General features: G+C 41.4%; 39 protein-coding genes (1 of these 39 running past the window's edge). 18 read left to right on the top strand and 21 right to left on the bottom strand.

All coding sequences use genetic code 11. The features are described 5' to 3' along the window. Both nirB and nirD read left to right on the top strand, forming a co-directional pair. A protein-coding gene (gene nirB, locus Q4575_RS17225; RefSeq protein ID WP_303523651.1) for a nitrite reductase large subunit NirB crosses the window boundary here: on the top strand, positions 1-2,154 show its 3' portion. The gene continues 405 nt to the left of window position 1, outside the view; the window shows 2,154 of its 2,559 coding nt (coding positions 406-2,559); its start codon lies beyond the left edge, outside the window; its stop codon occupies positions 2,152-2,154. 11 nt (positions 2,155-2,165) lie between these two features. Then, positions 2,166-2,495, top strand: a complete 330-nt coding sequence (gene nirD / locus Q4575_RS17220; RefSeq protein WP_215963780.1) for a nitrite reductase small subunit NirD — start codon at positions 2,166-2,168, stop codon at positions 2,493-2,495. A gap of 66 nt (positions 2,496-2,561) precedes the next feature. On the opposite strand, the gene Q4575_RS17215 is transcribed toward nirD, so the two are convergent. Next, on the bottom strand, positions 2,562-2,744 hold the full coding sequence (locus tag Q4575_RS17215; protein WP_215963781.1) for a hypothetical protein: 183 nt from the start codon (positions 2,742-2,744) through the stop codon (positions 2,562-2,564). Positions 2,745-2,872: 128 nt separating this feature from the next. On the opposite strand from Q4575_RS17215, the gene Q4575_RS17210 reads away from it, so the two are divergent. The 5 genes from Q4575_RS17210 (at position 2,873) to Q4575_RS17190 (ending at position 9,428) form a co-directional block, all read left to right on the top strand. Next, positions 2,873-3,880, top strand: a complete 1,008-nt coding sequence (locus Q4575_RS17210; RefSeq protein ID WP_303523650.1) for a GlxA family transcriptional regulator — start codon at positions 2,873-2,875, stop codon at positions 3,878-3,880. 1,003 nt (positions 3,881-4,883) lie between these two features. Beyond that, entirely contained in the window at positions 4,884-6,263 is a 1,380-nt protein-coding gene (locus Q4575_RS17205; RefSeq protein WP_215963783.1) for a CmpA/NrtA family ABC transporter substrate-binding protein, read from the top strand. A 129-nt stretch (positions 6,264-6,392) separates the two neighbouring features. Then, a complete protein-coding gene (locus Q4575_RS17200) occupies positions 6,393-7,331 on the top strand; it encodes an ABC transporter permease (RefSeq protein ID WP_215963868.1) in 939 nt (312 codons plus the stop codon). A gap of 22 nt (positions 7,332-7,353) precedes the next feature. Next, positions 7,354-8,211 (top strand): ABC transporter ATP-binding protein, encoded by an 858-nt coding sequence (locus Q4575_RS17195; RefSeq protein WP_215963784.1) that lies wholly within the window; start codon positions 7,354-7,356, stop codon positions 8,209-8,211. A 56-nt stretch (positions 8,212-8,267) separates the two neighbouring features. Next, positions 8,268-9,428, top strand: a complete 1,161-nt coding sequence (locus tag Q4575_RS17190; RefSeq protein ID WP_303523649.1) for an alginate export family protein — start codon at positions 8,268-8,270, stop codon at positions 9,426-9,428. An 844-nt stretch (positions 9,429-10,272) separates the two neighbouring features. Here Q4575_RS17190 and Q4575_RS17185 read toward each other — a convergent pair. The 5 genes from Q4575_RS17185 to Q4575_RS17165 all read right to left on the bottom strand — a co-directional run bounded on the left by Q4575_RS17185 (position 10,273) and on the right by Q4575_RS17165 (position 16,893). Then, entirely contained in the window at positions 10,273-11,256 is a 984-nt protein-coding gene (locus Q4575_RS17185) for a glycosyl transferase family protein (protein WP_303523648.1), read from the bottom strand. A gap of 5 nt (positions 11,257-11,261) precedes the next feature. Then, a complete protein-coding gene (gene cobA, locus Q4575_RS17180) occupies positions 11,262-12,152 on the bottom strand; it encodes a uroporphyrinogen-III C-methyltransferase (protein ID WP_303523647.1) in 891 nt (296 codons plus the stop codon). Between the two features lie 11 nt (positions 12,153-12,163). After that, a complete protein-coding gene (locus Q4575_RS17175) occupies positions 12,164-14,887 on the bottom strand; it encodes a nitrate reductase (protein WP_303523646.1) in 2,724 nt (907 codons plus the stop codon). A 322-nt stretch (positions 14,888-15,209) separates the two neighbouring features. Beyond that, positions 15,210-16,280 (bottom strand): CmpA/NrtA family ABC transporter substrate-binding protein, encoded by a 1,071-nt coding sequence (locus tag Q4575_RS17170; protein WP_303523645.1) that lies wholly within the window; start codon positions 16,278-16,280, stop codon positions 15,210-15,212. A 1-nt stretch (position 16,281) separates the two neighbouring features. Continuing rightward, the gene (locus Q4575_RS17165; RefSeq protein ID WP_303523644.1) at positions 16,282-16,893 is read right to left on the bottom strand and encodes an ANTAR domain-containing response regulator; all 612 of its coding nucleotides are present in this window, start codon (positions 16,891-16,893) and stop codon (positions 16,282-16,284) included. Between the two features lie 557 nt (positions 16,894-17,450). On the opposite strand from Q4575_RS17165, the gene moaA reads away from it, so the two are divergent. Then, on the top strand, positions 17,451-18,425 hold the full coding sequence (moaA, locus tag Q4575_RS17160) for a GTP 3',8-cyclase MoaA (RefSeq protein ID WP_303523643.1): 975 nt from the start codon (positions 17,451-17,453) through the stop codon (positions 18,423-18,425). A gap of 136 nt (positions 18,426-18,561) precedes the next feature. Further along, the gene (locus Q4575_RS17155) at positions 18,562-19,146 is read left to right on the top strand and encodes a molybdenum cofactor guanylyltransferase (RefSeq protein WP_303523642.1); all 585 of its coding nucleotides are present in this window, start codon (positions 18,562-18,564) and stop codon (positions 19,144-19,146) included. 128 nt (positions 19,147-19,274) lie between these two features. Here Q4575_RS17155 and Q4575_RS17150 read toward each other — a convergent pair whose 3' ends face one another. From Q4575_RS17150 to Q4575_RS17135, 4 genes are all read right to left on the bottom strand, one after another. Further along, positions 19,275-20,084, bottom strand: coding sequence for a LytTR family DNA-binding domain-containing protein (locus tag Q4575_RS17150; protein WP_215963793.1), 810 nt, complete (start codon positions 20,082-20,084; stop codon positions 19,275-19,277). Positions 20,085-20,098: 14 nt separating this feature from the next. After that, entirely contained in the window at positions 20,099-21,208 is a 1,110-nt protein-coding gene (locus tag Q4575_RS17145) for a sensor histidine kinase (protein ID WP_215963794.1), read from the bottom strand. Positions 21,209-22,061: 853 nt separating this feature from the next. Next, positions 22,062-25,004, bottom strand: a complete 2,943-nt coding sequence (locus Q4575_RS17140; RefSeq protein WP_303523641.1) for a TonB-dependent receptor — start codon at positions 25,002-25,004, stop codon at positions 22,062-22,064. A gap of 126 nt (positions 25,005-25,130) precedes the next feature. Next, complete coding sequence (locus Q4575_RS17135; RefSeq protein ID WP_303523640.1) at positions 25,131-29,225, bottom strand: carbohydrate binding domain-containing protein; 4,095 nt, start codon at positions 29,223-29,225, stop codon at positions 25,131-25,133. A 445-nt stretch (positions 29,226-29,670) separates the two neighbouring features. Here Q4575_RS17135 and Q4575_RS17130 point away from each other — a divergent pair, with 445 nt between their 5' ends. After that, entirely contained in the window at positions 29,671-32,355 is a 2,685-nt protein-coding gene (locus Q4575_RS17130) for a putative Ig domain-containing protein (protein WP_303523639.1), read from the top strand. Between the two features lie 404 nt (positions 32,356-32,759). Further along, positions 32,760-33,353, top strand: coding sequence for a dihydrofolate reductase family protein (locus tag Q4575_RS17125; protein ID WP_303523638.1), 594 nt, complete (start codon positions 32,760-32,762; stop codon positions 33,351-33,353). Between the two features lie 233 nt (positions 33,354-33,586). Here the strand turns inward: Q4575_RS17125 and Q4575_RS17120 are convergent, their stop codons facing one another. Further along, positions 33,587-36,757: a di-heme oxidoredictase family protein gene (locus tag Q4575_RS17120; protein WP_303523637.1), complete on the bottom strand. Its 3,171-nt coding sequence runs from the start codon at positions 36,755-36,757 to the stop codon at positions 33,587-33,589. A 42-nt stretch (positions 36,758-36,799) separates the two neighbouring features. On the opposite strand from Q4575_RS17120, the gene Q4575_RS17115 reads away from it, so the two are divergent. Beyond that, positions 36,800-36,949 carry a hypothetical protein gene (locus tag Q4575_RS17115; RefSeq protein WP_272180247.1) on the top strand — a complete coding sequence of 50 codons (150 nt, stop codon included), beginning with the start codon at positions 36,800-36,802 and terminating at the stop codon, positions 36,947-36,949. Between the two features lie 444 nt (positions 36,950-37,393). Beyond that, positions 37,394-39,238: a glycoside hydrolase family 3 protein gene (locus Q4575_RS17110; RefSeq protein WP_303523636.1), complete on the top strand. Its 1,845-nt coding sequence runs from the start codon at positions 37,394-37,396 to the stop codon at positions 39,236-39,238. 18 nt (positions 39,239-39,256) lie between these two features. Here Q4575_RS17110 and Q4575_RS17105 read toward each other — a convergent pair whose 3' ends face one another. The 4 genes from Q4575_RS17105 to Q4575_RS17090 form a co-directional block, all read right to left on the bottom strand. Beyond that, complete coding sequence (locus Q4575_RS17105; protein ID WP_215963802.1) at positions 39,257-39,775, bottom strand: YgjV family protein; 519 nt, start codon at positions 39,773-39,775, stop codon at positions 39,257-39,259. Between the two features lie 116 nt (positions 39,776-39,891). Continuing rightward, entirely contained in the window at positions 39,892-41,079 is a 1,188-nt protein-coding gene (locus tag Q4575_RS17100) for a hypothetical protein (RefSeq protein ID WP_215963803.1), read from the bottom strand. 254 nt (positions 41,080-41,333) lie between these two features. Continuing rightward, positions 41,334-43,865 (bottom strand): YHYH protein, encoded by a 2,532-nt coding sequence (locus Q4575_RS17095; RefSeq protein ID WP_303523633.1) that lies wholly within the window; start codon positions 43,863-43,865, stop codon positions 41,334-41,336. A 196-nt stretch (positions 43,866-44,061) separates the two neighbouring features. Beyond that, positions 44,062-45,165, bottom strand: coding sequence for a M20 family metallopeptidase (locus tag Q4575_RS17090; RefSeq protein ID WP_252736682.1), 1,104 nt, complete (start codon positions 45,163-45,165; stop codon positions 44,062-44,064). Positions 45,166-45,410: 245 nt separating this feature from the next. Here Q4575_RS17090 and Q4575_RS17085 point away from each other — a divergent pair, with 245 nt between their 5' ends. The 3 genes from Q4575_RS17085 (at position 45,411) to Q4575_RS17075 (ending at position 50,359) form a co-directional block, all read left to right on the top strand. Next, entirely contained in the window at positions 45,411-46,403 is a 993-nt protein-coding gene (locus tag Q4575_RS17085; RefSeq protein WP_252736681.1) for a RimK family alpha-L-glutamate ligase, read from the top strand. Then, positions 46,381-47,622 (top strand): RimK family alpha-L-glutamate ligase, encoded by a 1,242-nt coding sequence (locus Q4575_RS17080; protein ID WP_303523630.1) that lies wholly within the window; start codon positions 46,381-46,383, stop codon positions 47,620-47,622. The genes Q4575_RS17085 and Q4575_RS17080 overlap by 23 nt, the downstream gene beginning before the upstream one ends. Positions 47,623-47,695: 73 nt before the next feature. Next, positions 47,696-50,359: a M14 family zinc carboxypeptidase gene (locus tag Q4575_RS17075; RefSeq protein ID WP_303523629.1), complete on the top strand. Its 2,664-nt coding sequence runs from the start codon at positions 47,696-47,698 to the stop codon at positions 50,357-50,359. A 154-nt stretch (positions 50,360-50,513) separates the two neighbouring features. On the opposite strand, the gene Q4575_RS17070 is transcribed toward Q4575_RS17075, so the two are convergent. After that, complete coding sequence (locus tag Q4575_RS17070; protein WP_215963807.1) at positions 50,514-50,933, bottom strand: VF530 family DNA-binding protein; 420 nt, start codon at positions 50,931-50,933, stop codon at positions 50,514-50,516. A 135-nt stretch (positions 50,934-51,068) separates the two neighbouring features. Next, positions 51,069-52,673, bottom strand: a complete 1,605-nt coding sequence (locus Q4575_RS17065; RefSeq protein ID WP_303523627.1) for an ABC-F family ATPase — start codon at positions 52,671-52,673, stop codon at positions 51,069-51,071. Between the two features lie 507 nt (positions 52,674-53,180). Here Q4575_RS17065 and Q4575_RS17060 point away from each other — a divergent pair. Then, positions 53,181-54,356 (top strand): SGNH/GDSL hydrolase family protein, encoded by a 1,176-nt coding sequence (locus Q4575_RS17060; RefSeq protein WP_303523625.1) that lies wholly within the window; start codon positions 53,181-53,183, stop codon positions 54,354-54,356. A 144-nt stretch (positions 54,357-54,500) separates the two neighbouring features. Here Q4575_RS17060 and Q4575_RS17055 read toward each other — a convergent pair whose 3' ends face one another. From Q4575_RS17055 to Q4575_RS17045, 3 genes are read right to left on the bottom strand one after another with little or no spacing between them, the layout of a single operon-like run. Beyond that, complete coding sequence (locus tag Q4575_RS17055) at positions 54,501-55,061, bottom strand: hypothetical protein (protein ID WP_303523623.1); 561 nt, start codon at positions 55,059-55,061, stop codon at positions 54,501-54,503. A gap of 2 nt (positions 55,062-55,063) precedes the next feature. Beyond that, entirely contained in the window at positions 55,064-55,552 is a 489-nt protein-coding gene (locus Q4575_RS17050; RefSeq protein WP_272180266.1) for an RNA polymerase sigma factor, read from the bottom strand. Next, positions 55,552-56,277, bottom strand: coding sequence for a hypothetical protein (locus Q4575_RS17045; protein ID WP_303523620.1), 726 nt, complete (start codon positions 56,275-56,277; stop codon positions 55,552-55,554). The genes Q4575_RS17050 and Q4575_RS17045 overlap by 1 nt, the downstream gene beginning before the upstream one ends. A 344-nt stretch (positions 56,278-56,621) precedes the next feature. Between Q4575_RS17045 and Q4575_RS17040 the strand changes: the two genes are divergently transcribed. Then, entirely contained in the window at positions 56,622-56,792 is a 171-nt protein-coding gene (locus tag Q4575_RS17040; RefSeq protein WP_215963812.1) for a hypothetical protein, read from the top strand. Between the two features lie 75 nt (positions 56,793-56,867). Here the strand turns inward: Q4575_RS17040 and Q4575_RS17035 are convergent. Beyond that, the coding region (locus Q4575_RS17035) for a hypothetical protein (protein WP_303523617.1) at positions 56,868-57,671 on the bottom strand (804 nt) is incomplete at its 5' end.

The following is a 57,671-nucleotide window of genomic DNA, read 5'->3' as shown; positions in this document are numbered from 1 at the left end:
GAGGCAATTACAGCTTCAGCAGGCCAGAGTAAATCTGCTGTTGTTATTGGTGGCGGTCTATTGGGTCTTGAATGTGCAAAAGCACTTGTTAACTTAAACTTAGAATCTCATGTTGTTGAATTTGCGCCTCGCTTAATGGCAGTTCAATTAGATGAAGGTGGCGGTACTCTACTTCGTTCTAAAATTGAAGCTATGGGGGTTCATGTCCACACAGAAAAGAATACAAAAGAAATCGTTCCCGGTGAAACAAGTCGCTACCGTATGAACTTTGCTGATGGGACTCATGTTGAAACCGACATGATTGTTTTCTCTGCTGGTATTCGTCCTCAGGATGAACTTGCTCGAAGTTCAGACATTGAAGTTGGTGAACGCGGTGGTATTGTCATCAACGACCAATGTTTAACGTCTAACAAAGATATCTACGCAATAGGCGAATGTGCGTTATGGAGCGGACGTATTTTTGGTCTTGTGGCGCCTGGCTATACAATGGCAAAAGCAGCTGTTTCTCATTTAACCGGTGGAGACGTTACTTTTACCGGCGCTGATATGAGTACAAAATTAAAATTAATGGGTGTTGATGTTGCCAGTATTGGTGACGCGCATGCTCGAACTGAAGGCGCTCAAACTTACACTTACATTAACGACGCTGAAGGCATTTATAAACGCCTTATTGTATCAAACGATAAATCCACACTATTAGGGGCTGTTTTAGTTGGCGACACTGAGGCGTACGGTACGTTGTTGCCAATGATGCTGGAAAAAATGCAACTCCCTGAAGCACCCGAGGTTTTCATATTACCTGCCATTGATGGTGAAGCAGGCAGTGCACTTGGCGTTAATGCCCTACCTGATTCCGCACAAATTTGCTCATGTCATGACGTTTCAAAAGGCGATTTAATTGAAGCAATACAAGCAGGAGCAACAGATTTACCAAGCTTAAAAAGCTGTACTAAAGCGGGGACTGGTTGTGGCGGTTGTACAGCAATGGTTGGCCAGGTTTTAAATGCCGAACTTGAAAAAATGGGCGTTGAGGTTAATAACAACCTTTGTGAACATTTTGAATATTCTCGACAAGAATTGTTCGACATTATTCGTGCTAAAAGCATCAAAACGTTTGACCAGCTAATTGAAGAAGTAGGTTCAGGCTCTGGCTGTATGACGTGTAAACCTGCGGTAGGCTCTATGTTAGCGACTCATTGGAATGAATATATCCTTTCCGATGACAATATCCAATTACAAGATACCAACGATATATTCTTAGCCAACATGCAAAAAGACGGCACATATTCCGTTGTTCCAAGAATTGCAGCGGGTGAAATTACCCCACAAGGCCTAATGAAGTTAGGTGAAATTGGCGTTAAATACGACCTTTATACTAAAATTACCGGCGGACAAAGAATTGACTTTTTTGGCGCACAACTACACGAACTCCCATTAATTTGGGATGAATTGGTTGAAGCCGGATTTGAAACCGGTCATGCCTATGGCAAATCTTTACGTACTGTTAAATCTTGTGTCGGAAGTACTTGGTGTCGTTTCGGTATGATGGATTCTGTTTCCATGGCTGTTAACTTGGAAATGCGATACAAGGGTTTACGTTCTCCACATAAACTAAAAATGGGCGTTTCAGGCTGTACGAGAGAATGTGCTGAAGCGCAAAGCAAAGACATTGGGATCATCGCAACAGATAAAGGTTGGAACCTATATGTATGTGGTAACGGCGGTATGAAACCTAGACACGCCGATTTATTCGCATCCGATTTAGATGATGCAACGCTAATAAAATATGTTGACCGAATTCTAATGTTCTATTGCCAGACAGCTGACCGCTTACAACGTACATCAGTCTGGATGGATAATATGGAAGGTGGTTTAGCGTATCTGAAATCAGTAGTCGTAGATGACAAACTCAATATTTGTGCTGATTTAGAAGCAAGCATGGAGCGTATTGTCGACACCTACGAATGTGAGTGGAAGAAAACACTCAACAACCCCGAACGTCTAAAACGATTTGCTCATTTTATTAACTCTGAAGCGACCGATGACCGTTTAGTTTATGAAGCTGACCGTGGTCAAAATAAGGCTCGCATCGCCTCTCCTGAACGAATTGCTAAAGCAAAAGGCAATGAAATTTCAGCGTTAGAAGTAGAATAAGGAACACAATAATGACGGAAGTAATTTGGGAAACAATTTGCAATGTCTCAGACATAAACAAAAACACTGGTGTGTGTGCACTCCATAATGGTGAACAAATAGCAATTTTTAAAGTCGGTAAATACGACGATCTTTTTGCAATTCAAAATTACGACCCAATTGGCAAGGCTAATGTTTTGTCTAGAGGAATTGTTGGTGATATTGAAGGTAAAATTGTAATTGCATCACCTTTGTATAAGCAACAATATTGTCTAATGACAGGTCGATGTATAGAAGAAGAATTAGAACTAAAAACCTACCAAGTTCGCAGTCACGATGGACAAGTTCAACTCCGTGTTTAAACGATAACATCTAACGAAAGCATAAGGCCAACGCGACGTTGGCCTTTTTTTATAGAAAAAAATGCTTCATTCTTCTTGATAAAACCACATTGATAGTCCTTGTAAAAAAATAATGATACTGGGTAGACAAATAATTGGAACAACAACAAGATACCCAATTAGTGGAAGCTCAATAAAAAAGTTAATCCAAAATGATGCAAATAGCCCAGCTACGCCAATCAGTACATTAATCATTCTTGTTTTTTTCATATCAAATCCCTCTTTATTTTCAGTCTACCCACTTTAACTTTTTGACTTTCGCAGATTAAGTGTCATTATTGACTTAAAACAGGCTGATAATGACAAACTGGTTATTATTAAATTAGGCGGAGGATATTGTGAAAAGTATTGTATTATTTGCGGCAGATGGCGCGATGGCTTCTCAACTAACTGGCATCATTGATTTTTTTATGATCTGCAATCGATTTTGGCAAGTCACAAACAATCAAGATACCGATCTATTTACAGTCAACGTAATATCACCAAATGGAAATAATATTACTTGTGATGGCGGAATAGTCATTAACGCCACTTCGCTAAAAAATGTCGCTCTACCTTCAGCGGCTGTTATTGTTGGCGGTGTTTCTTATGACGATAAAACACTTACTAAATACTTAACAAAAATTTCCCCACTAAAACAAGATATTCTAAAGTGTGAAAAAAATGCGGTTCCAATAGCAACGTTTTGCAGTTCCACCTTTATTGCAGCTGAATTTGGCTTACTCAATGGAAAAAAGGCAACGACAGTTTGGTGGCTAGTCAAAATATTTACTCAAAAATATCCACAAGTTACTCTCCAGTTAGATGAATTAGTGGTTAGAGATAAAGCAATTTTTACTGCTGGGGCAACAACATCTTATTTAAGTTTGTGTTTAAAGCTAGTGGAGGAGTTATTTGATGGTCAACTTGCTGATCAAATATCTCGTCTTATGTTAATTGACCCAAACCGCTGTTCACAGCGCCCGTTTATGTTGCTAGATTTACCTGAGCGTCATCATGATGATCTAATCAAAAAAATCCAACAATGGATGATCCAAAACCTTTCTCAACCAATTAGCCTTGATTTACTTGCAGACAAATTTGCCACAACGAAGCGAACTCTAATAAGACGATTCAAAAAGGTACTAAATGATACCCCTATGAATTATTTACAAAAAATTAGAGTCGAGAGTGCAAAACGTTTATTGGAATGCAGTGGATTATCATTGGAACAAATCGTTTTAAAAGTCGGATATGAAGATGTTAGTTCTTTTAGAAAACTTTTTGTGGAATTAGTTGAATTAACACCAAGGGAATACAGAGAACGTTTTCAACAAAGTATAAATGCAAATATTATTGAGGGTTAATCTAGATAATAAACTGGGCCAGATCCTCGATAAACTTATTCGAGATAACGCAGACACCCACAGAAAAAATAAAGCAGACACCCACAGCAATTTTCTCTGCCACCTCCAGAACAAAATAACGCAGACACCCACTGCAATTGTGCCTGCCACCTCCAGAATAAAATAACGTAGACACCCACCGCAATTTTACCTGCCACCTTCAGAAAAAATAACGCTGACACCCACCGTAATTTTACTTGCCAACTCCAGAACAAAATAACGTAGACACCCACTGCAATTGTGCCTGTCAACTCCAGAATAAAATAACGCAGACACCCACCGCTTTTTTACTTGCCAACTCCAGAATAAAATAACGCAGACACCCATCGCTTTTTTACTTGCCACCTCCAGAATTAAATAACGCAGACACCCACCGCAATTTTGCCTGCCTGCTCCAAAATAAAATAACGCAGACACCCACCGTAATTTTACCTGCCACCTCCAGAATAAAATAACGCAGACACCCATCGCTTTTTTACTTGCCACCCCCAGAATAAAATAACGAAAGTACACACCCACCGCGGTTTTATATTCAGAGTTCTAAAAACTCTAAACCGCATCGCAGTAACGTGGTCAAACCGCGCTTCAGAATATACATCACAATCATTCACGCATTAAGTTAATTTAACTAACGCATTGATTTGAATGACTATTTCCGTGCGTTAATGATTCATATTTGTGCAACCCAGTCTATTTCTATAGGGATAACAACTAAAGCATTAAGATAACATGCTGTATTAAAAGGATTAATAATAATTGGCACTTATAATGCAATATTTAGAGAAATAAATCGCTTTCAGTGCTGGAAGTGAATACAGGCAAAGCAGCCACCGCTACGTTTAGATCTAACGAATCTAAATGTGCGGTGGTTTTTTTTTGCCTTTAAAAAAGTTTTCAAACAACTCAATAACTAAACAAATCGCTCTGAAAGACCAATAAAACCAGAACAACTGTGGGATAAAAAATGACAACTAAAATCAAAAAAATAATAACGGCTGTTTATGGCACTGCAACTTTAGTCGCAATGTCATTAAGCTTTTCTGCTATTGCAGAATTAGGCTATCCAGAAAAAGAAGAACTTAAATTTGGTTTCATCAAACTAACCGACATGGCGCCAATCGCTGTTGCCTATGAAAACGGGTATTTTGAAGACGAAGGGCTTTACGTAACTATTGAAGCCCAAGCAAACTGGAAAGTATTACTAGATGGTGTAATCGACGGTCGATTAGACGGCGCACATATGTTGGCTGGTCAACCAATTGCAGCAACTATTGGATATGGAACAAAAGCTGAAATTATCACGCCTTTTTCGATGGACCTAAATGGTAACGCCATTACAGTCTCAAACGAAATTTGGGAACAAATGAAGCCAAATATTCCCAAAATGGCCGATGGTCGCCCTGTCCACCCGATAAAAGCAGATGCATTAAAACCTGTCATTGAGAAATATGCTGATGAAGGCAAACCTTTCAATATGGGCATGGTTTTCCCTGTTTCTACTCATAACTATGAATTACGTTATTGGCTCGCAGCAGGCGGTATACATCCAGGGTATTACGCCCCACATAAAGGAGATACTTCAGGAAAAATTGATGCACAAGCCTTGCTATCAGTAACTCCACCGCCTCAAATGCCAGCGACGTTAGAAGCAGGTACGATCTATGGTTACTGTGTTGGTGAACCTTGGAATCAACAAGCTGTATTTAAAGGCATTGGCGTACCTGTCGTAACAGATTATGAGATTTGGAAAGATAATCCTGAGAAGGTATTTGGTATTACAAAACAGTTCTCAGAAAAATATCCAAATACCACGATAAGACTAACTCGTGCACTAATTCGAGCTGCTATGTGGCTAGATGAAAACAATAATTCAAACCGACCTGCAGCGGTCAAAATTCTCTCTCAATCCAACTATGTTGGTGCTGACTACGACGTAATCGCAAATAGCATGACAGGAACGTTTGAATATGAAAAAGGAGACAAGCGTGCGGTTCCCGACTTCAATGTTTTCTTCCGCTATAACGCTACCTATCCGTATTTCTCAGATGCGATTTGGTATTTAACTCAAATGCGTCGCTGGGGTCAAATTAGCGATACAAAACCTGATAGCTGGTATTTCGATGTGGCGAAAAAAGTTTACCGCCCAGACATATATATGAAAGCCGTTAATTCCCTAATTGAAGAAAAGTTGGTTGACGCCAAAGAGTTTGAATCTTTAAAAGGTGAAGATGGGTTTAGAGATCCTCAAACGCACTTTATCGATGGCATTGTTTATAACGGTAAACAACCAAATGACTACTTGACTAAGTTCGCTATTGGTTTAAAAGCAAACGATAAAATTTAGCCTATTAGGCAGCGGCTCCCAACGCTGCCTAACTAAAATTTTAATACTATTAATAAAAATGAGACCGCTATGTCCAGTTTAATTAGCCAATTTATAACAAAGAAAAACGAAACAGTGATCAAAGCACAAATGCCCGCATATTTGGTCCACTTTCTACATGCCGTCACACTACCTATCGTTGGAATTTTGGTATTTTTGCTAATTTGGTCAGCCGCGGCGAACAACATTAATACTTCGTTAGGTAAGTTTCCTGGCCCGGTTGCAGTAAGTGAACAAATAGTAAATCTCTATAACGAACACAATGAATCAAGAAAAAAAGAAATCGCATTTTATGAACGTCAAGATAAAAGAAATGCTGCACGAATAGCGAAAGACCCAACTTATAATCCAAAAACACGTGCCTTTACTGGTAAAGAAACTTTTGTTGATCAAATTGGGACCAGTCTAATCACAGTGTTAAGTGGCTTTGTTTTGGCAGCAATCATTGCCATACCACTTGGTATAGCCATTGGTTTAAGTAAAGCCCTCAATACGGCTATAAACCCCGTGATCCAAATCTTTAAGCCGGTATCCCCATTAGCTTGGTTACCCCTAGTAACTATGGTGGTTAGCGCACTTTATGTTTCCCCAGATCCTATGGTTGCTAAATCCTTTTTAGTCTCGATGATCACCGTAACCCTTTGCTGTATTTGGCCGATGGTCATAAATACGTCCGTTGGCGTTGCATCTTTAGATAGTGACTGGATAAATGTCAGCCGAGTTCTAAGACTGCCTGCATTAAAACATATTCAGAAAATCGTAATTCCAGCATCTATTCCCGCCATTTTTACCGGCATGCGCATGTCGCTAGGCATCGCTTGGATGGTATTAATTGCAGCGGAAATGCTGGCTCAGAACCCTGGTTTAGGAAAGTTTGTGTGGGACGAATTTCAAAACGGCAGTTCTGATTCACTGAGTCGAATTATGACTGCGGTTATAGTCATTGGACTTATCGGATTTATGCTCGACCGCACAATGATGCAGCTACAACGCATGTTGTCTTGGGATAAAACAAGCGAAGTTCGTTAGAACATAATTTGGAGAAAATATTATGAGTACATTGTTAGATATAAGTAAAATCGACATGGTTTTTCCAACACCAAAAGGCGACTTCACTGCTCTTAAAGACGTAGATTTAAAGATCAAAAAAGGTGAGTTTATTTCCCTTATTGGTCACTCTGGATGCGGTAAGTCTACGGTTCTAAATGTTGTTGCTGGTTTATATCAAGCTACATCTGGTGGCGTTATATTGAATGGTCGAGAAGTCAGTGAACCTGGCCCAGAACGGGCTGTTGTATTTCAAAATCATTCGTTGTTGCCTTGGCTTACTGCTTATCAAAATGTCGAATTAGCTGTGGACCAAGTTTTTGCAAAAAGTAAATCAGCGGCAGAGAAAAAAGACTGGATTGAGCATAACCTTCGATTAGTTCACATGGAACACGCAATGCATAAACGTCCCGATGAAATTTCAGGGGGAATGAAACAGCGGATAGGTATTGCTCGAGCCTTATCAATGCAACCAGAAGTTTTATTAATGGATGAACCATTTGGTGCACTAGACGCCTTAACCCGCGCTCATATGCAAGACTCTTTGATGGAAATACAGGATGAGCTCAACAACACCGTCATCATGATCACACACGATGTTGATGAAGCAGTTTTACTTTCAGATCGCATAGTGATGATGACAAACGGCCCTGCTGCAACTATTGGCGAAATACTTAATATTGACCTTGAACGCCCACGAGACCGTTTAGCACTTGCTAAAGACCCCAAATATAACGAATACCGCTCAGAAGTTTTAACGTTTCTATACGAGAAACAACGCAAAGTTGAAACTATTTCAACAAAACGTGACACAAAAAAAATAGCCAAAATTGAGCAGTCGACTAAATCAGCTACAGCTTAGTTTCTAAAAAATAAAAATTAAAATATATAACACTTTGATAATTTTAGGGAAAACAAATGAACAAAAAGATAATAGCAATATCTGTTATTGCGGCGGTTAGTACTGGTACTGCAACTGCCGCAATTGAAACGGATTTAGGCACAGCATCTGTCGATTTTAGACTACGATATGAAGGTGTGAGTCAAGACAATACACTTGAAGATGCATCGGCTTTAACGCTTCGTACTAAAGCAAACTTTAAAACTATCAGTAAACAAGGATTTTACGGATTTGTAGAGTTAGAAAATTCATTTGCGTTATTGGATGATTATAATGATACAAACGGAAACGGTGGCGAATTTTCAGTTGTTGCCGACCCAGAAACAACTGAAATAGACCAAGCATTTATTGGTTTCAAAACAGATAAATTGGACATAAAACTTGGCCGTCAAGTTATTACAATGGATAGCCACCGTTTTGTTGGCCATGTTGGTTGGAGACAAGATAAACAGACATTCGACGCAGTTTCAGCCTCGTTTAATGCCTCTGAAAAACTAAAACTGTCCTACGCTTATATCAGTAAACGCAACCGTATTTTCGCAGAAGAAAAAGACTTAGATTCTAACGATCATTTGCTTAACGCGAGTTATAAAACAGAGTTTGGACAATTAACTGGATATGGGTATTTACTAGAGGTCGATAATGATACGAACAATGCGCTGAATACATTTGGCGCTCGATTCGAAGGAAAAGCTTCAGAAGTGTCTTATACCGTAGAGTTGGCTACCCAAACTGCGGAAGCTGGTGAATTAGAATACGACACGACATATATGTTAATTGAAGGCGGCACCAAACTAGGTTCGGTTAATGTAAAAGCTGGTTTTGAATCATTGGGTTCTGATGACGGCAATATGGGATTTTCGACGCCACTTGCAACCCTTCACAAATTTAACGGTTGGTCGGATCAATTTCTAGGCACTCCTTCAGTTGGCTTAAACGATATATATGCAACTGTTTCTGGAAGTGCCTCCTCGGGTAAGTGGGCAATTACTTTACATTCATATTCAGCAGCAGAAGCAAGTGATTCTATTGACGACCTTGGTTCTGAAATTAATGCCATTTATACGACAAAAATTGCCAATAAATTCCCAATCGGTATTAAGTATGCCAGCTATTCTGCTGGTGATATTAAAGTCGACACAAGTAAATTGTGGGTTTGGACTGGCTACACATTCTAAAACGAGTTTTACCGGAAGTGAGGGTGTTTCCTACTCACTTCCACTTTGATTATGGTGTTCATAATAACCCCATTCATTTTGATGTTTGGGGTTCTTTTTTACGCTTCTCGCCAAACCTACCCGCTCATTCCTTCTTATTTATGTAAAAACACCGAATATTGCATGGAAAATTGCTTGGACACCCACTCCAGTTTTACTTCTCAGAGCCAAACAAAATAACGCAGACACCCACTCCAGCTTTACCTCTCATAGCCGGATAAATAACTCAGACACAAACCGATAAGTTGCATGGACACCCACTGATAAGTTACATAGATAAATTGCGCAGACACCCACCGAAAAAATAACGTAGACACCCACTCCAGCTTTACCTCTCATAGCCAGATAAATAACTCGGACGCAAACCGATAAGTTGCATGGACACCCACTGATAAGTTACATGGATAAATTGCGCAGACACCCACCGAAAAAATAACGTAGACACCCACACCAGCTTTACCTCTCATAGCCAGATAAATAACTCAGACACAAACCGATAAGTTGCATGGACACCCACTCTAGCTTTGCCTCTCAGAGCCAAACAAAATAACGCAGACACCCACTCCAGCTTTACTTCTCAGAGCCAGATAAATAACTCAGACACAAACCGATAAGTTACAGGGACACCCACTGAATCCAAAGAAGTTCTTAGTTCTTAGTTCTTAGTTCTTAGTTCTTAGTTCTTAGGTCTTAGGTCTTAGGTCTTAGGAAGATTTTTCCGTCCAAAAACGACAAAACAGAGCCTAGGCTCTGTTTTTGGATAACTTTTCAAATGATTTTTAACTTAATATGTCTTTTTTGAGTTTCAACTAAAAAACCGCGATTTATCGCGACGCTCCCACAGTTGATTAGCCATAATATGTGCTTCTTCAACACTGACTTGTTCTGTCAAAACCAAATAACTTGTTAGTGTGCCTAACACGGCTTGCTTACCGTATTCAGAATCGAGTTTGCCCTGCCACATTTGTTTGAGTTCAATTGGGTTTAGCTCTTTTGGTTTAATTTGCCAATTCTCTAGGTACGCCGGGTATTCAACTTGTTTTTGTTCGCCACCAACAAACATAAATTGTACAAAAGGACGCTCTGGGTTTACCTCAACTTCACCGCCCTCTCCTCGAATACATGACATTTGTTTATCACCTAGAATTTCAGCTACCTTTGCGTGTCGCTCATCAAAGTGGCGATGAAAAACCCCATGATAACTGCTTTTTCCTTGACTAGGATTGAGGATCCTTGCCAAAGTATTTGCAGGCGATCGCAAGCTAAATAACTTACGCATTTGGATGAGTCTATCTAATGCCGGATTTACAACATCCAAATCCATGTAAGCAAAGCCATTTTCATCTAACATTTTGTTTGCTTGTATGGGATCTTTTGCAACAACTAAGCCTAAAGTTTCAAGTACTTCAGACAAATACAGCCTGTTTGACTCAGGTTCTTTAGTCCCATGCAGAAATACACGTTTGCCATTTTGAGCCAAACACATTACCGCCAATAAAAACCAAGGTAAATGGCGTCTTTTACCGGCGTAACACCCTAAATCTAGGTCGACATCTAAATTGTTTAACCCCGCAAGGTTATACTCTCGACAGGCTTTAACAAATCCGGCTAACTCTTCGGCTGATTCTTCCCGCACCCTCAACAACATTAAAAACGCACCAGCTTGTTCTGGCTCTATCTCGTTCGCTAGAAATAGTTTGAATGCTTGATATGACTCATCAACAGACAAGTAACGTCCTGCGCGTTTGCCTCGACCAATAATTTTTATGTACTGACTAAATTCGTTCACTAAATTTAAGCTACTTGTTGTTGTTTCGACTGCGTTAGCAAATCGACATTGACGTTAGCCCTATAATTTATCGCGTCACCCACGACAATTAAAGCAGGACCGACAATATTTTCAGAATTTAATACATTACCGATGCTTTTTAGATCAGAAACGTAGGTTTTATGTTCAGCTGTTGTCCCTTGGTCGATAATGGCCATTGGCGTTTCGCTCGACTTACCGTGTGAAATAAGTTGCTGTGCGATGTGCTCAACCTTGTTTAACCCCATATAGAAGACGAGTGTATCGCTTGAGTCAGCGTAATTCTGCCAATCAGATTCTATATCTTCACTTTTAAAATGCGCGGTAATAAATCGTACCGAATGGGCGCATTCGCGATGCGTTAAAGGTATGCCAGACCATGCACCACATCCTGACGCAGCTGTAATACCTGGAACAATAGCAAAGTCGATATTTAGCTTTTGCAGATGCTCAACTTCTTCGGCCGCTCGACCAAATATGGACGGGTCGCCGCCTTTGAGTCGCACGACATTTTTGCCTTGTAGGGCAAATTCAGACATACGTTCACATATTTCCTGCTGCGTCATACTGTGGCGGCCACATTTTTTACCAACAAAAACGCGTTCCACATGTTTTGGGATCATATTGACAATTTCGGGACTAACCAACCAATCATATAAAACAACATCGGTTTCTTGAATTAAGCGGTATGCTTTAAGAGTCAATAATTCTGCATCACCTGGACCGGAGCCAACTAAATATACGTCGCCAATAGGCTTACGAACCGAGTTGTGTGCCGCTTTCTGTTTTGTTGTCCATTTTCCAGCATTCATTCTATTAAATGGAAAATTAAGTAAACGAAGCATAAAAGGTAAGTTAAATAGTTTAGTTGTTGTCATAAATACTCCGTTTATATCTCTAATACAGGAATGGCTTCAGATTCAAATCGACTCTGAGTTAATTGTGGCTGTCCATGTTGTTTGATCAGGGTTTTGAGTTCACTTTTACATGAACCGCAATTGGTGCCGCACTTCAAACGTTCGCCTAATTTTTCAACTGAGTTATCACCTTCACTTACTATCGCGTCGACAATTTGATTTTCGCCGACTTTATAACAGCTACATATCGTTTTGCCGTTGATAAAATCAGCGCCAGGCACTGCACGTAGCACTCGATTTATTTGTTCAGCTGACACTTCTTCTTGTTGAAAAAGACTATCAACCCAGTCGCTGTTTATTTCCGTTTTGTATTGCGCGAAAAACCCAACAAAAACCAAACGGTTATCTTTAATACATAAAGCAGTTGCAATACCGCTTTGGCTATTTTCAAAATAACTCCAATTGCCTTCAATAGCCGTTAAATCTCGACTCCAGAACATTGGGCCTTCTATTTTATTAGCTGTCGCGCAGGCATATTCAAAGCCAGACTGAATGGTGTTTTTTGCCCAATAATCAGACTCAATGAGCATCTCTTCCAAACAAAACAATTGCATGAATTGACCCACCGGTGCTTTTTCAATATTCGCTACGGTGAACTTACTTTCAGGTTGCCCTGAGATCGGATCTACAAACGAACCGTATAGTTTGGCGATATTTGCAGTTGGCGCACTCAGCTTATTCCAATGAATTGGCGTAAAGAGTTGCCCGACTTTGAGGCCATCATCAACTTTCACTGGCACTAAAACCTCACCAAACTCGCTCGTCACCTTCACTAAGTTGCCGTCGGTTAAACCTTCCTTTGTTAAGTCTGTGCTGTGCATTGCGATAAAAGGTTCTTTTGTGTGTTTAGCCAAAGAAGCTGATTTACCTGTACGTGTCATCGTATGCCAATGGTCTCGAACTCTTCCTGAATTCACGCCATAGGGGTATAACGCACTCGCTTTTTGTTGTGGCAATTTGGCTTCAACAGCGACAAAATTGGCTTTGCCACTTGGTGTATAAAATGTATTGTCGGCAAATATATGCTGACAACCATTTGGATATCTTGTGTTAACTGGCCATTGAACGGGCTGTAATGCGTCATACTCAGCTTCACTTAAAGACGCTAATCCGGAAATATCAAAGTCGCGGACAGCGTAACTTTCAGACCCATTTTTGTAGCCAGATAAGCCTGCATGTTCGACAAATATTTCAGCTGGGTGTTGATAAGTAAATGCGTCTTCAAAACCCATTTTTACCGCAATATCTGAAATGATCTGCCAATCGTGACGAGTTTCACCTGGGGCTGCTAAAATGCCTCGTTGACGTGAAATACGTCGTTCTGAATTAGTGACAGTACCATCTTTCTCGCCCCACGTTGTCGCTGGTAATTTAACATCTGCAAAGTCCATAGTATCTGTATCTGCCATGCAATCAGATACAACGACTAATTCGCAGGTTTTAAGTGCAGTTTCAATTTCGTTTCGATTTGGCAGACTCACCATGGGATTGGTGGCCATAATCCAGACGGCTTTAATTTCACCTTTAGCCATTTTATCAAACATTTCCACCGCTTTAGGGCCATATTCGTTACATATAGTAGGTGAGTCCCAATAACTTTGTACTAAATCACGATGACTTTCATCTTCGATATTCATATGAGCGGCTAACATATTTGCTAATCCACCAACTTCTCTGCCGCCCATTGCATTAGGTTGTCCAGTAATTGAAAATGGACCGGAGCCCAAATGTCCCAACTTACCAGTCGCCAAATGACAATTAATAATGGCATTACATTTATCCACCCCTTGGCTTGATTGATTAACACCTTGTGAATAAAACGTTACCGCTGTTGGAGTTTGGCAAAAGGCATTAAAAAAAAGTAGGAGATCACTTTCTTGAAGCTCACAGAAGGTAGCTGTTGTTGCCACTGTCCACGACGAAACAGACTCAGCTGTAAGGTCAAAACCTTCACAATAGCGCTCGACATAATCCCTATTCACCCCACCATTATTAATGATGTAATTAAGCATCCCCATAAACAATGCGACATCTGTACCCGGTTTAACCGGTAAAAACAGATCAGCTAATTCAGCCGTCGCACTGCGTCTTGGGTCAATAACCACAACTTTCATATTTGGGTTGTCTTTTTTGGCCTGTTCCATTCGCTGAAATAAAATGGGGTGAGTCCATGCTGCGTTTGATCCGACCAAAATAAGTAAGTCTGTTGCGGATAAGTCTTCATAGCTGCATGGCACCGTATCTGAACCAAATGCACGTTTATAGCCTGCAACGGCAGATGACATACATAATCGAGAGTTTGTATCGATATTTGCTGAGCCGATATAACCTTTCATTAGCTTATTTGCGACGTAATAATCTTCCGTTAAAATTTGACCAGATACATAGAAAGCAACTGCTTGTGGACCGTGTTCAGCAATAATTTTCTTAAATCCGTTAGCAACAACGTCTGTGGCATGGTCCCAGGTGGTACGTTCTCCATTAACTTCTGGATACAATAACCGACCTTCCAAATCTGTAGTTTCAGCTAAATTAGAGCCTTTTACACAAAGCTTACCGAAGTTCGCCTGATGCTGTTTGCTGCCACTTACTGCAGTTAACTGACCGTTAACAATAGTTGCATCCACACCACAACCAACCCCGCAGTATGGGCAAGTAGTTTGGCAAACTTTCTGTTCAAATTGTTGTACTGACATTTTTTACTCACAAAAAAGGCGCGACGGTTTTCACCGTAGCGCCTTTGCTTAATTTTATTAGCTTCTCAACACTGAGAAGTCGAGGTCGAAGTGTTGTTTTCGACGTCTTGAAAATTATTTTATATTCTATGTACTCAAAATTTATACATTTATATAAACAAGTTACGTGCCAGCATCTGCTTTATTCTTTATTCTCTACAAGCCACTGTAAATACTGGAGTTTAGGGCACTATAGGTAAAGGTGACTTTGTTCAAGACAGAAAAAAACGCACTACTTGGGTGCGTTTTTTTTATCATCACTTATTAGCTTCACCTAAATGGTTCAACTGTTCCGTAAGGCCAACATCGATTCATATAAGTCATTTCGATAAACATTATTAACAACTTCATTAAGTTGGGTATCTGTCCAATCGCCTAACTGCCCTGCACCTTTCATTTTCTCTATCAAGAACATGCCTTGCTCAACAATCGGTTGATTGGTATTACTCCGAAAAAACTGATTGTAGCCAGGTATATCTCTTGGTGGTGCTCCTTTCGCGGTAATACAACTACCAATCAAACTTGGCGCGATTACATCAACGGGCGCATCTAAATATTGTTGCAGGATAATGGCTGTTTCAAATCGATTTGCAACTGACTCTAACCATTCGCAAGCTTGTTGTACTGCAGCGAGTAATGCCAAATAGGTATTGGGGTTAGTCTCTTGCCATTCCTTAGTTACGGCCAACACTTTTTCCGGGGCTTCCTGCCATATGTCACTCGAAGTCGTGACTGTTTCGCCAATACCACCTCGAACCGCTTGGGCGTTCCACGGAGTACCGACACAAAAACCATCGATGTCATTATTTTGCAATGCCGTGGTCATACTTGTCGGTGGAATAATGATCAATTCAACATCTTTGTTAGGTGTAATATCACCTGATATCAACCAATCTCTTAGTTGATAAAAATGACAAGAGTAAGGGTAAACAGACGCTATTTTTAATACCTCACCCGACTGGTCTATGACCCTTTTAAGCCACTTTGCTTCAAGCGGCAGTGGTGGAGTTATTCCGTTATTTAACTCCCTAACTTTATCCATCAAGGCTGTCGATAACGTTACACCGTTACCATTCATGCTCAAGTTAAAGGCATTAATGACCTCACATTTTGGTCCATTTAAACCTAACGAACTAGCAATTGGCATCGGTGCTAAGACCTGCGCCGCGTCTAATAAACCAGCGTTTAACCTATCTCTTACCGTCGCCCAAGAATACTGAACATGCAATGAAACATCTAATCCCCATTGTTCAAAATAACCTAGATGTTTCGCCATCACTAAGGGGGCACAATCGGTTAATGCCACTATTCCAATATCAAGTTGGGTTTGTTCTAAATGCGTTTGTGAACTCATGTTATTTACCTCCGCCTATCAACTGCATCATGGAGATTAGGTTCTTTGCTACGTCTTCCATCTTCTGTCCATTATCCATCGCCATTTTTCGAATCGCTGAATAAGCCTGTTGCTCGCTCATACCTTGCTTTTCAATTAATAGTGCTTTGGCTTGATCAACCCACTTTCTCGACTGCAATTTCCGTTTGGCATCTGTTAATTCGGCCTTTAGCCCCTGAAACTCATTAAAACGAGCGACCGCGACATCGAGAATAAATTTGGCTCTATCGGGATTTGTTTCACCTGAAACATAAGCACTAACACCAGCTTTAATGCTGTCTCGCATTAAGTCCGGTTGGTCTTGTTCAGAAAACATAACAATGGGCTTTGGGTTAAATTCAGATATCGTACTCAAACTTTCAATTGTGTCGCGATTAGGTGATTCAATATCAATTAGAATGATGTCAGGCTCGGTATTTTCAACTTCCCTTAAAAGTGAGGCACTCGTGTGAGCTAAGTGTTTCACGACATAAGGAGAAGCTGCCAGCGCTGCCCGGAAACTTTCCGCGCGTTCCATGTCATCGTCAATGACTAACACGGTTAACGTGTTTGTTGTTTTATTTTTAGTAGCCATAGTGAGATGTGTTACTTTGTTAATTGTGATCGCGAGTAATGCTTCAATATTTGCACCAGATAGGCAGGTTTCTTTGAGATCTGCTGTAACCTGCTATTTTATTGATGTTGGCATGTTATGAGTCGTTTTTATCAAACGCATGCAAAACACTTGCACCACAACGGATGCACCACAATAGGAATACGTCCCCAATTTGACGCAACGTTTGCTTTTGTATTAGTTTGGTTATTTTTCTATCCCTTACCCACCCTAGGTTTAGTCAATTACATCTTCTGGTATGGAAGTTGAAGGCACCAACTGATTAACGTTTACGCGCCATGGTTGTTATAAGTAATTGTAAAAAAGACCGGAAATGAATTCCGTTAAAAATTCGTTTTCTGCGATAATAAAATCTAGGCTATCTCATTCGCGAAGAAATACAGTAGTACTGGTATTACAAAGGCAGTGCTATTAGAGTAGAAATACAGAAGCGCGAATTAACAGAGCCCTGTGGTCCCAAAGTTACGACAAACAAAATTTGAAAAAGAAGTGAAAATGAAACGGTTAAATTCCCCAGTATGTTGATAGATAGTTACCAAAGACAGTTCCATTATTTGCGACTATCGATAACCGACGTCTGTAATTTCAAATGCGACTACTGTTTACCGGATGGATACGATTGCAGTAATCCGCGGGAATTTTTAACAATAGACGAAATAAAAAGGTTAGTAACGGCCTTTGCAGAGCTGGGTGTCAGTAAGGTAAGGATCACCGGTGGCGAGCCAGGATTGCGAAAAGATCTTGCTGAGATCATTCGCGTTGTAAAAAACGTCGACGGTGTTGATACCGTGGCATTGACCACAAACGGCTACAATCTCGAAACGCAAATAGAAAAATGGGTCGATGCTGGATTAGATTCTCTAAACGTCAGTATTGATAGTTTAAAGTCAGACACCTTTAGACTCATAACAGGCAGTAATAAACACCAGTCCATTCTAAAAGGTATCGACAAAGCAATCTCGTTGGGCGTTAAAAATGTAAAAGTTAATGCCGTATTGCTTAAACAGTTTAATGAAAACGAATTAACCGACTTTTTGCAGTGGATAAAATTTAAACCCCTGAGCTTAAGATTAATTGAGCTGATGGAAACCGGTGACAATAAAACGTATTTTGCCAAGCAGCATGTCAATGGCGAGCAACTTAAGAACAAAATTGAAAATGATGGATGGTTACCAATTGTTAAATCTAAAGTTGCAGGCCCCGCGTTAGAATATTGTCATCCTGATTTTCAGGGTAAAATTGGTTTTATATTGCCATACAGCAAAGACTTTTGCGCAAGTTGCAATCGTCTTCGAGTTTCTTCGGTAGGTAATTTACATAAATGTTTATTTGCCGAAGAAGGCCTTAACTTTAGACATCTGTTGCAATCAAGCAGTCAATTGTCACAACTTAAAGTTTGGTTACAAACACAATTAGACGACAAAAAAGAAACGCATTTTTTACAAGACAATAAAACCGGTGCTACAAAACACCTCGCAATGTTAGGTGGCTAAGTCGCTCTTAAAACCTCACTTTATTCGACTGAGCGTTGGCATTAATTTGCTGTTTTTATAGTGCTAACGTGCCGTTGAGTATGTATTGTCTTAATGCATATAAATCATTTGGTAAAATCAATATTGGAACCGTTTAATGTCTCATTCAGAATTTATTGGTGTTGTCATGTCAGGAGGCAAGTCTCAACGGATGGGGACCAATAAAGCCTTATTAGAGCGTCATGGTAAAACCATGGCGGACTTTACCGCAGAGTGTCTTACCACAGCTGGAGCTCGGCAGGTTTTGCATTCTGTCCCATTTGGCTTTGAAACAGTTGCCTCTAATCAAATCGCCGACATAACGTCTTCGTTAGGCCCACTTGGTGGCATATTGTCGATCTTAGACTATGCAATCAATCAAGATATCAAAACCAACTTCCTATTTGTTCCTGTCGACTTACCTTTGCTCAAACCACAAACGTTAACTCAATTGGCCCAGTACTCATTAATAAATGAAAATGCCGTGACATTTCATCGACAACCACTACCCGTTTTGATCCGGCCATCTTTAGACATACTTAAAACGTTAATTGAAATAACCGATACTCAGAAAAATTTATCTATGTTTCACTTTTTAGACAAAATAAATGCAGAAGCAATAAAATTAGAGGATGTTGACGTATTGTATAATTCCAACAGACCTGAAGAGTGGCAAGCTGTATTAGCAAAGTTAAAAAGCTAACCACGATTGTAACGTATATTTTAATACAAATTTTTAATACAAATTTTTAATACAAATTTTTAATACAAGGATTGCACAATTTACCTATTAGAGCGGTCTATCGTCACAAAGAAGAGCTTCTCGACAATCTACATATCAACCAAAAATTGCTTAATAACATCTTTGTAATTACGGCTTACTTTTACCTGATCATATTCTCCTAACTGCAGAAAAAACTCACCTTTAGTATGCGGTGTTACTTTTTTAATATACGTTAAGTTTACTATAGTAGAGCGGTGTACTCGTTTAAATATTGTCGGATCTAATTCCTCTAGTAATTGTTTTAACGTACTGCGTTTTATGTGTGTAACACCACCAGCATGAAGACATACATAATCCCCGGCGGCGTCGACCCACTCTATCTCCGACTGTTTTAACAGGGTGATATCGCCTCGGTCTTTGATCAGGACTTTACGCTCTAGGTTAGGGTTATTTTTAGCGGCACGAGCTAAATCTTCTTCTGTCATCGAATCATCATCACGAAATGAATCAATAGCACTTATAATCCGATTTTTACCGTCTTTTTCTTCACTTAATATTCGTTCTTGCACTCGCATTACTGCCAGCTGTAAACGTTCTAAATCTAGCGGTTTTAATATGTAGTCAACGGCATGGACGTCGAAAGCATCAATAGCATATTGTTCGTAAGCGGTTGTGAATACAATAAGTGGCATAACGTCTGTTTGTAATTTTTTAATAACACCAAAACCATCTATTCCCGGCATCTGAATATCGAGAAAAACCAAATCTGGACTTTTTTCCATTATCACTTCGATGGCTTGGCGCCCATTTGAGCACTCGCCTATTATGTCGATATTGTCGATTTTGCTTAGCTTCGAACGCAGGATCTGCAGGGCTAACGGCTCGTCATCAACAATCAATGTAGTGATTTTTTTCATATGCTCTGTTCCATCTATGCCATTGGTTCATAGGGTATGGTTATTATTGTTGTAAGCCCACCAGACGATTTGGATTCGAGCTCAAATTTGTAGTTATTGTCGTAAATAACTTTTAATCGTTCGTCGATATTTCTTAATCCAACACCTCGGCTTTGCTTGAAGTCCACTTTACTCTTAGACGCCTGACGACCGACTTCTGGTCCAGCCCCAGTATCGCTCATTTCGAGGATCAGTTTATCGTTTTGAATGTAAGATTTTAAACTTATCGTACCGCCTTCTTCATTCTGAGCAATAACGTGTTTCATCGAATTTTCAATAATGGGCTGAATTAATAGGCTAGGTACCAAAGCCAATTTTGAGTTTTCACTCACATTGAAGTCGAGTTTTAAGCGCTCGCCAAAGCGTGTTTTTTCAATTTCCAAATACAATTTTAGCGCATTAAGCTCTTTGTCTAAAGGCAGTTTAGTGTCTGGATTGTTATCTAATGAATAACGTAAGAACTTACTTAATTGCACCGTCATTTTTTGTGCTTGTTCTGATGCTTCAACTTCGATTAGGGAGTTTATTGCATTGAGCGTATTACATAAAAAGTGAGGGTTTAACTGATATCGCAACATCTTAATTTTGGCGTCTCGTGCAACACTTTGTGCGGTTAAACGCTTTAATTGCTCTTCACGAGCTTCGGCCTCTGCCCGTAACATAATTCGATGTTCTTCTTCGAGTAATTGATAATAACGCAATCCATGAAAAATACTTACCCAACATAAAAAGATAAAAATACTGCCAAAATACCAACCGCCAAAATCTCGCCAAACGCCACCTTCGTTCGTCATAAACATGTAGGTTTCAATTCGAATTGCGGTCCAAATGGCAGCCACGAGCATGATCCAAATAAAACCAACCGTTAACCTAATAGAGGCGGGTTTATTCCATACACTCATAAACACTTTGTACAAGGGAATCGAAACAATAAACCCAACAATACCTTGCAGCAAAGTATGGCCAACATAAATTAAATTGAGTTGTGCATACCAAAGCGTTAGCGTGAACAGACTGATAATACAAAGAAAAGCCCAAAAGCCTACCTGCATTACCCAAAATTGCGACATTCTTGTTTTTATCATAGCGCCATTACGTTTTAAAACAGTCGGTTAAACCTAGCACACCATGTATTACTTGCCTATGTTAACCCGTTTATTCACGGTCAATAGTTGTAAATTTTAGAACCACCAAAGAAACGACATTAACCTCAATAAATAGCATTACAATTAAAATCAGACAAAGTGGACATTTTTAACGGCCAGTGCGACCGCGATAACTTATTGAAGACAATGGTCATTTAACCCAAATTCAGCGGTCCAAAAACAACACAGACACCCACCTCAGTTTTCCCTGTCAAAGCCTGAAAAAAAACAACGCAGAAAACAACGCAGACACCCACCCCAGTTTTCCCTGTCAAAGCCTAAAGAAAAACAACGTAGACACCCACCCTAGTTTTAATTGCCCAAGCCTGAAAAACAACGTAGACACCCACCCCAGTTTCACCTGCCCAAGCCTGAAAACAACGCAGACACCCACCCCAGTTTTCCCTGCCCAAGCCTGAAAAACAACGCAGACACCCACCACAGTTTTACCTGTCAAAGCCTGAAAAGGAAAACGAAAGAAAAAATAACGAAGACACCCACCCTAGTTTTCCCTGCCCAAGCCTGAGAAACAACGCAGACACCCACCCCAGTTTTCCCTGCCTAAGCCTGAAAAACAACGTAGACACCCACCTCAGTTTTCCCTGTCAAAGCCTGAAAAACAACGTAGACACCCACCCCAATTTTATCTATCAAAGCCAGAGCAAAACAACGCAGACACCCACCCCAGTTTTACCTGTCAAAGCCAGAAAAGTAATGTCATTTACTTAGAACAAAGCGTAAAAAAGCCGCTACAACAACTGCAGCGGCCTTTAGCGTTACAACTTAGACAACATTAGAAGCTGTATCTAGCACCAACTACGTAACGTGTACCGTATTGTCGAGCGTATAAAAATTGCTCTTCGTATCGGCCAAAACCTTGTTCGGTTTCGTTGTTCAAGTTTACGCCATCAAAGAAGACCGTAAACTGCTCAGTTACGTCATAATTCACGCTGATATCCCATTGGCCAAATTCTTTTGCAAATTGTGGTGGAACATCTGACGAACCTTGAGATTGGCCTTGACCAATCAAGTACTCATCGCGCCATGAATATGTAGTTTTAACCGACAAACCGTCTTTTTCATAAAACAGTTGGAAGTTAGCTGAGTTACTTAATCCTGGTAACACGGCTTGGATTTCAAGTAATTCAGGATCATATTCAACGTCACCGTCAACAAATGTCGAGTTGAACGCAAAACCATAGCCTGATTCACCAAATACGTGCTGCACCGCAAATTCCAAACCATATACAGAACGTTCGTCCACGTTTTCAGGTGAACTGATTGTCCACGTTACTAATGGATCGGTTGCTGGATCGGGTTCGATTACGCCATCTAGGTTGCCATTGTTATTGGCTAACATCTGCTGAAATATTGCACTGTCAGTCGCTTGTTCGCCACGCGCTTCTATTTGGCCTACCGCGGCATTCCAGCGGTCACCTAAATAGATGTCGTGAATACCATCAATCGTGATCTCAACTTGTGAGTTATCAATCCATTTATCCACTTCTTTAGCAAATAGGCCAAGAGACAAATAATTTGCTTCGTCGTAATAATATTCGAATGACACATCTACGTTGGTTGATTGGTATGGTTCTAAGTTAGGGTTACCTCTGCCACCGGTGCGCGCACCAATTTTAGGGCTACCCGAGACCGAAAACGAACCTAATAAATTGCCTAAACCAGGGCGTGTAATGGTTTTACCCATCGACATACGACCGACCAACTCATCAGTTAAATCAACTTTGATGTCTAACATAGGTAAAATAAGGTCGTATTCACCGGTGTAGGTAACTTCTTCTATTTCTGGTTTAAAGTCAGTTATCCACTCAGACGCCGCAACCCAATTTACCTGCAATGGAATTTGGCTTTCTGAAGGACTAACCACTTCGGTTTTTTCATAACGAATACCAGCATTTAGTTGGACAGGGAAATCTCCAACTTCAAGATCCCATTCCGTCTGCAAATAAAAGCTTGTTGTTGTTTCTTCAACTAACGATTGTGGAACAGATCCACTGTAATAGGCATCTGGTACATAAGCATTCGCCCCTAACACTTCTTCAGTCAACACCGCGGTTTGTCTCGCAACAGCTTCGTCGAAGTCATATGTGTAATAATATCCTGGATTTAAATCACTACCACCACCATCAAACTGATCTAGGAAATCGCCTGTGTCGTGTCTCACAAACATATCGTCTGGTAACATTTCAACAAAACTAGGATCAAACCCTGGTCCACCGCGCAGCCCACTCCAAGCAGACGAACCGCTCATGGTTTGTGTGGTGCTTGAAACACCTGCTTTAACATACGCTAGAGATGAGTTATATGGGTTAGCCCAGGTTGAGTGCAATTGAAATTGCTGCACAGTAGACTCACCTGGATTATGTAAAAATTGACTAAAGTTGGAGTCAATTTCACTCGGCAATATTTCATTTGTACCGTTTTTCCACAGTATATTTACGCTTGGGATTTCACCTTCACGATAATCATAAATTTTAGATGCTAATTGGTCCGAACCCAAAATAACCTGACCCGAGTTACCACTGCCTTTATCTGCGCCATTATCAATTTCAGTGATGGAGTCGTGGTAATCCAATTCGATATGCAAATCGTCTGTTAATTGCCAATCGAAATTAATACCGAATGAACTCGACTTAACTTCGGTAGTATCTTTGCTCGCGCTAAATGAACCGTCGTCACCACTAATATCAGCATAAATCGCCGTACCATTGCTATCAAGTTCATAGCTGTTGATATTGGCACCAAAGTTGTTCCAAATCCCCCAACCAATAGATTCAGTCGCGGTCACGGCATTAGTTGCTGTGTAATCCGTTGTAATAACTAAGTCGTCATTGACTGCATATTGCAAAGTAAGTTGACCATTCGTGCGGGCGCGACGAACGTCGGCAATACCGTAGTTCATGTCTTTGGCAAAATAGTGATTACCAATCCGATTACCTTCACTGTCCATAGGACGAGGGTCAATAACCTTGTCATCATCTAAAGTTGGGAGGCCTACATTGGCCTGCCAACCTTGAATGTTGGCTTCTTGCTTTTGAAAGTCACGTCGATGGTGAGAAACAGACAGGGCAACACCAAAGGTTTCGTCTAAAAACGTATTGCTGTAGATGCCACCAAATTCTGGCGTAATATCATCTCCAGCCACGTTTGAAGAGTCGTAAATACCTTTACCCATCAAGCTAAATTTCTCGCCTGGTGATTGTAAAGGTTTAACCGTAACAATATTAACGGTTGCCCCTAAACCACCGGTAGGCACTTCTGCCCGAGCCGTTTTTTGAACTTCTAGTGCACTTACACCTTCTGACGACAAGTTTTCAAAGCTAAACGAACGGGTAAAACCGGTACCCGGCATTTGTCTGCCATTAAGCGTGATTAAGTTAAACTCAGGGCCAAAACCACGAACCGTGATCTGACTTCCTTCGCCATTTGACCGACTAATAGATACGCCAGTAATACGGCCTAAGGATTCAGCTAGGTTCGTATCCGGAAATTTACCCATTTCTTCGGCAGAAATTGCATCAACAACCCCTGAACTGTCTCGCTTTAGATCCATTGATCGAATTAAGCTACCTCGGATCCCTTTGACCTGAATGACTTCAATTTCGTCGTCGGCAATTTTGTCATCTTCGGCTGCAAAACTTGGAAGCACAACAGCTGTACCAAGGATAATGGCCAATGACGACGCCAATTTGTTCTTTTTAAAGTTAAGTGATTTCATAACTTCTCTTCTAATAATTTGTTTACTGAACAACTAAAACTCATTTGGTTGAAAACATTGATAAATAGTTTTAGTTCACTTTTATTAAGGGCAAGCTCACTCACCCTTATTCCATGTAAATCCCAGCTATTGCTGAACCATGACGCTGACATTATCCAACTGCACTTGGCCAACGGCCGCGCCCATGTCGAAAAATACGCGACTGGTATCATCACCAAAGCCGGTCGTAGTAATCGTATACGTGTAAGTTGTCCAGTCTGGCGTTAGCGTTAACGTTTCAACGACATTAGTCCAAGGTTCATGATCCAAACCAAGCCCTGCCATTATTTCTCTGGAGTCGTCTGATCGCGCGTCAAATTTCAATAAATACGTCGTACCTGGCACCAAGGTCATGGACTGCTTTAAGCTAACGTCCCAAGGGTTACCAGCTGCGGCGATATCAGCACTGAAGATGCCACCACCAACACTTGCCGCCATACCATCTGTTCCGCCCCAACCCGTTGCTGAGTCAAAACCACCATTTATTAATAATTCGCCACCTGCAGTACCACCGGTGCCGCCACCGCTTCCTGTGCCACTACCGTCATCAACAATTTTCACGCTAATGTTGTCCAATTGAACCTCGCCCGTCGCGGCGCCTAAGTCAAAGAACACTCGGCTTGCATCATCGCCAAAACCGGTCGTGGTTATCGTAAACGTGTAGGTTGTCCAATCTGGCGTTAGGGTCAACGTTTCAACAACATTGGTCCAAGGATCATGGTCTAAACCAAGTCCAGCCATTATTTCTCTAGAATCAGCAGAACGTGCATCAAAGGTCAATGTGTAAGTCGTATCCGGAACCAAGGTCATGTTTTGCTTTAAGCTCACATCCCATGGGTTTCCAGCCGCGGCGATATTGGCACTGAATATTCCATTACTAATGCTTGCTGCCATTCCGTCAGTTCCGCCCCAACTTGCTGCAGAGTCAAAACCACCATTGGCGACGATCTCTTCGCCTGGAGTTGTTACGACAGTACCGCCACCATTTCCTGAGCCCTCACCGACAAGTTGAACACTGACGTTATCAAGTTGAACTTCGCCTACGGCTGCCCCAAGGTCAAACAACACGCGACTATTGTCATCACCAAATCCAACGGTTGTGATAGTGACCATATAAGTTGTCCACTCATTAGTCAGCGTCACTGTTTCGACAACATTGGTCCAAGGATCATGGTCAAGACCAAGTCCGGCGATAATGTCGCGAGCATCGTCTGAACGTGCATCAAACTTCAAGACATAAGTGCGGTCGGCAATTAAAGTCATATTTTGCTTTAAACTCACGTCCCATGGATTTCCCGCGACTGCAATATCCGCAGTAAATATACCGTTAGAGATGCTGTCCACCATTCCGTCGGTGCCGCCCCAATTTGCAGAACTGTCGAACATGCCATTGAGGATAAGCTCCTCTCCATTGCCTTTTTGCTCTGAAATATCATTTGAAATGTCATCATCAGACGGGATACCAAAATAAATATTGTCTACTCGGTAAACTGCGCCGGTACCATTACCCCAACTTGGGAAGATCATAACAATATCAATCGCGGTCAAATCTAAACCGGCAGACGCTAATTCTATTAGTGGAAAAGTATATGCTTGCCATTCACCAAGTACTGGTGTTTCACCTTGTTTGCTTGTTGTCAGCTCAACTTCTGCAGCGGTGTTCCCACCGGCACTTTCTAACTTTAATAACCAGCTTGTTTCACCATTGTCTGGCATTGTGACCACTTTCATGTCGAAACGTAAAACACCTTCGTTGATATAATCATCAACATCTGCGACGCCTCCGGTATCTCGACCAAAAAATCCTACGACAGTGCCACCATCACTACCTTCACCTATGGTAAATTCAACAACGCTGCCATGCTCAGCATCATCTTCGGCTTCAACTTGAGGTAAAAATGCACAGCAGTCCCATAATCTCCAAGCACTGTTTACTGCGTCTTGGTAAAGAGTATATGCACGGTCATAAACGGTATTATCTGGTCCTTTCACGTCACCTGTGCCGCCGTCAACCGGGCCAGAACTATGTATCTTAAAATTATCTAAACGAAATATTGCGCCATCGCCTTGTCCCCAGGCAGGAAAAACCAACACAACGTCAATTGCAGAGACATCAAATCCATCTTCAACAAGTGGACCTAGAGGAAGTTTGTAGTGAACCCATTCATTTAGAATGGGACTATCTGTTAAACGAATTTCGTCGGCTGTACCGCCTAATGCCGTTCCGCCATTTGATTCAATTTTTAAGTACCAAGGCGCGTTAGGATTTGATGGTGGGGACATTAACTTTAAATCAAACTCGATTACGCCAGATTGTGAAAGTGAACTGCCGTCAAAAGGATAACCAGAACCACCTTGATCAGACCGTACATTAAATCCAACAACGGCTGCTCCCGTTATGTGAAACTCAGCGACATTGCCATGTTCATCATCATCTTGCACCACCATTGGTACAGCGTCACTCTCACCATCAGCAACCCTAGAATCCCACATTGGCCAGTTTTGATTTACGTCGTCTTCAAATAACGTTAATTTTGCGCCTTCAAACGCAGCACCTATGCTCACGTTATCGATTTGAAATTCACCAAGAGCGTTTAAAAATTTTATCGCAGTAATTGCTGACGTATCTAACCCTAAAGCTCGAAATGAACCAATATCGAACATAACATGTTGCCACTCACCCGAGACGAGCGATACACCATCAATATTAGACGATAAAAGCACTTCACCAGCAGTAACCGTTGTCTCCTGTGTAGTGCCGTCGGTTTTAGTCGATTCTATTTTAATTGTCCAATCGAGAGATGCGTCCTGCGGGACACTTACCACTTTGACATCAAATTCGATTTTTGCGTCATCTGGTAACAAAGTGCCGTCATATGCGATACCCGAAAAACCAAACTCGGTTGTTAATGATGCATTGCTAAATAACGCAACTTCGCCATAGTTTTCATCATTTGAATCGACTATCGACGCAGAATCACCCACTAAATTCCAACTTGAATCACTGTCTTCAAACAAGTCTACGCCAACCGGTACAGGCAAAATTGGCGGAATAGGTACAGGAGCGGCACCACGAATAAAGGTATTATTGTAATAATCTGAATTGATTGTCGCACAGCCTTTACCCGTAACCGGATCTTTGGAACATTGATAAACCCGCACATAATCCACCAGCAACGCATTGCCATTTGCAAACGCAGAATGAGACACACCATTAGCTAACGTGCCTTTGTCATCGCCTACTTGATAATCAAATGCTTGGTTAACGTTGCCAGCCCAATCACCACCGACGGCATTGTTTAAAATGATGAAGAAGTTTTGGTCAAATGGTGCTGGACCATACATGATGTCTTTATCTACAGAGTTTTGATCTACGGTATACCAACCTTTAGTACTTAACCCGTTCGCCTCATTATCTATCGCACGGTAAGTCACCTCAGAATCACGTTGATAGCCAAATAAAACATCGTCCACATACCAGCGAATTTCGCCTTCTTCCCACTCAACGGCATAGGTATAAAATTGGCTTTCAGGACCTTGGTTAGTTGGCAAAGCATATTCATTACCCGAATAGTCATGGTTGCCAGAAAGTGGGCCGTAATGCAGTGTGCCATGCACATGAGAATCAATTTCTCCATCTGCGCGCAGTTCACCTATATTGACCCATTCAATAATGTCTATTTCGCCAGAATGTGGCCAACCGCCATAAACACTGTCGGTAGGCATCATCCAACCTGCAGCAAATGTCCCTTGCCCTTCAGGTGATTTAGCTCTTATCTCAATACGACCATATTTAAAGTCCCCCTTTCCCTTGGTGACGATTCTTGAAGAAGTATACGGTTTCGTTAAACCCGACCCCGGTGTTGTAGGCTTGGCAACGATGTTTAGAATACCCTCTTGTAAAAATAAATTTTCAGGAGAGTCGGTATAACATTGCGCTTCATTGTTACCGCCGCCACTACAATTGATCTCAAACGACCACTTTGACATGTCTAAGCTGGCGCCATCAAACTCATCGCTCCATACCAACTCCCAGTCAGAACTCGGCGTTCTTAAGTCCGGTGGGGTGAAATCAGATTCTGTTTTAATGGTATCTCCGCAGCCAACTATGGCTCCAGATAAGGCAAGTCCGACTGTAAGCAAACGCCATCTTGCATATTGTGTAACCCTGTTGAGTTTCATTAATTATCTCCAATGTGAATTTATTGGGTACTCGAATTATTATTATTGTTTTTACTCCCGAGCTGAGAGTTAAAACGTATCGTTACCAAATGTATATTTCGCTAGGGTAATTTTTAACACAGCAGTTTGATGCGCTATTAAAATAATCGCCAAGGCGGGACGTTAGAAAGATAAAGCGGACAAATCACCGTTTTTGCCCTTTGGCCGTAAAGTCATTCCTGCTAAATCCTCTCCTATTTTAAGTCAGAGAACATAAAGAAGAGCAGGCGTTTATGCTCACCTATTTATAGTTTCAAATTTATCGGTATTCCACCTAGTCGCAAAATTTGCACCGCCCTGTCGCGTTTCGATTGTCGTAATGGATTAAATAACCAACAGTGGATTCAGCCGAATTGGCAAATAATAAAAAAGAACGACTATTTGGTCGTACGATAATGGGGTTAACATGAATTCAAATTACACTAAATTTAATAAATCGCTGGTTTTTGGCGCAATGGTTATGGCACTGAGTGCTTGTAGTTCTGATGATGACGAAGAAGTTGTCGTAACAGACCCAGTCAATGCTGCACCGGCGATTTCAAGTACAGCTCAAACGTCAGGTTCAGCCGGCGATGCATACACTTACACCGTTACTGCAACAGATGCCGACGGCGACACGTTAACGTATGCCGCAACAACATTACCAAGCTGGTTAAGTTTTGATACAGCAACCGCGACACTCAGCGGTACACCTACGGCAACCGACAATGGTGATCACGACGTTACTATTACGGTTAGCGACGGCACAGATACAACAACATCTTCATTTACGATTTCAGTTACAGTTCCAAATACTGCCCCTATGGTCACAAGTACCTCAATGACAGCAGCAACTGAAAATACCGCTTATAGCTACACATTAACCGGTTCTGACGCCGATGGTGATACATTAACCCTTAGTGCCACGACTATTCCTAGTTGGCTATCATTTGACGCAAATAGCGGCGTATTAAGTGGCACACCTGCTCAAGCAGACGTTGGTGATCATAGTGTAGTCTTAACTATATCTGACGGTACCGACGCTATTACTGACACCTTTACGATATCCGTAGCGGCGGCGGACGTAGTCGACCTCACACCGACAACTGGCGCCTTAAGTATTTTTGATGAAAGTACGCAAACGGGTTGGTTCGCTTGGGACGACTCTGGTACATACCCACCAGTAGTAAGTGCCGATGACGCTGATCACGGCCAGGCCATTGAATTTAAAATTACAGGTAGCACGGTTGTAGGTTTCACAACGAGAGAAGCTCACGGTGCGACAAATGGCGTAATCCACAACGCAAGTAGCATTACAGATGACGGTACCTTGTCTTTTGACCTTAAAATGACGCAGGCACCTACCGCAGGAACCGTTTCTTGGTTTGTTAAACTAGAAACATCAGATCCAAGTACAGCTGTAGAAGTTAATATTTCCACTAGCCAAGAAGGTCACGTAACACCGGTATTAGATGTTTGGCAGACGTATACGTTTAATCTTAAAAGTTTAGCTGACAACGGACTCGACATGTCAAAAGTTGATATCGTATTGGTATTCCCACAATGGGGCCAAGGCGATGGCGCAATGTTCAAGTTAGATAACGTGGCATTTAATGCAGACGGCGCGATTTCAAACAGCAATGGCAATGGCGCAACCACAACGACTGCATTAGGTATCGACTTTGAAGGCTCACAATTGACTTGGGAATCGTTTGACACAGCCAACATCATGTTTGAAAGCAATCCAAACACAACGGGGATCAATGCCTCTGCCACTGCAGGTCTGTTTAACGTTGCTCAAGGCGATGGCGAGTGGATCGGAGCACGAACTGAGGGCATCGATAATTTTGCGCTAAGTGATTCAAACTGTTTGGTAACTATGGATGTTTACAAAGATACCTTAAGTCCAGTTGACGTTAAATTTGAAAAATTCAATGGTGATGGTTGGGGCTCTCATGGCACAGTTTCGGCTACCAATACCGTTGTTAATCAGTGGGAAAAACTCTCGTTTAATTTCTGCAGTATGATTGGTTTACCTGAAAATGATGATATCGGTGCGTTTGTCGTGTTCCCAGACAGAACCGGTAGTAGAGCTCAAGCGACCGTAAACTACGTCGATAATATTACATTCAGTTCAGGCTCAGGCGCAGTAATAACAACGGGTCCTACTGCGGGCGCACCGGTGCCAATGGCATCAGCATCTGACGTAATTTCAATATTTAGTGATTCATACACCAACGTTGACGGTGTCAATGTAAATCCAGATTGGGGTCAAGCGACTGCCACAAGTATTGTTGATGTCGACGGTAATAATACCGTCAAAATGGAAAACCTAAACTACCAAGGTATTGAGTTCTCGAACCAAGATGTATCTTCTAAAATGAGTCTACATATTGACTATTGGACTGCTGATGCGGACGCATTTGAGTTATTCTTAATTAGCCCAGGCGCAGAAGTAAATTATACTGTAACGACAACTAAAGACGGTTGGCAAAGTCTAGACATTCCGCTGAGTACCTACTCTTCTGTTGTCGACTTAACAAATGCATTCCAATTTAAGTTTGACGCACAAAACACCGGTGGCGGTACAATTTATGTCGACAACTTGTACTTCTCATCTGCCGATGGTTCAGTTACCCCTCCGGTTGCAACCGGTCCAACTGAAGCGGCACCAACACCAACAGCACTTGATGCCGATGTAATCTCAATATTTAGCGATGCATTTACCAATATCGATGGCGTAAATGTAAACCCAGATTGGGGCCAATCAACGGCTACCTCAATTGTAAGTATTGAGGGTAATAATGCGGTTAAAATGGATGGTTTAACCTACCAAGGAATTGAATTTCCTAATAAAGATGTTTCAGGTAAAACGACCTTACACATCGATTATTGGACTGCCGATGCAACAGCATTCGAATTGTTCCTAATCAGCCCTGGGGCAGAAACGAATCACACCATCACCACGACTCAAGGCGGTTGGCAGAGTGTTGAGATCCCACTTAGTGATTTCTCTTCAGTCGTTGACTTAACAAATGCATTTCAATTTAAGTTTGATGCGCAAAACACTGGCAATGGTACGATCTTCATTGACAACCTGTACTTTTATTAAGCACATAAATTGTCCTTAGTGTAATCCTTAAAAAACGCCTTTAAATTTCGGTTTAAGGGCGTTTTCATTTGTCCCGTTCGGGTCTTCAACACGCGACTCTAAATCTAAAATCAATTTCCCTTATTATTTCTATTGCCATAACTTCTTCCGACAATAGATAAGTCAGTTGGCTGACACTACTTCACTGGTCAGCCTAAAAAGTACGGCACAATTCATCTGTTAATTTCCGCCTTTGCTCATTCAATTTTGGTCGACTAACCTTATGGCTTACTGTAGCTTAGTTCAAACCGTTGAAGATCACGCTTTAGTCTGCAATATCAACAAATAACGGGAACGATGAGCAACACTTCACTTTCAATGTTTTACATAATACGTTTATTTTAAAATCAAATTTCAGGGCAATCATGAGAAAACTAAAGCTACAAATGCAAATGACCTTAGATGGCTTTGTTGCCGGCACCAACGGTGAAATGGATTGGATGGTTTGGAACTGGGATGACGAGCTAAAACGAGCGGTTGCAGACTTAACAGCGTCGGTAGATACTATTTTGCTCGGTAAAAATTTGGCCCAGGGATTTATCCCTCACTGGACTAAAGTGGCGGATGATAAAAACCACCCTGAACATTCCGCAGGTCAAAAGTTTGTGAATACCCATAAAATTGTTGTGAGTAAAACATTAACGAAGTCTGACTGGCCGAACACTACACTCGCCAATGGCGATTTGGTTCAAGAAATAAACAAATTAAAACAACAAGAAGGTCAGGATATTATTGTTTATGGCGGCGGAGCGTTTGTAGCGTCATTAATTACCAATGAACTTATCGACGAGTTTAATCTTTTTATTAACCCAACAATCAATGGCAAAGGTATTGCCATTTTTAGTGAATGTCAGCAGCCGCAAAAACTCAAACTCGAACACTCAAAAGCATACCCGTGCGGCATTGTCGCGGTTCGATATACCTTGGACAGATCAGTGCCTGACACAAGTTCAGAATAAAGTTAAAGTTAGACCTAGACCAAATTTAAAGCGCCGCACACATAATCGAGATGTCCGTACACGGGCTTATTTATTGTCTGTTTTAGAAGGCTTTAACAAGTAAGTGCTTCAGTGGTATTTCAAATAAAAAACCAACCTAACTAGGTTGGTTTTTTGGAATCTAAGCACTACCCGTTACCCCCAACTTTCAATTAATGTGATGGAGATACCGCTTGCAAATGGTTAAACAAATATCAAAGGCTCTTTAAAAATTCCAGCACGGCAGACGTTTCGTCTTCGGATAGTTGCTCATACTGTTCTTTAGAGGCCTCACTTTCACCACCATGCCACAAAATGGCTTCTTCTAATGTACGAGCTCTGCCATCGTGCAAATAACTGTGTACCGGCGTACAGACTTCATTTCCTTGACCGCCAATAAGATTAACAACTCCGCCAGTGACACAGGCAGATAATCCTATTCCCCAAAGTGGGGTTGTACGCCACTCCGCACCAGACGCGAGTCCTTCGCCCAAATTGTCCGCAAGTCCGGGTCCCATATCATGCAACAACATGTCGCTATAAGGATGGATTGTTTGGCCAGCCAACTCAACCAGTGGGTGATATTCTACAGTGGTGAAAGTCGGAGTGTGGCAATCGGCACACCCGATTTGACTAAACAAAGCCTTACCATTAATCACACTTGTTTGGTCGATATCGCGCTGCGCTCGAACCCCTAATAACGAAATATATTTTACAAGGTTGTCTAGGTGTTCATCGTCTAAAGTCGCAGAACCTTTATCACATTGATGTTTAGCGTTTTGTTCTGAACCACAGTCGAGCACAGGTAATACCGTGGTTTTTACCCCTATGTCGGTATTTAGTGCGGCCGCAACTTGATGCTTAACACTCGATGTCGCAGCCTTCCAACCAAATCGACCTAATCGCGTGTCGCCAGTTACCGGATCTATTACTTTTTGCGCTCTACCTGATATCCCAAACGGTGCAACTTTGTCGTCAACATCTTCAAGTGCAATGATGGCTTGCTCTCCAATTGCTTCTAATAAACCGAGTCCAATTAAAGGTGGGGCAATACGAGCAGAAAATTTATCCGGGCGAACGCCAGTAAACTGGTATTGCGGTTGACGAAGACCGTCTTCTTCTAACCAATTGGCGATAACCACTTGTCCTTCTGAATCAAAGTCAGCCAAAGTATCTGGTTGTAAAACATTGCCTAATGTCGGGTGCGTTTCGCCATCGGCAGTCGCCACTTTAAAAACCCACTTCGTCAACGACTCGCCAATTTCAGCTGGTGCTGCACGGCCATTTCGTTCATGACAGCTTGCGCAACTATGATTTACCATCCTTGTATTTGATAAGTCTTTAAGCGCATTGAACGTGCCATTGGCAGGGTCTTCATCATGGGAACCGTCAACAAATGAGGTGTGGTGCACTCGACGCCCTAATACAAATGGTTGGCCATTAACCGATGACAAATTTGTTGCCATCTGCATATAGTGATCGTTCGGTTCATTGGTATATTGATACGGCAACGTGGTTTTGCCCCCCAACCAAGCTGCCTGGTCGATTGGATGGGAATTTTCGCGCTCAGAGCTTTTATCATCAAAGTCCCCGACCGTTTTCCACGGCACCATGCCGCCCGTTCCAACTTGATATAAATAGGTCGTGCCATAATAGTTTGTTCGTCCTTCAGGTACGCCATCTAAAAACTGACTCACCTCAATCTCCATATATTGGCCAACGGCTAATGACTCACGACTACCATGTAAATTACGATATTCATTAATTTCTAAAGAATATTTATATTGCTCGCCCTCATCACTTATTTTTTCCATTTCGTTGTCATAAGTGCCTTTACCGTGTTCAACAACATCTGGTTCATAATTGCCATGATATTGCGCAACGGTATTCATACCCGAGTACCAAGCGCGAAATTCGAGTGCCTGTAACTTCCATTCTGATACCCATTCCACTAAGATTTTATTACCGCCTGAGGCAACATTATCGGTAAATTTAAATCGTGCAGTACGGTGTGTCCAATAATGCGATAAATAGTGGTCGTATTGCTGGAACTGATCTTCTTTGGCGTGTCTGTCACGTCCACGGTCTGCTAATTTAGTAATAACTTTGTCTTCAAAAACGTAATGGATTGCGGGTTCTTGCACTGTTCCCACATTGTATAACGCTGTTAGGTCGCCCACTTGCCCGACGGAAACACTATGCCAGCCTGGGACATCGTCTCCTTTCTTATCTGATTCAGCTTGGTCGCCAATGTAAAAATACAAAGGTTTGCCTTCAAATGTCACTTGCTGTGTTGCGTCGTTACGTGTGATCAATCCTAGTCCAGCTACCCCATTTGCTGCATTATCTTCAGCCAATAATGGCGGCCAATTAACCGCACATTGGTCGTTACACTGACTTGTTGATTGACCAATGTCTGCATCAAACACATAAAGAGTGTAATTCGGTTTACTTGAGTCCTGACCACCCACTAACAATAAACTGGCTTCAGCGACTTCGAGTAATGGTGAAACTAGCTCGCACCCGTGGTAGTCCACTTGGGTATCGGCTTCTGTATCAGCACACTGGTCATAATTATCAAATATGCCATCGGCATCACTATCAGGACACCCATCTTTATTGACACTCATATTCGCTGGAGTTGTCGGACATAGGTCGCCACTGTCTTTAATGCCATCGGCATCGGTATCAATAATCGAGTCCACTTTTAGCCAATTAAGGTTAAAATTTGCTCCCGTCACCGTTAATACAAGACTAAATTCACCGCCTTCTGTAATTTGAAACCCACCAACAATATGATCTTCAAATGTTTGCCAACCGCCGGTTGGGCTAACCTGGTCAGTCCCTATGAGTTGATTATTGATGGTGACGGAAAAGGCACCACCACCGACTTCTGATGCCACTCGGCTTTGCAGTTCATAATCGCCCTTCGGTAATGAAATGGAATACGACAACGTTTCGCCAACTTGGGTCCAGCCAATGTTGTAACCCCCTCCGGAATCATTTGTGGCTTCAATATCGACACCGTCTGTATTTAAAGCACCGCCTTCATTTATCGAGTCAGAATCGGTAAACGCAACATAATCTTCTGCTTCGATGGTATAAGGTAGCTCAATCTCAATTTGTCCTTCCTCATCGCCAGAGTCGTCGTCCGTTTTATCGTCATCTTCATTCGTTTCACCGCCGTCGGTTTCGCCTTCATCCGTTTCACCGTCAGTAGAATTGCCATCATCCGTTGAATTGTCATCCTCGATAGGATTTTCAATATCGGTGGGCTTGTCTGACTCGGTTTCACTGCATCCTGGTAATATTGATAAAGTTGAAAGTAATACAAACCAAACGAGCGCGTTTGCTGATCGACTATTTATTTTTATTATTTTTGACATGAAAATATCCATTTAAAAAAAGCGCATCTACCGGGAAAATAGATGCGCTTAGTTGTGGGAACTCTATTAATGCTCGCAACTGATGTTGAAACTAATGATGTTGAAATCAATGATGTTCAAACCAACATTGTGATGCGATTACATGTTTCCACAGTACTGCTTGAATTTTCATCGACAAGTGAAAAGCGATGAAAAGGGCATAGGGCTACGACCAAGTGGTCTGGCAAAAGAACAGCCACCATCTGCCACTTCACCATGGAAAAACAGCTGTTCCAGTATGAAGCACACACAAATTCCACATCAACTTGCCATGAGTCCGCTTTAACTTATTTGGCTAGTACAATTATCGGTTCAACCTAATATTATTTATTCCGATGCATCCGGCCGTATAGAAATCAGTTAAAGCTCATCACTGACGGCATATCGGAATATTGAATTCTCAGTGGCTTACTGTTTGTTGTTATAACTATTTAATTTCGATTAATTTCAATAACCATGCAATTTTTGCAGTTATTCTTTTGTAATTAAATAGTAAGCACAGTGAGTCAAACCAATTGCCTCACTAATATTAATGCCTCGTTCAGGGCTTTATTAATGTTTTGGTTCATTATTTTCATTGTGGCGGAGTAAGTGTAAATGCCTTCAACATTTTTAAACGACAATATCCTTCAACGTGCAAATTCGTTGCTGGCTAGTATGTCTCTTGCCCAGAAAATAGGTCAAATGACCCAAGTTGAACGAAGTACCTGTGGTGTTGATGATGTCAAAAAATACCATATTGGATCAGTTTTAAGTGCTGCGGGTTCTTACCCCGGTGACAATTCCCAACAAGCCTGGCTCGATATGGTAGACGAATATTGGCGCGCCTCTATTTCGCAGCAGCCAAATAACTCGGGGATCCCGATTTTATACGGTGTTGACGCAATCCATGGCCACGGAAACTTTAAAGGCGCTACCATTTTTCCACATCAAATCGGCCTTGGTGCAACACAATCGCCAGAACTTATCGCTCAAATTTGCCGCGCAACCGCGTTAGAACTTAAAGCAACTGGTGTAAATTGGGTGTTTGGCCCTAATCTCGCTATAGCAAAAGATACGCGCTGGGGCCGCACTTACGAAAGTTTTTCAGACCAAACACAATACGTAACAAGTCTAACCGAGTCCTTGGTGATTGGTTATCAAACACAAAACATCGACCAACCTGAAGCTGTAATTGCCTGTGCAAAACACTTTGTCGGTGATGGTGGTACTATGTTTGGGGTTGACCAAGGTGACACTCGGTTAACCGAATATGAATTACATGAGCAACATATTGCGCCTTATTATGCCGCTGTAGACGCCAACGTTTTAACGATTATGGCGTCGTTTAGCAGTTGGAATGGCGTGAAGTGCCACGCAAATCACGAATTACTAACGCGTTTATTAAAGCTTAAAATGGGCTTTGATGGTTTTATTTTATCCGATATGGAGGGCATCGACTTTTTAAGTGAAGACTTTTATCAAGCCGTTGCACAGGGCGTGAACTCTGGCATAGATATGTTCATGATGCCTCAAAACTGGTCACTGTTTATTGAATATATGCACCACCACATTGAGTTTGGATCCATTTCAATGACTCGAATAGACGATGCTGTACGGCGCATTCTTTCGGTTAAAATTGCAGCGGGTCTATTTGACGCGCCAATGCCGTCAGAGAATCGTTTGGTAAAACAAAATGTTATAGGTTGCAAACAGCACCGGGACTTAGCAAGACGTGCCGTACAACAATCTCTGATAAAAATAAAAGGGGAAGACGATGTTCTGCCCATCAACCCTGCATCACGTATTTTAGTAGCCGGAAAAAATGCGCATAACATTGGACATCAATGTGGCGGATTTACCATAAACTGGCAAGGGTTTAGCGGAAACAAAGAGTTAGACAACGCCACCAGTATTTGGCAAGGGATCCAAGCGATTTCACCAAATGCGCAGATCACGTTTGAGCCGCTTGCCGACGCTGCCGATCCGTTAAAACACGACTTAGCCATTGTGGTTATTGGTGAAAAACCCTACGCCGAAGGACTTGGCGACATTAGAGACGAGCAGCATGCTGTTGGTGATTATGTATCTAATATTGAGGGTAAATTTAACGTCATAAAACCTTATGGCGAAACGATCACATTGGCCGAACTGCACCCTGAAGATATTGCTGTTATCAAAGCAATAAAAGCCAAAGGGATCCCGGTTATTACCATTTTAATTTCGGGACGCCCTCTCAATGTGGATCAAGAACTCGCATTATCAGACGGCTTTATCGTTGGGTGGCTGCCGGGTTCAGAGGGCCAAGGGGTTGCAGATGTCATCTTTGGTAAAGTGCCATTTAGCGGCGTGCTTAATTTTAGCTGGCCGACTCTACTCAATGATACCTGGCCCTGTCCCGAGCTACATATCAGTGCCGCCACGAACGACAGTGGCACAAGCAAACAACAATTGCGAGTTTAGTCGTTCGTAATATTAAAACTAAGGGGCCACTGGCAATTTGGTCGCAAACTTGAGTCTTATTATCGTAATTAAATTAGTGATCAGAACCATAGACTCCAACATAACACCGCCAATACTGCCTACGATAACATTATTGACAATCCAGCATACAGCGCCTGTCATAAAGGCCAAACGCATTTTTATGCCCTGCAAAAAGAAGATAGCAAACGTACCACAACAAGCCGCAATTATTGGCAAAACATCCACTGCGCTTTCAACCATTGGCACACCCCACAGAATATTAAGCGCTAGAAAAATCCACCCCAAATATTTGCCATGAAACTTAATGGAAATAACCGTTCGAATAAAACTGATGCCATTAGCAATAGCGCCGTTTGTCGAGCCTAATAAATAAAAATGTAAGGTCTGACACAAAAACAAACAGCCCAAACTGAACTTTAATTTTTGGTCGTTTTTTTGCGAGAAAGTATAGGTCCCAATGACAAAGCTCAATAAGCCGAAGAGCTGAGCGATATCAATAATATCTGCACCAAACATGTGGGATCCATCAAAGAATAGAAAGGCGTAATGGTAACGTAAGAGGAATATAAGGTCACCCGCTGTTCAGGCATATGCTATGGCATAACGAACAACGACGTGACCCTTAAAGGAGACTAGCCAAATATAGCGCGGAAAAGTTTAATAGCTTGGTCTACAGACTTTCCGTTTTTCACTTCATGAACTAACGAATCTCGTTTGCCGTGAAGGTACTCAGGAATGTCGTCTTCAGCCAAACGTCTGTCAACTAATGACTCAGCACTTTCTTTACTGCGACGACGAGGTGCGCCCCCGGCAGCCACTTTACTCATGCGAGCTTCAATTTTAAGTTTTAACTTAACGTAGTTTGATTGCTCTGCGATATTATCGTCAGCAAACAAATACATATCTGTTAATACAGCACGAGCGTTCCAAATTTGTTTTTCAAGTTCATCTTCTGGCTCTGCTTGACGCCACCATGAAGCATTGTGAACCGTCTCTACAAGATCTTGCCAGTAGCCATCAAAGTCAAAACCATTAAATTTAGAAACAGCCAAACCTTGGCAATATACGTCAATCTTAGGTGCGGTTAACACAACAAATTGATCTGGACGACGCATACCTAGCAAACGAGTTGCTGGAACCAATGGCGCTTTTTCGCCATTGGCTTTATCTTCAGTGTACGAATGAAAAATTGCACTGTAGCTTGCCACAAACTTGTCGAAATCAGCTTTTGTTACAGGTCCTTCAAGTGGAATGAATTCCAATGCTTGATCAAATTTTTCAGTTTGCTCACTTAACAACAACTGGAATGTTTTAGCGCCTTTAGTCGCGCCAAACCATTCAACGTCAAATTGATAAACGCTAGGATCGTGATCCTGTGTATGTTTACCAAGAATGGTTAATAAGTCTAAGCTAGTTAATTCACCAAGGGGCTTTCCAGCCAATGGTTTTACAAAATCAAGTAAACGCAGTTTTTCGGCTAATACGTCTGCATTTTGCTTTTTAATAAATTCAGCAAATACAGGCCATGACGCGATTCGTAACATCTTGATGCGACCGATGCTAATGCCTTTAATTAACAAGTCCTGCATTTTTTTAAGGGGAACAAGTTGTGCAGGCTCCATCAAATCGTAGTTGATGCCATCACGACATAAACGATACAATTCTTCGCACCACGCCAAAAAGTTTTCAGGTCGATCTTCAACTTTAACTGCCATTAGGTTGAGGCTAAGCTCAGCGGCATATTTTAATATGTTTTGATATAGAGTGTTTTCGGCTTCCGAAAGACCCATTTGGACTGGAGATGAGAGCAATTTTCGCATTAAATACTTCGCGCCTATGTAACGATAATTTGAACAAATGACCCAGTATCATACGCAAAAACCGACTAATTTGACAGTGATAAAAATGAACCTACCAACGGGCCCATGTTTCTATTACTGCGAAAACGATGAAATAGAATGGTAATTTTCAATATTTAGCAGCTAATTTACGTCAAATAACGTCACTTGTTATACGGCCCCTTCATCTTTACGTGAACGTTAACGACAATCAAAGACTGCCGATAACGTTAATTTTATTTATAAAATGAAGGATCAGGCGTACCTTTAAAACAACTCATGACATAAGGATAACCATCGGTAACAAAATAACCGTAAACCCCGTCGACTGTCATCCCATTACATTCGTCTAAATCCCCTGCCCCCGCTGTATATTCATAATCATCACGATAAGTACCATCATAGGTGCCACCAGGGCTACTGGCATCGCTTGGACGACTGCCCGCTTTGAGTTTAAAGCTCGACTGCGCTTTACGAATAACGCCGTTGTCGTCAAAGTAGCTCCCGAATATTGGATATCCATCGGCTGCAAACCCAATCACCGGCGATACCACAGTGTCGTCGCCATCCCAGAATAAGGCATTAGGGTTACCATGATAATGGTAGCTGCCGTCCGGCTGAGTATGCGCGTTATGACTGTCGACGCGGAATCCGTTGGGGATATATACCGGGTCAAAACGCCATGGGGTCGACATGTCATTACAACCAATTTTTTCGTTACCAACGTTGTAGCAAGCTGCGGCAATCAAGTCGACTTTAACGCCGTTTAACATTAACGCATTATCCATCATCAGCGTTAGGTCGGTTATCGTAGCCGCGTGGCTCGGCGATGTTGTTATCTCAAACGTTTCGTCCTGAGCACTGACCTGATTTGGAAAAGCATTGACGCCATCGTTAAAGTCGTGATTTGGGATCATGTTAGTGGCAAACAGGCACTTATCCCCTACAACTGATATCTCTAAATCGCCATTAAATACAGTTGAGTTATTTACGTCTAAAACAGTCGATTCGTAACTTTCAACATAGTCGACGCAATTGCCACTGCGGGAAGTGAGGATCATATCAGTAATGTCGATGGGACCTGCAGATTGTTCTCCCCGTATTACAGCCGCGTATTGTGCCAATTCAGTAACTATCGACGCATATTGGCTATCGTTTATTAGATCATTGTTCTCATCTAAGTCGTTAACAACATGAAATAAAGATTGCGTTCCATCGGCTAATTCAACCAGTTTGTATTCATCATTTCTAACCGCCCAACCAGTCACATTATCGCTTTCATACTCGGTATAATTGTAGCTGCGAAGACCTGCGTCCTCCGAGGTAAACAACTCTGATACGCTATAGCTATTTTGATACTGAATCACATCGCCTTTAACAACACTGCTTATGGTTGCAAACAGATCGGTTGAGTTGACTAAAGCTGCTTCGCGGACATTTTGTCTTGTCACGCCTTTACCAGAAGCCACCATAGGGACACGAACGCCCCCTTCACCTAGCGACCCTTTATTGTTCGAGCGACTAAATACCGAATTGTCGAGTACTTTGGCACTTGTGCCATTATCACCAATGAAAATCACCAATGTATTGTCTAAATCGGCTTGCGACATTGAGTTGAGCAATCGGCCAATTTCACTGTCCATTGCTTCAATTGCGGCTAAAAAATATTCCCGTGGTTTTGCATTAATATCATTATCGGTGCCGGTTAATGTTGTACGTTGATGTAAATCGCTAGGCGGTAAATGCAGCGGCGTATGGGGTGCTGAATACGCCAACCAGGTAAACCAAGGCGTATTATTGCCATTTTGCTGGGCAATCCAATCAATCGCTAGGTCGGTAATTTGCGTCGTATGGTATAGCGACGATTGCGTGGTTTCGCCATTTTCGGTTAAAGACCAATTATAATAATCGGTTAAATTACTAATATTGCCCGCAAAATAATCTACACCACTGTCATTCGGATGAGTGTCATCTGGGTTACCACCACCTAAATGCCACTTACCAAAAACCGCAGTTTGATACACTGAGCCGCCGGAAAGCGTCTTAATATACGACTGTATTGTTGTAGAACTGGAGTCCAATTTTGCCGGTACGTATGTTATGCCACTGTTAACACCATGTTGCCCGGTGATAATTGAGCCGCGAGTGGTCGTGCAAGCCGGTGTTGCCCAAACATTTTCAAAAACGATCCCAGATTGCGCAAGCGCGTTTAATGTTGGTGTAACGGGGGCATCGTTTGAATACGGGTATTGCGCAGAGGCGTCGATGCCCTGATCGTCAGAAATTATCAATAAAATATTGGGCTTGTCATTGGACGCTTGGGGATCATTAAATAGGCGACCTACACTTGTGACTGTTTCATTAAATCCATCCCCATCAATAAATGTGATGACCACAGATAGGGTAAACCCTACATCTTCTTGAACTAAGGTATAGGTCGAATTGGTTGCACCAATTATGTCATTGCCATTGCGCATCCATTGATAGTTAAAATCCCCCAAACCATTGCCATCGGTCAAGGTCTGTATGATTGATAATGCCTCACCAACGTCTAAGCTGCCATGAATTGTGACAGTTCCAGTTACCGCGCTATTTGTAACTTCAACAGGCACTTCAACGTCAGGTTCTGAAGAGTCGCTACCACAGCCAAACAACAATAAACTAAGGCAAACCAAACCCAAAAACTTGGACAATGCCGCTGATTTAAGCCTTGGTAATGTACTAAATAATTCTGCGCAACTTGGCGTTTTTAAATTTAATATCAACATCTTATGACCATAATTAATAACTATGATCAAAATTCTAACGTACAAATGTGCAAAAAGTGAGGATCAAAATAAAAAACACGATAAATTATCGAAAATTAAGGTAACCAAAATTTTCGTTTAATTTAGAATTCCTTTTCCTTTTCCTTTTCCTTTTTCTTTTTCTTTTTCTTTTTCTTGCCTTATTCGCTCCTCACAATCACGTTTTGCCAAAGCAGTTATAAGCGAGCAATATTTTAGAAACTTCGTCTATTCGTCTTTCAAAACTTAGTTTGCTTGCCCGTTCGTGTATCGTATGGTCACCATCGCCAAATGGCCCAAACCCGTCTAGAGTCGCAACTCCTGCTGCAGAAACAATATTTGCGTCACTAACACCACCACGTTTTTCTGTTTTTAATGGGTAACCCAAAAGCGCTTCAATATGTTGGAGTAAATCAGCCTGTTTTGCCGACGGTTGCATTACATCTCGCTGGATACCGCCCTCAAGCTCGGCACTTACCCCTTCAACAAAAGTTGTAGCAACAATGTCATTTAGGCCTTTTAATAGTCGATCACGTTCAAGTGTTTGCGTATATCTCAGTTCAACTACAATTGAGGCTTTAGGTGAAATAGTATTGGCACCAATTCCACCTGATATTTTACCTGCATTAACTGTGCTACCAGCTTCGAGTCTGGTAAGCGCGGTAAGTGCAATCACCATATGCGCAGCTGCAAGATTAGCATTACATCCCGTTGCATAGTGATTACCTGCATGTGCCGCTTTACCCACCAATGAAATCGTAAATGTGCCAACACCTTTACGGCCAACAACAACTTCGTGATCTTTCCCTGCCGCTTCAAACACCAAACAAATATCGTAATTTTTGGCTAATTCAGAACTCAAGTGTTTACTATCATCACTGCCACTTTCTTCGTCGCTAACTAACAACATGTCAATATTAGATAAGCCGCCTTGAGTGCGCTCCAATCGCTTGAGGGATTCTAATGCGACTATATTGCCGCCCTTCATATCACACACGCCTGGCCCGTAAACCCAATCCGCATCTTCCTTAAATCCTTCGAACGTATTCGGCGGAAAAACCGTATCTAAATGACCTAACAACAGGACCCTAGGAAAACTAGAATTATGTAAACTGCAAAATAATAAATGATCCCCTATTTCTTCTCGTTGAAAAGTTTCAGTATGGAATCCCAATTGCTCCATCCAAGTGCGAAATATTGCACCATTTTGATCTACACCCTGCTTATTTTTGGTGTACGAATTTAAATTAATAATCGATTTTAATTCGGCAAAGTTAATCATATTTTTCATTCCAAACTTAATCTAATTCCGTGAAAGTCTTCGTTGACGCTATGTAGAATGCCTTTGGGCAGTTTATTGACTCACCAACACAAAGAATTTATCTACACTGTTGAACAGGCCATTTACTGAACTCTGCAATTACTGAACCAGTGAAATCATATGGCATTAATATTGCTGTTTTATAACTGACGTAGGGTATGAATTTAACGTTCTATACATCATATTTGAGAGCTTTAGAGGTCTATATGGGTAACAAGTTAATTGCAAAAAATGGCCCTACTATAGGGATGTGGATGTACCAAAATAGTGGCGGGGATGAGATCCAAAACCGGCTTATTATGCAACTCGCTAAACGCGGGATAAATGTGATAACAGGCTTGGATTTAGCACGCGCTTCCGCTCAAAACGGAGAGATTATTTGTAACGGCGTAACGATGGAGGAGCTGGATTTATTTTTTTCTTACAACGCTGGCGCACAAACTCCTTATCAATTGTATTTATACCAAGCGATAAATAAACTCGTCCCAACAATCAACAACTTCGAATCGTTTTCATTAAGTGAAGACAAGTTTCTTACCACCTACGCACTCAACCAAGCCAACATTCGTTGTCCAGAATATCGAGTATTTAACCGCGAAGATATTTCAGGACTGCGAGATACCGTTAGAGAATGGAATGGCAGAGTGGTTTATAAACCTACCGACGGTTGGGGTGGAACAGGCATAGTTAAAATTGAAGATGAACGTTCCTTAGACGTACTCGTTCCTTTTCTAAACCGCTTAGATGTGCCTCACTTCTATCTTGAAAAATACATCAATTACGACAAATCTGACTATCGAGTAGATATTGTCGATGGCAAATACATCGGTTGTTACGGCAGAAAAGCCCCTACAGACAGCTGGAAAACAAATGTCACAAGCGGCGGCAGTGTCATCACTCGACAACCATCCGACGAGGTTATTGAACTTGCAATACAAGCTGCAAAAGTCACTGGCCTAGAAATCGCCGGCGTTGACCTGCTCTACGATTTAGATGCAGAAGAATATGTTGTTCTAGAAGTTAATGGCATTCCAGCCTTCGCAACACCTGAACAAGAAAAACTAGGGATTGATTTTAATACGAAAAAAATAGATACCATTGCTGAACTCATCGAGCGCACCGTATTTATTCAACCGCAACCCCTCCCATTACTCGAACGAATAGAAGACAGTATTTATGAGCAAAAACACACTGCCTAAACTCGGCCTACTTTATCTTGATCACGTTATGCGTTTTTTTGACAAATCCAACTTTAAAGGTTGGCCTGATAAAATCGAAACTGTGGTTTACCATTGGGGCAACGATAAAAGCCGATTGATTGATGAAATTAAACGAAAAAAAATTGAAATCTTGGTTGGTAATATTCCTGCCACTGCTTATGAAACTTTCCGGGAGATCTCTCGGGCTCTACCAAATGTCCGGTTTTTGCCGTCACTCGACACTCAATTCAGCAATAAGTCGAAGGAAAATGTAACGCATTTTTGCGAAAAGTATCAAATCCCTATCCCACCAACCAATATATTTTACGAATTGGCTGATGCTGACACATTTTTAAAAACAACGACGTACCCAAAAATAATTAAAAAATCCTATGGTCCATCTAATTACGGCGGTTATTTTGTTCACAAAGCGGATAGCTATAAAGAAGCTAAAGATCTTTTAGCCCAGAAAAAATACTACCCTGTTTATGTCCAAGACTTTGTGCCTATGAGTGCCGACATCCGCGTGATGTTAATTGGACACAAGCCAGTTTGTGCGTTTTGGCGTAGACCGCCTGAAGGCGACTGGCTTACAAATACCAGCCAAGGCGGTAGCATGGACTACCAAGATGTTCCAACCGAAGTATTAGATTTAGCTGTTAAGGTGTCTAAAGCCGCAAATGCGGAATATTGGGCATGCGATATTGCCGTCGGTATAGACGGAAAATTGAGAATATTAGAATGCGCAACGGCATTTGCAGCATTCCCATACATTCGCGATTGGATTGGCCAATACATCATGTGGAATATTTCAGACGGTCAATTTAGACTTCCTCACATCCCGTTATATAACTGGGAAGAACTGGGTAAAATTAGCCCATCGTTGCTGCGAACTATGCGATATATTACTTTTGGCAAACACGTTTTTCCAAGTTGTGATAGCGGTGAAACATTTTCTAAGATCAGTGAAGATAATTACCCTATCGTGGCACTTGATGAAGACATGTCTAACGAAGAGTGGCCAAGCGAAAAATGGAACCGACAGGACAATTATGTTCGTCGCCAAAACAGTGATAAATCTGCGGCTAATGTGCCTCACTCAGCACCTAAAGCAAAAGACATTACGGAAGCACCTGCAGATATAGCTATAGACAAAGCGGCAGCAAGTGACGGTGAGATACCAGCGTCCGATGAAACAAACGAGTCACCTTTAAATTAAATAGAAAAAGGTAAACACAACAAGCCTAAATTTGATAATTTAGGCTTTTTAAATACCGGACAATAGGCCACTGATGAAAAAACAATACACTTCTTATAAAGAAACTATGGCGTTTCTTGAGCAGGTTAAGAGTGAACATCCCAACCTTATCCGAATAGAAAGCATCGGCGAAACGTGGGAAGGAAGACCGATAGTATTGGCAACTATTTCTTTAGACTTAGAAAATGCCGATAGCAAACCAGCTCTATTGTACACAGGAACTATTCATGCTCGAGAATGGATTGGCATCGAACTCGCCAATAGCTTTGTGCAATATATCGTAGACAATCACCAATTTAATCCAAAACTGAAACAGGCGTTAAGCAACAATACCCTGTATATCGTGCCTTGTTTAAACCCAGACGGTTTTGAGTTTTCGCGTACACACTTTTCTTTCTGGCGTAAAAATAGAAGAAACAATGGCGACGGCACCTATGGTGTAGACTTAAACCGCAACTTTGGAAGCCGATTTAAAAAACGAAACGATACCAATGCCACAACTTACGGCGGACCAGAAGCCTTTTCAGAGCCTGAAACACGTGCCATAAGGGATTTTGTAGATAACCATAAAAACATTACTATCTCTCTTGATTACCATTCTCAGGGCAATGTATTTTTCCCAGCACATAAGTTTAATCACGAAGCTGAAATAGATACCACCGACCTTAATACTTTATGCGCCAACATGGCCCACGAAATTCAAAAAGTATCAGGTACAAAATATGGTATTCATCGAGGTAAACCACCAACAAACTTAATTAATGGCAGTGGTCGCGAATATTATTACGACAAAGGCATTATTGCGACCGTAGTCGAAGTTGGCACCAGAAATATTCCTGACTACATGGAGAATATGTCGCAAAGTGTTAACGAAAATATTCCTGCATTAGTCCATGCGCTCAATTCAGCAATTTGTTATTCCTCAATAGCACCTGCTCGAGTCAGTAATTTTACGATTAAAGACGTTGCTGCAACAGAGGCAACGTTAGAATGGGAATACTCGGGCAATGAAGCGGTCTACTTTGAAATATACCGCAATGAACAACACAAAAGTCCCTGTACTGAAGATAACTTAGTTGGCTTAACCAAAGCCACGACCTTTACAGATGTGCAGCTTCAAAGTGGCAGCTATTATTACTACAAAATAAGAGCCGTTTTTGCTGATCAAAAAATTGCAGGGCCATATGCGCCAGAAGTAAAACTAAAAACAAGTCTAGCAACACACCATTTTAGTCGAACCTTATTCCCACTAAAAAATGACATCGGTTATGTTGGCGAATATACGCTAGAAAAAAACCGTGAGCACTTTGGTCAAAACTCCTTATTTATTGGGGTAAATAAATCCCGCGGCGTATGTTATGGCGTCATCGAGTTTAAATTGGATAAAGTTCCAGACGACGCGCAAATAGAAGCAGCATCATTTTCGCTCTATCCACTTAATCGAGTGGGGGCAAAAATAGAAAATTACGGTGAGTGGGGAATTTCAATTCTTGACCCAACGAGCGTGCCAGATATCCGTAATTTTGACGCCATTCAAAATGCGACTGTACTGCATACCGGTCAGGCAATTGAGTCGGACAAGCTAACACAAGGAGTATGGAGTAATTGGTCGTTTAATGGCAGTGAACGAAAATTACTGGAACATTTTATCGCTCAAGGCAGTTTATTGATCCGCATAGAAGGCCCAACAACATTGCCACGCGGACATGAGTCACAAATGATGCAGTTTGACATTGGTTTTGGTCGTTTTGGGGCGGGTATTCATTACCGACCAAGTATTGAACTCACCTACTCACGAAAACCGAAAATTGCCGAACTTTACCCGACAGCTGTTAACAGTATTTATCAAACTCATACTGAAACCGGGACACTCTCAGCCGGCTTCGACGCTGATGGTGAAAAAGTTTATGGGCAACTTGCCTTTGCAATGCAGGGTATGCCCGATCCTAATTTTACTGTGATCACCGATGCCTATTTAGTCATACAAAACACCAACGCATTAGGTGCTAAAAAAGATATTCGTTTTTCGGTCGAACTAGCCGAAGTCGACAACTTGTCTTATAACTCAGTAAAAATGCGCGATAGTATTCAATATATTGGGTATGAAGTTAGCCACAGTGAACTGCGCGACAAAAAACCACATTATTTCAACTTTGACAGTTTTGCTCGAACAGAACTTGAGCGTTTATATAGTGAACAAACGCCTATTTGCTTTTTAATTCGTGCAACTTCGCCTAATAGAAAAGGTCAAAATGAATTAATTAACTGGCTAAACAAACCCAGTTATCAGCAACCGAAATTGGTAATTGAGTATATCGAACGTTCAAAAGTGCCTTTACCTGCACCAACCAACTTCACCGTGACTCTGGAAAAAAACCTCGCAAAATTAACGTGGACAAATCCAAAAGACAAAAACTTTGTTGGGGCATTTGTGGTCCGAAATCGCTTCCATCCGCCAAAATCGCCGCAGGACGGCGTTAAAATTTATGGTGGTCAAGATGAATATACAATCGATGATTTTGGCAACCCGAATATTCCAAAATACTACTCGGTATTTTCCTACGACGGAGTACCGCTTTATTCGTCACCAGCTTGTATTTACTTTAGTGCGAATCAAGCAGTACCTGTCATCGAGCTAGACCCTGACGATTGGGAACCACAACACGACGAGTATTTTCAAAGTTTAGACAATACATAAAGACAAACTTTGTTCGACTCACGGCCTATGTAAGGGCAATTTTTATTGCCCATACATAAAAACATATTAACAATATTTACACTTCCCCATAAAAAAACGGTCAATGAATTTTTCATTGACCGTTTAATGGAAACTCGAAAATAAAATTTTTAAACTACACACCCCAAGGGTTTGACGGCGTTGAACGGCTTTGGCGACTTGCACGTTGCATATTGGCTTTTTGCTTTAACGCTTTTACTCGTTCTGCGTCTTTAATACTTAGTTCTTTAGGTTCACGAGGCTTATCAGTCAAAGGGACAATGCGGTCACGTGGTGGTAAGTCGTATTGTGTATTATCTGGTTTAGGTAAGTTTTTAAGCTTATAAAGATAAAACGCTTCGACTTTCTCTCTAGCCCATTGTGTTTTTTTCAAAAATTTACAGCTCGACTCAATACTTGGATTTATCTTAAAGCAACTAACATTCATATAGGCATGTAATATTTCCCAGCCATAATGCGCCACAAGTTCTTCAACAACTTGCTCTAAGCTCGTTCCGTGTAATGGATTGTTTTTGTAAATTTCTTCTGTACTCATAATCTTCTCTGCTGACTTTCGTCAAATACTATTTAGATAACGTCTAATCAAATTAGGCGACTGAAACATCTACTGAAAAAATAAGTGAACCCTCGTTTTTCAAGTTGATGAACTCATCGCCTATTTTAGTGTAGCTTATGCTACTTTTTTTGCCGTCAATTGGTTCGACAAGTATTCGTCTAACGTGCCGTCAAAGTTTACTATGCCTTTATCTTTGATATCAATAATGCGGTTTGCCAACGATGATACAAATTCACGGTCGTGGCTAACAAATATCAATGTACCTTCAAAGCCTTTTAGCGCATTGTTTAACGCGTCAATGGCTTCGATATCCATGTGGTTAGTTGGTTCGTCCATGATTAAGACATTAATGTCCTGCATCATCAACATGCCAAATAACAAGCGGTTTTTCTCTCCACCTGAACAGTTGCGAGCTTTTTTATTGGCGTCGTCTTCAGTAAATAACAAACGGCCTAACATGCCACGAACCATAAGGTCGTTGTGGCAGCTACGACGCCACTGTGACATCCAATCCATAAGGGTCAAATCGTTATCGAAATAGCTGCCACTGTCCTGTGGGCAATAGCCAACAGACGCATTTTCAGACCACTTAACCACGCCTTCAAGATGCGCAAGTTCGCCCATCAAACAACGAAGGAAGGTTGTTTTACCCACACCATTTTCGCCAATAATGGCAAGTTTAGCACCTGCTTCTAATAACAAGTCACCGTTTTGGAATAACATTTCGCCGTCAAAACCATGACCTAAATTATCAAGTTCTAACGCTTGGCGATGCATTTTTTTACCCGGTGCAAAGTTAATATGCGGTGTAATACGGCTTGACGATTTCACATCATCAAGTTTAATTTTATCCATCTTTTTGGCACGAGAGCTGGCTTGTTTTGCCTTTGAGGCATTGGCACCAAAACGATTTACAAAGTCTTGCAATTCTTCTATTTCAGCGGCTTTTTTCGCATTACCAGACAATAGCTGTTCACGAATTAACGCAGACTGCTCTAAGAAATATTCATAGTTTCCTGGATAAATACGAAGCTCGCCGTAGTCAATGTCAGCCATGTGTGTACATACAGAATTTAGGAAATGTCTGTCATGCGAAATAATAATCATGGTGCATTTACGTTTGTTCAATTCGGCTTCTAACCAACTGATCGTATGAATGTCCAAGTTATTGGTTGGTTCGTCGAGCAATAAAATATCCGGATTAGCAAACAAGGCCTGAGCAAGTAAAACACGTAATTTCCAACCCGGTGCCACTTGTTCCATCAAACCAAAATGAAACGACTCTTCAATACCCGCTTCGAGTAAAATTTCACCGGCGCGACTTTCTGCACTATAACCGTCCATTTCAGCAAACTGGCTTTCTAAGTCACCAACGCGCATGCCATCAGCTTCCGTCATTTCTGGGTTGGCATAAATTGCATCACGCTCTTGTTTAACTTCCCAAAGCGCAACGTCACCCATGATCACAGTATCGATAACACTGTATTGTTCAAATGCGAACTGGTCTTGGCTTAATGTACCGACTTTTTGGCCCGGCGTAATTGAAACATTACCTGAACTTGGGACTAGTTCGCCCGTCAGTATTTTCATAAACGTAGACTTGCCACAACCATTCGCACCGATTAAACCATAACGGTTACCATTGCCAAATTTAGCTGAGATATTTTCAAACAAAGGCTCTGCGCCAAATTGCATTGTAATGTTAGACGTAGTGATCAAAAGAGATATTTCCTAGTACATATGTGTATTGAATGGCTTAGTTCTAAATTACAAAAAAGCGCAAAGTTTTAAGGCCGCGCATTGTACAGGAATTAGCGTCTACAACCTATTAAACATTGGCTTTTTTTGATTGTTTTTTCAACAACACAAAAGATAAGGCAATTATTGACGTCGCCTTTAGCTCTAACGGATTGATTTGTATGACTCTGAAAATAGTGCAAAGGCTCAACTCTTTTCTTTAATAACAAAGAGATTGATACGTAATGAGCCATCTTTAATCACTGGCGAATTAATGACTACTTAATTTGCGGGCCAATCATAAATTACAAAATATGATAAATAGATAACTTGTAGTCATAAACAGCTTTTTGTTTGGTTATTCGGTAATGTGGCTATTTATTGCGGTAATGTGGCTATTTATTGCGATAATACGTCATTGGCATTTACCAAATGCAACATGTTGTAGACTCGTAAACCCAATCAATCTTATCTCTAACGGAGTCATTCATGCGTTTATTTTCGGTTTCTCTATCCGTTAATTCAATACCCTCTCTGACGACAGTAAAGTCGTCATGCTTAACGCTTGTTGCATTACTGCTGATAACATCTAGCCTTTTTTCTCATGCTGACCAAGCGACTGTTGAGTTCACAAAAAGCCAACTGCAAATCGCTGATAACTTTTCATATTCGGGACGCATTGACTTTAATCAAGTTCCGGGTCCTTATTTAACGTGGCCAGGCACCAGCGTAAAGTTTCGATTTACCGGCAATCAACTGCGCCTAAAACTAAATGACGATAATGGCAGAAACCTATTTAACGTGATTTTTAATGGCCAGAACCAAACTCCATATGTGCTGGCGGCTAAAAAAGGACTTCACGAATACAACCTAAGCCATATGATAAATACCGAAGTAACCACAGTAGAGATATTTAAACGTACCGAAGGGGATGAAGGTGGCACACACTTAGTTGCGGTCAAGCTAGAGCAAAACGCTAAACTGCTCACCGCCCCTGTTAGCCCGACTCGAAAAATAGTATTTTACGGCGACTCGATAACCGCTGGCATGGGTAACGAAGCCCCGCACAATACGGGAGATAACAACCCTGTCGATAAAAATCACTATCTGTCTTATGCCGCAATAACCGCTCGGAACTTAAATGCAGAATTTCAAAGTATCGCCAAAAGCGGTATTGGTTTTATGATCAGTTGGTTTGACTTCATCATGCCACAATATTACGACCAACTAACGGGCGAGAATGATAATCAGAGCCAATGGGACTTTAACCGTTGGCAACCTGATGTGGTGGTGGTTAATTTAGGGCAAAATGACAGTTGGTTGATAGACGATCAGAAACGCCTTGCAGCAACGCCTGAACAAATCGTGAGGGCGTATACCAATTTCATTCAAACTCTTCGGGAAAAACACCCTAACGCCTATTTTATCTGCGCATTGGGCAGCATGGACGCCACCGATTTTAATAACAGCGATAACCATTGGCCAGAATACATAACTACAGCCGTTCACAATATAAAACAACAGGCTAAAGCAAATGGCCAAGCCACAAATATAGATACCTTAATGTTTAGATTTACCGGCTACGGCGCTCACCCTAGAGTTAATCAACATGTGGACAACGCAGATAAGTTAACCGCGTTTATAAAACAAAAACTAAGTTGGTAATTGTCGTTATTCCCAATCAAAATTGGGTTGTCAATTAAAGCGGCGCATAAACAGCTATGCGCCGTGGGTTTATTCAAACAAGGCCGCTAGACAGTTACCGTCTGATAGCTAGCACCTAATATCTATCACCATTGTCAGATTCCGCTACGCCTTTCCCATATCATCTATTTCTTTAAGCTTTTGTGGCAAATGTTGCTCTAAATAACGGTAGCGCAGTATGACAGCCGATAATATGGCGCCGTTGATGCCGAGCTGCACTAGCCAAACAAAAACCGTGTCATACAAAAGGTAATTAACACAGGCGATGATTGCTAAAGCCACGTACAGAATTATGCAAACCCGTGTGCTTATCCGCCAGTACTTTAATCGCAAAACCAACTCGTCACGCTTAAAAGCCAATAAAGCGCTAATGTCTAACGTTTGCTGTTGCCATAGGCGCGAATGTTGACCAAAAGACCACACACTAAAAGCAATTGGAATAGGCGTTAATGTTATAAACAGCATGGTTTGCGCCATACTGTCAGCAAGCCACAGCGCCGCATAAAAACTATACGCACTAACTGCAACGCCAACTAACATATCGGTGTACGCTTTTAATTGCTGTCTGAATTTACTGGCTTTGACCTGAGACAGTAATTTATCAACATCTATTTTTGGCGTCGCTTGTTTAAACGCGTTCTGCCAACTTTCAAATTGTGGATCCATATTCATCTCCGATTCAATATCTGCTCTAGTTGTGCCCGCCCGCGCCGAGCACGTTGCGCCACATTTGCTTCCGTAAGTCCCAGGGCGATGCCAATTTCAGCTTGATTAAATCCCTCTAGTTGCAGCGCTATCACTTGCCGGTAACCTATAGCTAACTTACGCAGTGCCGTCATCAAATCTATTTCAATATCTTGTTTATTTGAGGTCACTGAACTGCTAATGCTCTCTAAAGGCTCATCGAGGTTATGCCGGTCGTGGCGTCGAGTTTCTTTTAATACGTGATCTACCGCTCGGTTGTGGGCAATTCGGGCAATAAAGGTTTTAATATTGGCCTCGCCTCTAAAGCTTTCGAGTGCGCGCCAAACGGCAAGGGACATGTCTTGGATCAAATCTTCCCGCAAACTTTCATCCGCTTCGTAAGTTGTCGCAACACGCGCCATTAGCGGCGCGTGTTCCTTAAGTAAGGTTGCGATATCAAGCTTGTCGCTCACTACATTTCCTTGATAATTTGAGTGGTGTTTGAGTCATTGTCAAACAACTCACAATAGGCTTGATAAGTAACACATGCTAGCCATGGACCCGTTAATAATGCACTTAATACAAAGGTAAACGGAACCAATAAAAGCAAAACTGCATTTACCATCATAATAACTAACATTGGACGCCACGCACGGATGACCGCTTGCACACTGGCACGGATTGCGGCAGAGATACTATCATCAGCAAGTAATACCCTTGCCGATGCAAAGCTTAAAAAGAGCATCACTGGTGTGGCTGACGCAAAAATAATTCCAAGCTGTAATTGTGTTACCTCAACCATAGTCCCGTATATTAATAGCGCTAAACCATCGGCGCCTAGTAATGCATTTGCCGTCCATAATTGCATAACTGAAGGCAATATCAAGACAATGGCGAGTCCGAGCATTTTTCCCCAACCACTGCAAAAAATGGCTTTGAGTGAAAAACGTTGATGCTTGGCTAAATGTTGTAACAATGGCCAGGTTGACGCGGCCATTAATGCCATTGCCCACTTGGACACTACAACGCTATAAGGTGCTGGTAACATTTGGATCACGCCTTCGATGATCAAAAACGAAAATAAAAACAAGAATAATTTAAAAGGCGCTTGCTTCATTAATTGCCAGCCTTGTTTGAACCAAACAAGGCTGCGTGATGTTGGTATAGTGTCATTGTATGTTTGTGTAATCGTTGTCATGTTTTAGCTTCCTTTATAAGTGATTTACCTAACAGTCGATAAACAACGACAAAACCTGACAAATATTTTTCACTTTTTTACGACACCAGGTTTTAAAACTCCGAAAACTAACAGTAAAAAATTGAAATTAAACAATTAAAATAACATCCACAAACAATAAAAATAATTATTTAAAAAACAAACAAGCGGGTATCTAAAGTTAAAAGCTATTTAATTTAACTAAAAAAACAAAACCCAAACACTAAAATGTAAAGACTAAAAACAAGTAAGACAGTTTCAAATCTATAGCAACTGCCAACAACTCCCTATATCATCAAAGCAGATCAGAAACCTTAGGATCCCCCATGACTGAAAAAACCGTTAAATTCGAATTTGAAAAACAAAACAAAAACAGCATTCGCTACAAAGAAGTGCCAGAAGACGGCATGCCGCCGGTTATCGGCAGTATTTATGTGCAAAAGTGGTTTGCAGGTACAAGCAAAAATATTGAAGTTGTGATCAGTAAAAAAGATTAACTACCTGACCGACATTTTCAGTAAACCGGTAGGTGTTTTTCGTTAAACAACCTACCGGAAAAATGACCTTTTCTATTAGCCATCAGGATCGTTGAAAAAAGAACTTTCTGGATCTTCAAATTCAGCACTGCCATACAAAATCACTTGGTGCTCACCTGTAGACTGGAAGTTTTCGTGAGGGTAATATCTTTCAAGATAACTAACAACATCTGTTGTTGATGTACTTAACTGGGTAAAGTCACCTTTAAGCTCTAAGGTTCCGGCTATTAGCCAATCACCATTATAGATATAATAAGATGATGATGAATGTGAATCAAAACCTCCATATCGACTGTCCATGTAAAAATCACCATGCACTAACATATAATCATTAGGATTGGTCATTTTTAAGAAACCATTGCTAAAGGTATAGCCTGAATCAGTACTATCATCTGGTATTTGCATGCGGTAATCACCACCAATCGTTAAATAACCACCTGCCATTTGTAAAATACCCGCGTGTTGCTCAACATTACCATTGACCGTTAAATTAAAACCGTTGAGATTTAAACTATTATCAAGATATAAGTTACCTACAATCTCTTGATTTTTTTCTAAACTGACACTACCGGCTATAGTTAAATCAAACGGCCAATTACCCTCGTCAATACTAAAGCGATTAGCAATGTGAATATTGTGCGAATTATTGATTTGGCTAACTGTACTCGCCAAACCATTAGTTACATAAGCAACACTCTCAAACGTTACGCCTTCATTACTGGTATTTGTAATTTCTAAATAATTAAAGTGTGAGCTGTTTACGGCTGCATCTTCAAAGCTTATTACCTGTTTAGATTCACCCGATAATATTACTTTATGGCTTACTGTCGCCTGAAAGTT

It is taken from the genome of Psychrosphaera sp. 1_MG-2023, from assembly GCF_030548245.1.
GTDB classification, from domain to species: domain Bacteria; phylum Pseudomonadota; class Gammaproteobacteria; order Enterobacterales; family Alteromonadaceae; genus Psychrosphaera; species Psychrosphaera algicola.
Note: the sequence above shows the minus strand (reverse complement) of the source record. Positions and strands in the feature narration are given on the sequence as shown.

Coding starts and splice junctions, on each gene's coding strand:
- Q4575_RS17105 (WP_215963802.1), bottom strand. CDS start 39,775: ATGTTTGGTGCAGATATTATTGATATCGCTCAGCTCTTCGGCTTATTG.
- Q4575_RS17145 (WP_215963794.1), bottom strand. CDS start 21,208: ATGATAAAAACAAGAATGTCGCAATTTTGGGTAATGCAGGTAGGCTTT.
- nirD (WP_215963780.1), top strand. CDS start 2,166: ATGACGGAAGTAATTTGGGAAACAATTTGCAATGTCTCAGACATAAAC.
- Q4575_RS17150 (WP_215963793.1), bottom strand. CDS start 20,084: ATGAAAAAAATCACTACATTGATTGTTGATGACGAGCCGTTAGCCCTG.
- Q4575_RS17170 (WP_303523645.1), bottom strand. CDS start 16,280: ATGAGTTCACAAACGCATTTAGAACAAACCCAACTTGATATTGGAATA.
- Q4575_RS17215 (WP_215963781.1), bottom strand. CDS start 2,744: ATGAAAAAAACAAGAATGATTAATGTACTGATTGGCGTAGCTGGGCTA.
- Q4575_RS17140 (WP_303523641.1), bottom strand. CDS start 25,004: ATGAAATCACTTAACTTTAAAAAGAACAAATTGGCGTCGTCATTGGCC.
- Q4575_RS17125 (WP_303523638.1), top strand. CDS start 32,760: ATGAGAAAACTAAAGCTACAAATGCAAATGACCTTAGATGGCTTTGTT.
- Q4575_RS17045 (WP_303523620.1), bottom strand. CDS start 56,277: ATGACAACGATTACACAAACATACAATGACACTATACCAACATCACGC.
- Q4575_RS17155 (WP_303523642.1), top strand. CDS start 18,562: ATGTCTCATTCAGAATTTATTGGTGTTGTCATGTCAGGAGGCAAGTCT.
- Q4575_RS17100 (WP_215963803.1), bottom strand. CDS start 41,079: ATGCGAAAATTGCTCTCATCTCCAGTCCAAATGGGTCTTTCGGAAGCC.
- Q4575_RS17205 (WP_215963783.1), top strand. CDS start 4,884: ATGACAACTAAAATCAAAAAAATAATAACGGCTGTTTATGGCACTGCA.
- Q4575_RS17095 (WP_303523633.1), bottom strand. CDS start 43,865: ATGTTGATATTAAATTTAAAAACGCCAAGTTGCGCAGAATTATTTAGT.
- Q4575_RS17055 (WP_303523623.1), bottom strand. CDS start 55,061: ATGGATCCACAATTTGAAAGTTGGCAGAACGCGTTTAAACAAGCGACG.
- Q4575_RS17130 (WP_303523639.1), top strand. CDS start 29,671: ATGAATTCAAATTACACTAAATTTAATAAATCGCTGGTTTTTGGCGCA.
- Q4575_RS17085 (WP_252736681.1), top strand. CDS start 45,411: ATGGGTAACAAGTTAATTGCAAAAAATGGCCCTACTATAGGGATGTGG.
- Q4575_RS17090 (WP_252736682.1), bottom strand. CDS start 45,165: ATGATTAACTTTGCCGAATTAAAATCGATTATTAATTTAAATTCGTAC.
- Q4575_RS17165 (WP_303523644.1), bottom strand. CDS start 16,893: ATGGCTACTAAAAATAAAACAACAAACACGTTAACCGTGTTAGTCATT.
- Q4575_RS17115 (WP_272180247.1), top strand. CDS start 36,800: ATGCGCTTAGTTGTGGGAACTCTATTAATGCTCGCAACTGATGTTGAA.
- Q4575_RS17135 (WP_303523640.1), bottom strand. CDS start 29,225: ATGAAACTCAACAGGGTTACACAATATGCAAGATGGCGTTTGCTTACA.
- Q4575_RS17175 (WP_303523646.1), bottom strand. CDS start 14,887: ATGTCAGTACAACAATTTGAACAGAAAGTTTGCCAAACTACTTGCCCA.
- Q4575_RS17195 (WP_215963784.1), top strand. CDS start 7,354: ATGAGTACATTGTTAGATATAAGTAAAATCGACATGGTTTTTCCAACA.
- cobA (WP_303523647.1), bottom strand. CDS start 12,152: ATGACAACAACTAAACTATTTAACTTACCTTTTATGCTTCGTTTACTT.
- Q4575_RS17190 (WP_303523649.1), top strand. CDS start 8,268: ATGAACAAAAAGATAATAGCAATATCTGTTATTGCGGCGGTTAGTACT.
- Q4575_RS17110 (WP_303523636.1), top strand. CDS start 37,394: ATGCCTTCAACATTTTTAAACGACAATATCCTTCAACGTGCAAATTCG.
- moaA (WP_303523643.1), top strand. CDS start 17,451: ATGTTGATAGATAGTTACCAAAGACAGTTCCATTATTTGCGACTATCG.
- Q4575_RS17075 (WP_303523629.1), top strand. CDS start 47,696: ATGAAAAAACAATACACTTCTTATAAAGAAACTATGGCGTTTCTTGAG.
- Q4575_RS17040 (WP_215963812.1), top strand. CDS start 56,622: ATGACTGAAAAAACCGTTAAATTCGAATTTGAAAAACAAAACAAAAAC.
- Q4575_RS17120 (WP_303523637.1), bottom strand. CDS start 36,757: ATGTCAAAAATAATAAAAATAAATAGTCGATCAGCAAACGCGCTCGTT.
- Q4575_RS17060 (WP_303523625.1), top strand. CDS start 53,181: ATGCGTTTATTTTCGGTTTCTCTATCCGTTAATTCAATACCCTCTCTG.
- Q4575_RS17200 (WP_215963868.1), top strand. CDS start 6,393: ATGCCCGCATATTTGGTCCACTTTCTACATGCCGTCACACTACCTATC.
- Q4575_RS17080 (WP_303523630.1), top strand. CDS start 46,381: ATGAGCAAAAACACACTGCCTAAACTCGGCCTACTTTATCTTGATCAC.
- Q4575_RS17070 (WP_215963807.1), bottom strand. CDS start 50,933: ATGAGTACAGAAGAAATTTACAAAAACAATCCATTACACGGAACGAGC.